53 protein-coding genes and 1 rRNA gene (1 of these 54 only partly in view) are annotated in these 57069 nt (G+C 59.7%); 28 read left to right on the forward strand and 26 right to left on the reverse strand.

From position 1 onward, the window contains the following. A 5S ribosomal RNA gene (gene rrf, locus AACY18_RS28115) occupies window positions 1–81 on the forward strand; the annotation flags it as partial. Window positions 82–256: 175 nt separating this feature from the next. Here rrf and AACY18_RS16330 read toward each other — a convergent pair. Further along, entirely contained in the window at window positions 257–973 is a 717-nt protein-coding gene (locus AACY18_RS16330) for a response regulator transcription factor (protein WP_339432316.1), read from the reverse strand. Between the two features lie 167 nt (window positions 974–1140). Here AACY18_RS16330 and AACY18_RS16335 point away from each other — a divergent pair, with 167 nt between their 5' ends. Next, a complete protein-coding gene (locus AACY18_RS16335) occupies window positions 1141–2673 on the forward strand; it encodes a sensor histidine kinase (protein WP_339465389.1) in 1533 nt (510 codons plus the stop codon). A gap of 167 nt (window positions 2674–2840) precedes the next feature. Here AACY18_RS16335 and AACY18_RS16340 read toward each other — a convergent pair whose 3' ends face one another. The 4 genes from AACY18_RS16340 to glyQ all read right to left on the reverse strand — a co-directional run bounded on the left by AACY18_RS16340 (window position 2841) and on the right by glyQ (window position 7251). Beyond that, the gene (locus tag AACY18_RS16340) at window positions 2841–3620 is read right to left on the reverse strand and encodes a lysophospholipid acyltransferase family protein (protein ID WP_339432318.1); all 780 of its coding nucleotides are present in this window, start codon (window positions 3618–3620) and stop codon (window positions 2841–2843) included. A gap of 82 nt (window positions 3621–3702) precedes the next feature. Next, window positions 3703–4242 carry a D-glycero-beta-D-manno-heptose 1,7-bisphosphate 7-phosphatase gene (gene gmhB, locus AACY18_RS16345; protein WP_339432319.1) on the reverse strand — a complete coding sequence of 180 codons (540 nt, stop codon included), beginning with the start codon at window positions 4240–4242 and terminating at the stop codon, window positions 3703–3705. A 4-nt stretch (window positions 4243–4246) separates the two neighbouring features. Next, the gene (gene glyS, locus AACY18_RS16350; RefSeq protein ID WP_339465390.1) at window positions 4247–6301 is read right to left on the reverse strand and encodes a glycine--tRNA ligase subunit beta; all 2055 of its coding nucleotides are present in this window, start codon (window positions 6299–6301) and stop codon (window positions 4247–4249) included. Beyond that, the gene (gene glyQ / locus AACY18_RS16355) at window positions 6298–7251 is read right to left on the reverse strand and encodes a glycine--tRNA ligase subunit alpha (protein WP_034152298.1); all 954 of its coding nucleotides are present in this window, start codon (window positions 7249–7251) and stop codon (window positions 6298–6300) included. Before glyQ ends, glyS begins: the two co-directional genes overlap by 4 nt. 81 nt (window positions 7252–7332) lie before the next feature. On the opposite strand from glyQ, the gene tag reads away from it, so the two are divergent. The 3 genes from tag (at window position 7333) to AACY18_RS16370 (ending at window position 9142) form a co-directional block, all read left to right on the forward strand. Continuing rightward, entirely contained in the window at window positions 7333–7890 is a 558-nt protein-coding gene (gene tag / locus AACY18_RS16360) for a DNA-3-methyladenine glycosylase I (protein ID WP_339432321.1), read from the forward strand. Between the two features lie 40 nt (window positions 7891–7930). Continuing rightward, a complete protein-coding gene (locus AACY18_RS16365) occupies window positions 7931–8818 on the forward strand; it encodes a lysophospholipid acyltransferase (RefSeq protein WP_339432322.1) in 888 nt (295 codons plus the stop codon). A gap of 84 nt (window positions 8819–8902) precedes the next feature. Then, window positions 8903–9142 carry a PilZ domain-containing protein gene (locus AACY18_RS16370; RefSeq protein WP_339432323.1) on the forward strand — a complete coding sequence of 80 codons (240 nt, stop codon included), beginning with the start codon at window positions 8903–8905 and terminating at the stop codon, window positions 9140–9142. A gap of 1 nt (window position 9143) precedes the next feature. Here the strand turns inward: AACY18_RS16370 and AACY18_RS16375 are convergent, their stop codons facing one another. The 5 genes from AACY18_RS16375 to def form a co-directional block, all read right to left on the reverse strand. Beyond that, window positions 9144–9458 (reverse strand): tetratricopeptide repeat protein, encoded by a 315-nt coding sequence (locus AACY18_RS16375; protein WP_339432325.1) that lies wholly within the window; start codon window positions 9456–9458, stop codon window positions 9144–9146. 140 nt (window positions 9459–9598) lie between these two features. Then, window positions 9599–10975 (reverse strand): Trk system potassium transporter TrkA, encoded by a 1377-nt coding sequence (gene trkA / locus AACY18_RS16380; RefSeq protein WP_221732233.1) that lies wholly within the window; start codon window positions 10973–10975, stop codon window positions 9599–9601. 22 nt (window positions 10976–10997) lie between these two features. Beyond that, window positions 10998–12308, reverse strand: coding sequence for a 16S rRNA (cytosine(967)-C(5))-methyltransferase RsmB (rsmB, locus tag AACY18_RS16385; RefSeq protein WP_339432326.1), 1311 nt, complete (start codon window positions 12306–12308; stop codon window positions 10998–11000). Continuing rightward, a complete protein-coding gene (gene fmt, locus AACY18_RS16390; protein WP_339432327.1) occupies window positions 12305–13264 on the reverse strand; it encodes a methionyl-tRNA formyltransferase in 960 nt (319 codons plus the stop codon). The genes rsmB and fmt overlap by 4 nt, the downstream gene beginning before the upstream one ends. A gap of 57 nt (window positions 13265–13321) precedes the next feature. Next, window positions 13322–13828, reverse strand: a complete 507-nt coding sequence (gene def, locus AACY18_RS16395) for a peptide deformylase (protein ID WP_339432328.1) — start codon at window positions 13826–13828, stop codon at window positions 13322–13324. Between the two features lie 159 nt (window positions 13829–13987). On the opposite strand from def, the gene AACY18_RS16400 reads away from it, so the two are divergent. The 8 genes from AACY18_RS16400 to AACY18_RS16435 all read left to right on the forward strand — a co-directional run bounded on the left by AACY18_RS16400 (window position 13988) and on the right by AACY18_RS16435 (window position 22141). After that, complete coding sequence (locus AACY18_RS16400; RefSeq protein WP_339465391.1) at window positions 13988–15013, forward strand: LysM peptidoglycan-binding domain-containing protein; 1026 nt, start codon at window positions 13988–13990, stop codon at window positions 15011–15013. An 80-nt stretch (window positions 15014–15093) separates the two neighbouring features. Beyond that, on the forward strand, window positions 15094–16194 hold the full coding sequence (dprA, locus tag AACY18_RS16405; RefSeq protein ID WP_339465392.1) for a DNA-processing protein DprA: 1101 nt from the start codon (window positions 15094–15096) through the stop codon (window positions 16192–16194). Window positions 16195–16248: 54 nt separating this feature from the next. After that, on the forward strand, window positions 16249–16806 hold the full coding sequence (locus AACY18_RS16410; protein ID WP_339432331.1) for an L-threonylcarbamoyladenylate synthase: 558 nt from the start codon (window positions 16249–16251) through the stop codon (window positions 16804–16806). A 273-nt stretch (window positions 16807–17079) separates the two neighbouring features. Beyond that, entirely contained in the window at window positions 17080–17748 is a 669-nt protein-coding gene (locus AACY18_RS16415; RefSeq protein WP_339465394.1) for a hypothetical protein, read from the forward strand. Then, window positions 17726–18460 (forward strand): iron-containing redox enzyme family protein, encoded by a 735-nt coding sequence (locus AACY18_RS16420; protein ID WP_339465396.1) that lies wholly within the window; start codon window positions 17726–17728, stop codon window positions 18458–18460. The genes AACY18_RS16415 and AACY18_RS16420 overlap by 23 nt, the downstream gene beginning before the upstream one ends. Window positions 18461–18502: 42 nt before the next feature. Continuing rightward, window positions 18503–19594: a DUF3419 family protein gene (locus AACY18_RS16425; protein WP_339432334.1), complete on the forward strand. Its 1092-nt coding sequence runs from the start codon at window positions 18503–18505 to the stop codon at window positions 19592–19594. Continuing rightward, window positions 19591–20859 carry an aminotransferase class I/II-fold pyridoxal phosphate-dependent enzyme gene (locus tag AACY18_RS16430; protein ID WP_339465397.1) on the forward strand — a complete coding sequence of 423 codons (1269 nt, stop codon included), beginning with the start codon at window positions 19591–19593 and terminating at the stop codon, window positions 20857–20859. Before AACY18_RS16425 ends, AACY18_RS16430 begins: the two co-directional genes overlap by 4 nt. Before the next feature lie 70 nt (window positions 20860–20929). Next, a complete protein-coding gene (locus AACY18_RS16435; protein WP_339465398.1) occupies window positions 20930–22141 on the forward strand; it encodes a phenylacetate--CoA ligase family protein in 1212 nt (403 codons plus the stop codon). Between the two features lie 23 nt (window positions 22142–22164). Here AACY18_RS16435 and AACY18_RS16440 read toward each other — a convergent pair whose 3' ends face one another. Further along, window positions 22165–23142 (reverse strand): NADPH:quinone reductase, encoded by a 978-nt coding sequence (locus AACY18_RS16440; protein ID WP_339465400.1) that lies wholly within the window; start codon window positions 23140–23142, stop codon window positions 22165–22167. A gap of 162 nt (window positions 23143–23304) precedes the next feature. On the opposite strand from AACY18_RS16440, the gene hemF reads away from it, so the two are divergent. Both hemF and aroE read left to right on the forward strand, forming a co-directional pair. Then, the gene (hemF, locus tag AACY18_RS16445) at window positions 23305–24219 is read left to right on the forward strand and encodes an oxygen-dependent coproporphyrinogen oxidase (RefSeq protein ID WP_339432338.1); all 915 of its coding nucleotides are present in this window, start codon (window positions 23305–23307) and stop codon (window positions 24217–24219) included. Window positions 24220–24228: 9 nt separating this feature from the next. Further along, complete coding sequence (gene aroE / locus AACY18_RS16450; RefSeq protein ID WP_339432339.1) at window positions 24229–25050, forward strand: shikimate dehydrogenase; 822 nt, start codon at window positions 24229–24231, stop codon at window positions 25048–25050. A 91-nt stretch (window positions 25051–25141) separates the two neighbouring features. Here the strand turns inward: aroE and AACY18_RS16455 are convergent, their stop codons facing one another. From AACY18_RS16455 to betC, 3 genes are all read right to left on the reverse strand, one after another. Next, window positions 25142–26710: a SulP family inorganic anion transporter gene (locus AACY18_RS16455; RefSeq protein WP_339465401.1), complete on the reverse strand. Its 1569-nt coding sequence runs from the start codon at window positions 26708–26710 to the stop codon at window positions 25142–25144. A 149-nt stretch (window positions 26711–26859) separates the two neighbouring features. Continuing rightward, complete coding sequence (gene choX, locus AACY18_RS16460; protein ID WP_339432341.1) at window positions 26860–27780, reverse strand: choline ABC transporter substrate-binding protein; 921 nt, start codon at window positions 27778–27780, stop codon at window positions 26860–26862. Window positions 27781–27796: 16 nt separating this feature from the next. Then, window positions 27797–29311: a choline-sulfatase gene (gene betC, locus AACY18_RS16465; RefSeq protein ID WP_339432342.1), complete on the reverse strand. Its 1515-nt coding sequence runs from the start codon at window positions 29309–29311 to the stop codon at window positions 27797–27799. Window positions 29312–29425: 114 nt separating this feature from the next. Here betC and AACY18_RS16470 point away from each other — a divergent pair, with 114 nt between their 5' ends. Beyond that, entirely contained in the window at window positions 29426–30376 is a 951-nt protein-coding gene (locus AACY18_RS16470; RefSeq protein WP_339432343.1) for a choline sulfate utilization transcriptional regulator, read from the forward strand. A gap of 3 nt (window positions 30377–30379) precedes the next feature. On the opposite strand, the gene AACY18_RS16475 is transcribed toward AACY18_RS16470, so the two are convergent. Then, a complete protein-coding gene (locus AACY18_RS16475) occupies window positions 30380–31042 on the reverse strand; it encodes an NAD(P)-dependent oxidoreductase (protein WP_339465402.1) in 663 nt (220 codons plus the stop codon). A gap of 83 nt (window positions 31043–31125) precedes the next feature. Here AACY18_RS16475 and AACY18_RS16480 point away from each other — a divergent pair, with 83 nt between their 5' ends. The 10 genes from AACY18_RS16480 to AACY18_RS16525 all read left to right on the forward strand — a co-directional run bounded on the left by AACY18_RS16480 (window position 31126) and on the right by AACY18_RS16525 (window position 42206). Further along, complete coding sequence (locus AACY18_RS16480; protein ID WP_339465403.1) at window positions 31126–31452, forward strand: DOPA 4,5-dioxygenase family protein; 327 nt, start codon at window positions 31126–31128, stop codon at window positions 31450–31452. 295 nt (window positions 31453–31747) lie between these two features. After that, on the forward strand, window positions 31748–33055 hold the full coding sequence (locus AACY18_RS16485) for a CitMHS family transporter (RefSeq protein WP_339465404.1): 1308 nt from the start codon (window positions 31748–31750) through the stop codon (window positions 33053–33055). 85 nt (window positions 33056–33140) lie between these two features. Continuing rightward, a complete protein-coding gene (locus tag AACY18_RS16490; protein ID WP_221732250.1) occupies window positions 33141–33905 on the forward strand; it encodes a TerC family protein in 765 nt (254 codons plus the stop codon). Between the two features lie 327 nt (window positions 33906–34232). Beyond that, the gene (locus AACY18_RS16495; RefSeq protein WP_339432348.1) at window positions 34233–35891 is read left to right on the forward strand and encodes a Na/Pi cotransporter family protein; all 1659 of its coding nucleotides are present in this window, start codon (window positions 34233–34235) and stop codon (window positions 35889–35891) included. Between the two features lie 124 nt (window positions 35892–36015). Beyond that, window positions 36016–37404: a M16 family metallopeptidase gene (locus tag AACY18_RS16500; protein ID WP_339432349.1), complete on the forward strand. Its 1389-nt coding sequence runs from the start codon at window positions 36016–36018 to the stop codon at window positions 37402–37404. 192 nt (window positions 37405–37596) lie between these two features. Beyond that, window positions 37597–38625 (forward strand): DUF5924 family protein, encoded by a 1029-nt coding sequence (locus AACY18_RS16505; RefSeq protein ID WP_339432350.1) that lies wholly within the window; start codon window positions 37597–37599, stop codon window positions 38623–38625. Between the two features lie 54 nt (window positions 38626–38679). Continuing rightward, window positions 38680–39828, forward strand: coding sequence for an ABC transporter permease (locus tag AACY18_RS16510; protein WP_339465405.1), 1149 nt, complete (start codon window positions 38680–38682; stop codon window positions 39826–39828). After that, window positions 39825–40628 carry an ABC transporter ATP-binding protein gene (locus AACY18_RS16515; RefSeq protein ID WP_339432352.1) on the forward strand — a complete coding sequence of 268 codons (804 nt, stop codon included), beginning with the start codon at window positions 39825–39827 and terminating at the stop codon, window positions 40626–40628. The genes AACY18_RS16510 and AACY18_RS16515 overlap by 4 nt, the downstream gene beginning before the upstream one ends. 1 nt (window position 40629) lies before the next feature. Beyond that, window positions 40630–41568 carry an MlaD family protein gene (locus AACY18_RS16520; protein ID WP_339465407.1) on the forward strand — a complete coding sequence of 313 codons (939 nt, stop codon included), beginning with the start codon at window positions 40630–40632 and terminating at the stop codon, window positions 41566–41568. After that, window positions 41565–42206, forward strand: a complete 642-nt coding sequence (locus tag AACY18_RS16525; protein ID WP_339465409.1) for an ABC-type transport auxiliary lipoprotein family protein — start codon at window positions 41565–41567, stop codon at window positions 42204–42206. The genes AACY18_RS16520 and AACY18_RS16525 overlap by 4 nt, the downstream gene beginning before the upstream one ends. 109 nt (window positions 42207–42315) lie before the next feature. On the opposite strand, the gene AACY18_RS16530 is transcribed toward AACY18_RS16525, so the two are convergent. The 5 genes from AACY18_RS16530 to AACY18_RS16550 all read right to left on the reverse strand — a co-directional run bounded on the left by AACY18_RS16530 (window position 42316) and on the right by AACY18_RS16550 (window position 46765). After that, window positions 42316–43545: a nucleoside recognition domain-containing protein gene (locus AACY18_RS16530; protein ID WP_221732258.1), complete on the reverse strand. Its 1230-nt coding sequence runs from the start codon at window positions 43543–43545 to the stop codon at window positions 42316–42318. 184 nt (window positions 43546–43729) lie between these two features. Next, window positions 43730–45061, reverse strand: coding sequence for a glutamate/aspartate:proton symporter GltP (gene gltP / locus AACY18_RS16535; RefSeq protein WP_339432356.1), 1332 nt, complete (start codon window positions 45059–45061; stop codon window positions 43730–43732). A gap of 708 nt (window positions 45062–45769) precedes the next feature. Then, complete coding sequence (locus tag AACY18_RS16540) at window positions 45770–46240, reverse strand: inhibitor of vertebrate lysozyme family protein (protein ID WP_339465411.1); 471 nt, start codon at window positions 46238–46240, stop codon at window positions 45770–45772. A 2-nt stretch (window positions 46241–46242) separates the two neighbouring features. Continuing rightward, a complete protein-coding gene (locus tag AACY18_RS16545) occupies window positions 46243–46407 on the reverse strand; it encodes a DUF1328 domain-containing protein (RefSeq protein ID WP_003177151.1) in 165 nt (54 codons plus the stop codon). A 73-nt stretch (window positions 46408–46480) separates the two neighbouring features. Then, entirely contained in the window at window positions 46481–46765 is a 285-nt protein-coding gene (locus tag AACY18_RS16550; RefSeq protein ID WP_339432358.1) for a hypothetical protein, read from the reverse strand. A gap of 427 nt (window positions 46766–47192) precedes the next feature. Here AACY18_RS16550 and algB point away from each other — a divergent pair, with 427 nt between their 5' ends. Together algB and AACY18_RS16560 are read left to right on the forward strand one after the other, a co-directional pair. Next, entirely contained in the window at window positions 47193–48539 is a 1347-nt protein-coding gene (gene algB, locus AACY18_RS16555) for a sigma-54-dependent response regulator transcription factor AlgB (protein ID WP_047597026.1), read from the forward strand. A 10-nt stretch (window positions 48540–48549) separates the two neighbouring features. Continuing rightward, window positions 48550–50340 (forward strand): KinB sensor domain-containing domain, encoded by a 1791-nt coding sequence (locus AACY18_RS16560; RefSeq protein WP_339432360.1) that lies wholly within the window; start codon window positions 48550–48552, stop codon window positions 50338–50340. On the opposite strand, the gene AACY18_RS16565 is transcribed toward AACY18_RS16560, so the two are convergent. The 6 genes from AACY18_RS16565 to AACY18_RS16590 form a co-directional block, all read right to left on the reverse strand. Continuing rightward, window positions 50337–51950 (reverse strand): EAL domain-containing protein, encoded by a 1614-nt coding sequence (locus tag AACY18_RS16565; protein WP_339432424.1) that lies wholly within the window; start codon window positions 51948–51950, stop codon window positions 50337–50339. The genes AACY18_RS16560 and AACY18_RS16565 overlap by 4 nt on opposite strands. A gap of 76 nt (window positions 51951–52026) precedes the next feature. After that, the gene (locus tag AACY18_RS16570) at window positions 52027–52809 is read right to left on the reverse strand and encodes an N-acetylmuramoyl-L-alanine amidase (protein ID WP_339432361.1); all 783 of its coding nucleotides are present in this window, start codon (window positions 52807–52809) and stop codon (window positions 52027–52029) included. 101 nt (window positions 52810–52910) lie between these two features. Then, a complete protein-coding gene (locus AACY18_RS16575) occupies window positions 52911–54980 on the reverse strand; it encodes a GGDEF domain-containing protein (protein WP_339432362.1) in 2070 nt (689 codons plus the stop codon). Then, a complete protein-coding gene (locus AACY18_RS16580) occupies window positions 54977–55855 on the reverse strand; it encodes an endonuclease/exonuclease/phosphatase family protein (protein WP_339432363.1) in 879 nt (292 codons plus the stop codon). The genes AACY18_RS16575 and AACY18_RS16580 overlap by 4 nt, the downstream gene beginning before the upstream one ends. A 14-nt stretch (window positions 55856–55869) precedes the next feature. Next, window positions 55870–56511 carry a thiol:disulfide interchange protein DsbA/DsbL gene (locus AACY18_RS16585; RefSeq protein WP_339432364.1) on the reverse strand — a complete coding sequence of 214 codons (642 nt, stop codon included), beginning with the start codon at window positions 56509–56511 and terminating at the stop codon, window positions 55870–55872. Window positions 56512–56711: 200 nt separating this feature from the next. Beyond that, window positions 56712–57069: the 3' portion of a c-type cytochrome gene (locus tag AACY18_RS16590; protein WP_339432365.1), read on the reverse strand. 248 nt of this gene lie beyond the right edge of the window; only the last 358 of its 606 coding nucleotides appear in the window; its start codon lies off the right edge, out of view; it ends in the stop codon at window positions 56712–56714.

The following is a 57069-nucleotide window of genomic DNA, read 5'->3' on the forward strand; positions in this document are numbered from 1 at the left end:
CATCCCGAACTCAGCAGTGAAACGATGCATCGCCGATGGTAGTGTGGGGTTTCCCCATGTGAGAGTAGGTCATCGTCAAGATTAAATTCCGAAACCCCAATTGCGAAAGCAGTTGGGGTTTTGTTTTTTGGCTCGAAAAAGCTTCCTAAGAGTAACTGTCCGGTCACCCACTCCTGATCGTTCTCCAAATTAGCCAGGATAGTAGACACCATTTTTTAGTGCGCACTATCTTGGAGGTAGGGTAGCGTTCGGACGCTTACTTCGCTATCGACACACTTTCTAACCGATATCCATAACCGTAAATTGTCAGCAGTTGCCAACCCCTATCCGCTGTGAGTCCTAGCTTGTTGCGCAGGCGATATATGTGGGTATCCAGAGGTCTCGAGGAAGCCACTTCTTCATGGGGCCAGAAGCGCTCGTAAAGATAGTCGCGTGATAACGGCCGACCGAGATTGCTGAACAGACAGCGCGCCAACCGATATTCGCGCTCCGTCATGACGATCGCCTTGCCTTCGCGGGTGACGCTCAGTTCGGCGTCATCGAAGGTCAAATCATTGAAGCAGCGGACTTCAGTAGCGGCTGTACGTTGCAGACTGTGTCGGCGCAGTACCGCAGCAACTCGAGCCTTCAGTTCGTTGGGGCGAAACGGTTTGCTGACATAGTCATCAGCTCCCGCATTCAACGCCTGGACGATATCGCTTTCTCCGTCGCGACTGGTAAGCATGATCGCGGCCGGTGGTGCTTCCATGTGTTCGCGGGTCCAGCGCAAAAGGGCCAGGCCGGAGAGGTCGGGGAGTTGCCAGTCGAGGATTAGCAGGTCGAAGGTTTCCCGGCGTAACTGTCGCAGCAGGTCTTCGCCACGTTCGAAGCTGTGCAGTGACCATGGCTGGTCTCCGACTTCAGCCATTTGTTGCAGGGTTTGCTCGACCCGGCGCAGTTCGGCGGGCTCGTCGTCCAGTATTGCAACGCGCATACGCGGTTCTTCCCTGTTGCTGGGGCGGTGGGGTGTCGACAATACCGGCTCGCCCATCGCTATGAAAGTATGCGGCCGCCATTGGTCGACGTCCGCTATGATTCTCCGTTCTACGTCTTCAGACCTGTGGCCTATGAAACCATTCACCTACCCCTGCCGTTTTTCCCATGAATGATCGGCGTCGGTACGAAAGTCGTGAACCCAGCCAAGTGCAGCGACTGTTTCGACAGTTGGTACGCGAGTGGTTGTGGATAAGTCTAGTGCTGTTGCCGCTGACTGCATTGCTGTCCTATCGCGCGCAGATCAACCTGCACGCTGCGGGCCCCGGGGGGGGAGCGATGCTATCGGTGGGCATGGTGGCGTTTGTGTTGGGTTTGCTGCTTTGGCGTCCGCGCTGGGCGCTCTGGATAACGCTGACAGGCATGGCGTGTGCGCTGACGGCCAGTGCCGGGCTCGCTGAAATGCGACGTTGGTGGTCGCCGACACCTGCGGTACTGGGCATGTTGTTCGGCTATTTGATCTGGAACTGGCGACGTCTGAGCGTGGTGTTGACCTACTTCGGTTGGGAGTTGGCGCGGTTGGACAGCGAGCCGAAAGTCTTTCCCGAACGACGCCGCACACAACTCACCGGCGCCGATCGATTGCAGGGCCAGATCATGGCGCTTGAGCAAGCCATGAGCCGCACCCGTGATACCCGGCGTTTCATCGCTGACGGCCTGGAATACCTGCCGGTCGCGACACTGATCAGCGATCCAAAGGGGCAAATCCTGCTGGGCAATCGAAAGGCTCGCCATCTCTTCGAAAATCAACTGGTGGGCGACGATATCCTCGTTCAACTGGCGCGCCTCGGTTATCCAGAGTTGTCTACCGAGCCATACCCACTGTTGTCCGCGCTGCCACTGTTGGAGTTCAGAGATCACAAGGAACGCAGTCTGCGCCTGGAACGTGCGGCACTGCTGCCGGTGGACGGTGACACGCCCATCGGCTGGCTGTTGAGCCTGACAGATCTGAGTGCTGAACGCGCGGCGGAAGAACAGCGCGGTGTGTTGCTGCGCTTTCTCTCCCATGATCTGCGTGCTCCGCACTCGGCGATTCTCGCGTTGCTCGACGTCCACGGTCATCAGGCTGGTGCTGACTCGCCGTTGTTTGAACAGATTGAGCGTCAGGTCCGTCGCGCTCTGGATCTGACCGATGGCTTCGTGCTGCTGGCGCGCGCCGAATCTGAGGCCTATCAGTTTCAGCCAACGTTGTTCGCGATGTTGGTGCTCGACGTGCTGGATCAGGTCTTACCCATTGCCCAGCAAAAACGCATCGATGTGTTTCACGACATGGATGAGCAATCTCAGGAGCGGCTGATACAGGCCGACCAGGGGTTGCTGACCCGTGCCTTGTTCAACTTGCTGGAAAACGCGATCAAATACAGCCCGGCGGATAGCCGGATCGCGCTGCGTGTCAGTTGTGGCGGCGAATGGCTGCAGTGTGAGTTGACCGATCAGGGCAAGGGCATTGCCGCGCAGGAACTGCCGGATTTGTTCAGTCAGTACCGGCGTTTTTCATCCGCCCAAGGCATTGATGGTGTAGGCCTGGGCCTGTCGATGGTCAAGGCTGTGGTCGATCACCATGGTGGCCGCATCGAGTGCCGCAGCGTGGTTGATCAGGGCACCACGTTTGTCCTTGAGTTGCCGCTGATCCCTGAGTAAACAGATACAAAAAACCGGCTATATCAGCCGGTTTTTTTACATCCGAAAAAAACTTATGCACCATTTACGGCGTTTTATGAGCTTGGGAAATATATAAGTAAATCAATCTCTTATATTGAATATTCAAGCTTTTTCAACAAAACCGTACACAGGTTATCCACAAAATCTCAGACAGCCATTTGATCGCTGGCGGCGGGGGCTTGTGGGGCCGGTGGCAGTGAACCCATGTCGCGCTGGGTCTTCTCGTTCCACGCTTGCACACGGTCATTGAGTTCGGCGATGGCGCGGGGGCCAGTACCTTCGGCATACATCGGCTCGCCGATGACCACCGTGATCACACCGGATTTTTTCCCCCAGCCGATTTTCGGCCAGAATTTGCCGGCATTGTGTGCAATCGGCAGCACCGGAAGTGCAGCATTTACCGCCAAAGCGCTGCCACTGCGGGAGAACTTGCCGACAGTGCCAAAAGGAACGCGTGTACCTTCAGGGAAGATCAGCACCCAAACGTTGTCCTTGAGCAGTTCATCACCTTTGGCCGCGACTTGTTTAAGCGCGGCTTTCGGGTTGTCGCGATCGATTGCGATCGGCCGCAGCATCGCCATGGCCCAGCCGAAGAACGGCACGTAAAGCAGTTCGCGCTTGAGCACCTGGCTCAGCGGCGAGAAATACGCGGAGAGAAAGAACGTCTCCCAAGTGCTCTGGTGGTTCGATTGAATCACGCAGGGCTGGTCAGGCACGTTTTGCGCGCCTTTGATTTCGTAACGGATACCCAGAAACACCTTGGTTAACCACAAGGCGCAACGGCACCAGTACACGTTGATAAAACGATAACGCGCCTTGAATGGCAGAAAGGGCGCGATGAAAAAGCTCAGGCTGCACCACAGCAAGGAGGTGGTGCCCAGCAGCAGGTAAAAGAGGAAGATTCTGATGGCCCGCAGTATCGACATGGCGACGTTTACCGTTACGGGCAATGCCCGACTGTTCAAGCGCACTCCCGATCAATCCCTGGTCAGGAATTTCAGAAGTACTCTAGTTGTGGATAAGTTCTGCGGCAATCGCCGCTAGATCGTCAAAAATCAGAGTGCCAACCGGCAGGGTTTTGCCCTGAGTCTTTTCGCCTTTCCCGGTCTTTACCAAAACGGGTTGTGAATCGACGGCTTTGGCGGCCTCCAGGTCACCAAGGCTGTCACCGACGAACCAGACATGGGTCAGTTCGATGTTGTAATGCGCCGCGATGGTTTTCAACATCCCCGGTTTAGGTTTGCGGCAATCGCACCCCTCGTCCGGCCCATGCGGGCAATACACGATCAAACCGACCTCGCCACCCTGCTCCGCCACCAGTTCGCGCAAGCGCGTGTGCATGGCGTCGAGGGTGGCGAGGTCGTAGTAGCCGCGAGCAATGCCTGACTGGTTGGTGGCGACCGCCACCGTCCAGCCGGCCTTGCTCAACTGCGCAATCGCCTCGATCGAGCCGGGCAAAGGAATCCACTCCTCCACCGACTTGATGTAAGCGTCGGAGTCGTAATTGATCACTCCGTCACGATCGAGAATCAGCAGTTTCAACAGCAATCCCTCAACCCAGCAGCGAAATGTCGGCCACGCCCAGGAACAGGCCACGCAGTCGCGCCAGCAGCGCGTAACGGTTGGCCCGCACATTGGCGTCTTCGGCATTGACCATCACGGCGTCAAAGAACGCATCCACCGGTTCACGCAATGCCGCCAGGCGTGCCAGCGATTCGTTGTACTGACGCGCGGCGGCCATTGGCTGTACAGCCTGATCCGCTTGCTGGATCGCCGAATACAGCGAGAACTCGTTGGCATTGTCGAAGTACTTGGCCTGTACCTCAGTCGGTACAGCGCCTTCAAGCTTGCTCAGCAAGTTGGAAACACGCTTGTTGACCGCCGCCAGCGCTGCCGCCTCCGGCAGTTTGCGGAAGGCCTGAACCGCTTGTACACGCTGGTCGAAGTCCAGCGCCGAACCTGGCTTCAGGGCACGTACCGACAGGTAGGTCGCCACGTCCACGCCTTCGTCTTCGTAACGCGCACGCAGACGGTCGAAGATGAATTCCAGCACGGAGTCGTTGAGGCCGGCAGCCTTGACCTTGGCACCGAACGCATTCACGGCGAAGGCCACGGCGTCGTTCAGGTCGAGGTCGAGTTTTTTCTCGATGAGGATACGCAGCACGCCGAGTGCCGCTCGGCGCAGGGCATACGGGTCTTTGCTGCCGGTTGGCAGCATGCCGATACCGAAGATCCCGACCAGGGTGTCGAGCTTGTCAGCGATCGCGACGGCCGCACCGGTCAGCGTGGCTGGCAGTTCTGCACCGGCACCGCGTGGCATGTACTGCTCGTTGAGCGCCAGCGCGACGTCTTCCGGCTCGCCGTCATTGAGGGCGTAGTAGTAACCGGCGACACCTTGCATCTCCGGGAATTCGCCGACCATTTCGGTGGCCAGGTCGCACTTCGACAGCAGGCCAGCGCGGGCAGCCCACGACGCGTTGCCGCCGATGCGTGCGGCGATATAAGCCGCCAGTTTCGAAACGCGCTCGGCCTTGTCGTAGACGCTGCCGAGTTTTTCCTGGAACACCACGTTCTTCAGGCGATCGTTGAAAACTTCGAGTTTCTGCTTCTTGTCTTGCTTGAAGAAGAACTCGGCGTCGGTCAGGCGTGGGCGAACCACTTTCTCGTTACCGGCGATGATCTGCTGCGGATCTTTGCTTTCAATGTTGGCGACGGTGATGAAGCGTGGCAGCAACTTGCCGTCGGCATCCAGCAGGCAGAAATACTTCTGGTTGTCCTGCATGGTGGTGATCAGTGCTTCCTGCGGCACGTCGAGGAAACGCTCCTCGAACGAGCACACCAGCGGCACCGGCCATTCAACCAGTGCGGTCACTTCGTCGAGCAGCGCCGGCGGAACGATTGCGGTGCCTTCCTGGCGGGTGGCCAGTTCTTCGGTGCGCTTGCTGATGATCTCGCGACGCTCGTTGGCATCGGCCAACACATAAGCGGCGCGCAGGTCGGCCAGGTAGCTCGACGGCGAGCCGATGCGAACGCTTTGCGGGTGGTGGAAGCGGTGACCACGAGAGTCACGGCCAGCCTTCTGCGCGAGGATGGTGCAGTCGATGACTTGGTCGCCGAGCAGCATCACCAGCCATTGGGTCGGACGCACGAACTCTTCCTTGCGCGCACCCCAACGCATGCGTTTCGGGATCGGCAGGTCGTTCAGCGAATCTTCGACGATGGTCGGCAGCAGGCTCGCGGTCGGCTTGCCGGCGATGTTCTGGCTGTAGCGCAGTTTTGGGCCGCTCTGGTCGATTTCGCTCAGATCGACGCCGCATTTCTTGGCAAAGCCCAAGGCTGCTTGCGTTGGATTGCCTTCAGCGTCGAACGCCGCCTGACGTGGCGGGCCGTCCAGGTTGATGCTGCGATCCGGCTGCTGGGTGGCCAGCGCGGTGATCAATACAGCCAGACGACGCGGCGCGGCGTAGACGGTTTTCGTCTCGTAGCTCAGGCCGGCGGCTTGCAGGCCCTTGTCGATACCGGCGAGGAACGCGTCGGCCAAAGTGTTCAGGGCTTTGGGTGGCAGTTCTTCGGTGCCCAGTTCAACCAGAAAATCTTGCGCACTCATTGTGCAGCCTCCAGCTTGGCCAGTACTTCGTCACGCAGGTCCGGGGTCGCCATCGGGAAGCCCAGCTTGGCGCGAGCCAGCAGGTAGGCTTGCGCAACGGAACGCGCCAGGGTGCGCACGCGCAGAATGTATTGCTGACGCGCGGTCACCGAGATGGCCCGGCGCGCGTCCAGCAGGTTGAAGGTGTGCGAGGCCTTCAACACCATTTCGTAGCTCGGCAACGGCAGCGGCTGGTCGAGTTCGATCAGGCGCTTGGCTTCGCCTTCATAGAAGTCGAACAATTCGAACAGTTTGTCGACGTTGGCGTGTTCGAAGTTGTAAGTGGATTGCTCCACTTCGTTCTGGTGGAACACGTCGCCATAGGTCACTTTGCCCATCGGGCCGTCAGCCCAGACCAGGTCGTAGACCGAGTCCACGCCTTGCAGGTACATGGCCAGACGTTCCAGACCGTAGGTGATCTCGCCGGTCACCGGGTAGCACTCGATGCCGCCCGCTTGCTGGAAGTAGGTGAACTGAGTGACTTCCATCCCGTTGAGCCAGACTTCCCAGCCCAGACCCCAGGCGCCGAGGGTCGGCGATTCCCAGTTGTCTTCGACGAAGCGAATGTCGTGGACCAGCGGGTCCAGGCCGACATGCTTGAGGGAGCCCAGGTACAGCTCCTGGAAGTTGTCCGGGTTCGGTTTCAGGACTACCTGAAACTGATAGTAGTGCTGCAGACGGTTCGGGTTTTCGCCGTAGCGGCCGTCAGTTGGACGGCGGCTTGGCTGCACGTAGGCGGCGTTCCAGGTTTCCGGGCCGATGGCGCGCAGGAAGGTCGCGGTGTGGAAAGTGCCGGCGCCTACTTCCATATCGTAGGGCTGAAGTACCACACAACCTTGCTCGGCCCAGTATTGCTGGAGCGCGAGGATCAAGTCTTGGAAGGTACGCACGGCTGGCGTAGGCTGGCTCACGAAATTCACCTGTTTCTTGGGCTGCGATTTAAAGAGCGGGAGTATACCCGATTCGTTGCTGCGCACGCCCCCTGGAGCCTTATGCCACGCTGCTTTTGGTGTACCGAAGATCCGCTGTACATGGCTTATCACGATCAGGAGTGGGGCACGCCGCTACGCGATGCGCAGGGTTTGTTCGAGTTGCTTTTGCTCGAAGGGTTCCAGGCCGGGCTTTCCTGGATCACCGTACTGCGCAAACGCGAGCGTTATCGCCAGGTGTTGTTCGGCTTCGACGTGCAGCGCGTCGCGCAGATGACTGACGCCGAAATCGACGAATTGATGCGCGATCCGGGGATCATCCGCAACCGCCTCAAACTCAATGCTGCCCGGCGCAATGCCCAGGCGTGGCTGGCGCTGGAGAACCCGGTGGAGTTTCTCTGGTCGTTCGTTGGCGACCAATCGATCGTCAATCACTTCAAGGATCGCAGCGAAGTCCCGGCCATCACCCCCGAAGCGCTGGAGATGAGCAAAGCCCTGAAAAAGGCCGGGTTCACGTTCGTCGGCCCGACCATTTGCTACGCGCTGATGCAGGCCTCGGGCATGGTCATGGATCACACGCAGGACTGCGACCGCTACGCGCAACTCGTCAACGGCGGTTAGAATGGCCGCCTCGCGCACAGCACAAGATCAGGAGTGACCTGTGGAAAAGTTTAAAGGCGCCTTGCTGGTAGGCGCTCTGCGGCTGTTTGCCCTGCTGCCATGGCGGGCGGTGCAGGCCGTGGGTTCGGCGATCGGCTGGATCATGTGGAAAACCCCCAACCGTTCACGCGACGTGGTGCGGATCAACCTCGCCAAGTGTTTTCCTCAGATGGACCCGGCTGAGCGTGAACGTCTGGTCGGCCAGAGCCTGAAAGACATTGGCAAGTCCCTGACCGAAAGCGCCTGCGCCTGGATCTGGCCAGCCCAGCGTTCCATTGATCTGGTGCGCGAAGTCGAAGGCCTCGACATCCTCAAGGATGCACTGGCCTCGGGTAAAGGCGTGGTCGGTATCACCAGCCACCTGGGAAACTGGGAAGTGCTCAACCACTTCTATTGCAGCCAGTGCAAACCGATCATTTTCTACCGTCCGCCCAAGCTCAAGGCTGTGGATCAATTGCTGCGCAAACAGCGCGTGCAGTTGGGCAACAAAGTCGCCGCTTCCACCAAAGAAGGCATCCTCAGCGTCATCAAGGAAGTGCGCAAAGGTGGTGCGGTGGGCATTCCGGCCGACCCGGAACCGGCCGAATCCGCCGGGATCTTCGTGCCGTTCTTCGCCACTCAGGCGCTGACCAGCAAATTCGTACCGAACATGCTCGCTGGCGGCAAAGCGGTTGGCGTGTTCCTGCATGCATTGCGTCTGCCCGATGGTTCCGGCTACAAAGTGATCCTCGAAGCCGCGCCCGACGCCATGTACAGCACCGATACCGAGACGTCCTGCGCGGCCATGAGCCAAGTGGTCGAGCGTTATGTGGCGGCGTATCCGAGCCAGTACATGTGGAGCATGAAGCGTTTCAAGAAACGTCCACCGGGCGAGGAGCGCTGGTACTGAGGCGTTGGAGATCATGATTGGCATGATCTGTGGATAACTTCACCTCCAGGGTTATCCACAACCGTTCATTCAAGGGCGCAGCAGATGTCCGAACACCGCAAATCATTGCGTATCAAGATCAGTCACGACAGCTTTGGCGAATGCCTTGGGCAAACGCGCAACCTGTCGCCTACCGGGGTGTATGTCCAGCATTCGCGTTTGGCGTCATTGCCCAAGGGCGCGGTGGTTTACGGGCAGGTGCAGGATTTACCCACAGGCGCGCCACGAGTGCGGATGGAAGTGGTGACGGTGGATGCCGACGGGATCGGCTTGCGCTATCTGTAGATCATTGCGCCTGACGATCGAGCTTCTTCAGAAACACCGTCATTTCCTTCTCGGCCTGCTTGTCGCCATGGGCGCGGGCCGCTTCCAGACCTTGCTCCCAGGCGTGGCGTGCGGCGGCGCTATCGCCGAGCGCCAGTTGCGCCTTGCCCAACAGTTTCCACGCCGCCGAATATTTCGGATCGAAACCGACACAGCGCTCAAAGTGCTCGGCAGCCTTGGCGTTCTCTCCCAGGTCCAAGTATCCCTTACCCAGGCCAAAGCGCAGCAGGGCGTTATCCACACCCTTGGCGAGCATTTTTTCCAGGGATTGGAGCATTTGTGGATTCCTTTCTGTGGAGTGTCAGGTGTTGCTGGGGGTTAGTGAGGCCGCCTTCGCCAGCAAGCCCCACCATTGGAATGCATTCCCCTGTGGGAGCGGGCTTGCCCGCGAAGAGGCCTGTGCTGTTACCGCCACACTCAGAAGAAGCTCAATCCGACGTGGAACAACTTCTCCACATCCCGGATATGCTTTTTATCCACAAGGAACAGAATTACATGGTCACCCGCTTCGATCACGGTGTCGTCGTGGGCGATGATCACTTGTTCATTGCGGATGACGGCGCCGATGGTGGTACCCGGTGGCAGGCCGATTTTATCGATGGGCTTGCCGATCACCTTGCTTGATTTGGCGTCACCGTGGGCAATCGCCTCGATGGCCTCCGCCGCACCGCGACGCAATGAGTGAACGCTGACGATATCGCCACGGCGCACGTGGGCCAGCAAGGTACCGATGGTCGCCAGTTGCGGGCTGATGGCGATGTCGATGTCGCCGCCCTGGATCAGGTCGACATAAGCCGGGTTGTTGATGATCGTCATCACTTTCTTAGCCCCCAGCCGTTTGGCCAGCAGCGACGACATGATGTTGGCTTCGTCATCGTTGGTCAGGGCGAGGAAGATATCGGCGTCGGCGATGTTCTCTTCCAGCAGCAAGTCGCGGTCCGACGCGCTGCCCTGCAGCACCACGGTGCTGTCGAGGGTGTCGGAGAGATAGCGGCAACGTGCCGGGCTCATCTCGATGATCTTCACCTGATAACGGCTTTCGATGGCCTCGGCCAAGCGTTCGCCGATCTGCCCGCCACCGGCGATGACGATGCGTTTGTAGGTTTCGTCGAGACGGCGCATTTCACTCATCACAGCGCGAATATCCTCACGCGCAGCGATGAAGAAGACTTCGTCATCGGCTTCGATCACCGTGTCGCCCTGAGGCAGGATCGGCCGGTCGCGGCGGAAAATCGCTGCCACACGGGTCTCGACATTCGGCATGTGTTCACGCAACTGGCGCAGTTGCTGACCCACCAGCGGCCCGCCGTAATACGCACGCACGGCCACCAGTTGCGCCTTGCCCTCGGCGAAGTCGATCACCTGCAAGGCGCCGGGATGCTGGATCAGGCGCTTGATGTAATTGGTGACCACTTGCTCGGGGCTGATCAGCACGTCGACCGGAATCGCTTCGTTCTGGAACAGTTGTTCCTCGCGGGCCAGGTAAGACGCTTCGCGCACCCGGGCGATTTTGGTCGGGGTGTGGAACAGCGTGTGGGCGACCTGGCAGGCAACCATGTTGGTTTCGTCGCTGTTGGTCACCGCAACCAGCATGTCGGCGTCGTCGGCGCCGGCCTGACGCAGCACCGACGGCAGCGAGCCACGGCCCTGAATGGTGCGGATGTCGAGGCGGTCGCCGAGGTCGCGCAGGCGCTCGCCGTCCGTGTCGACCACCGTGATGTCGTTGGCCTCGCTGGCCAAATGTTCAGCCAGCGAACCGCCGACCTGTCCTGCACCGAGGATGATGATTTTCATCCAGTCACTCCGTTGAATCCGTTTAGCCGCGAGAGGCAGCGATCTTGATCAGCTTGGCGTAGTAGAAACCGTCATGGCCACCCTGCTGGGCCAGCAATTGGCGACCATGGGGCTGCTTGATCCCGGCCGTCGTTGCCAGATCGAGTTCCCGTGCGCCCGCCGTGCGTTCGAGGAACGCGGCAATCACTTCGGTGTTCTCGGTCGGCAAAGTCGAGCAAGTGGCGTAGAGCACAATGCCGCCGACTTCGAGGGTTTTCCACATTGCGTCGAGCAACTCGCCTTGCAGTTGCGCCAGAGCCGCGATGTCGTCGGCCTGGCGGGTCAGTTTGATGTCCGGATGGCGGCGGATGACGCCAGTGGCCGAACACGGTGCGTCGAGCAGGATGCGCTGGAACGGTTTGCCGTCCCACCATACTGCCGTTTCGCGACCGTCGGCGGCGATCAGTTCGGCGCTCAGCCCCAACCGTTCAAGGTTCTCTCTGACTCGCACCAGACGCTTGGCTTCCAGATCCACCGCTACCACGCCAGCCAGCGCAGGTTCTGCCTCAAGGATGTGGCAGGTCTTGCCTCCCGGGGCGCAGCAGGCATCGAGCACCCGCTGGCCCGGAGCGAGGTCAAGCAAGTCGGCGGCCAGTTGCGCCGCTTCGTCCTGCACGCTGATCCAGCCATCGGCAAAACCCGGCAGGCTGCGCACGTCGGCGGCGGCTTCGAGGACGATGCCGTCGCGGCTGTAAATGCACGGTGTCGCCGCGATACCGGCGTCAGTCAGCAACCCCAGGTAGGCGTCGCGACTGTGATGACGGCGATTGACCCGCAGAATCATCGGCGGATGCGCGTTGTTGGCTTCGCAGATCGCTTCCCACTGCTCGGGCCAGAAAGCTTTCAGGGATTTTTGCAGCCAGCGGGGGTGGGCGGTACGCACCACCGGATCACGCTCCAGTTCGGCGAAAATCGTTTCGCTCTCGCGTTGCGCGTTACGCAGCACGGCGTTGAGCAAACCCTTGGCCCAAGGCTTTTTCAGCTTGTCGGCGCACCCTACCGTTTCACCGATGGCGGCGTGGGCCGGCACACGGGTGTAGAGCAGTTGGTAGAGCCCGACCAGCAGCAGTGCCTCGACATCGGCGTCGGCGGCCTTGAAGGGTTTCTGCAGCAGTTTTTCCGCCAGCGCCGACAAGCGTGGCTGCCAGCGCGCTGTGCCGAACGCCAGATCCTGAGTGAAGCCGCGATCGCGATCCTCGACCTTGTCTAGTTGTGTCGGCAGGGAACTGTTCAGCGAGGCTTTGCCACTCAGTACCGCGGCGAGTGCCTTGGCGGCGGCCAGACGCGGGTTCATTGCGCGGCCACCGCAGCGCCCAGCACGGTGCCGACGGCGAATTTCTCGCGACGGCTGTTGAACAGGTCGCTGAAGTTCAGCGCCTTGCCGCCGGGCAATTGCAGACGGGTCAGGCACAGTGCCTGTGCGCCGCACGCGACGATCAAGCCGTCCTTGCTGGCGCTGAGGATGGTGCCCGGTGCGCCGTTGCCTTCGGCGAGCGTCGCCGCCAGCACTTTCAACGCTTCACCGTTGAGGGTGCTGTGGGTGATCGGCCATGGATTGAAGGCGCGGACCAGACGCTCCAGCTCAACGGCCGGGCGGCTCCAGTCGATGCGCGCTTCGTCCTTGTTGAGTTTGTGCGCGTAGGTGGCGAGGTCATCGTTCTGCACTTCGCCTTCCAGCGTTCCGGCAGCGAGACCGGCAATCGCCTGCACCACGGCCGGTGGGCCCAGCTCGGCGAGACGGTCGTGGAGACTGCCGCCGGTGTCTTCGGCGCTGATCGGTGTGACGACCTTGAGCAGCATCGGCCCGGTGTCGAGGCCCGCCTCCATGCGCATCACGGTCACGCCACTTTCGGCATCGCCCGCTTCCACGGCTCGCTGAATTGGCGCTGCACCGCGCCAGCGTGGCAATAAGGAGGCGTGGCTGTTGATGCAGCCCAGGCGCGGAATATCCAGCACCACTTGCGGCAGGATCAGGCCGTAGGCGACCACCACCATCAAGTCCGGCTTCAGCGCGGCGAGTTCAGCCTGAGCGTCAGCGTTGCGCAAAGTCGGCGGTTGCAACACCTGGATATTATTTTCCAGCGCTAGCTGTTTAACCGGGCTCGGCATCAGTTTTTGCCCGCGACCGGCCGGACGATCCGGTTGGGTGTAGACCGCAACGATCTCGTAAGGGCTGCTCAGCAAGGCCTTGAGGTGTTCAGCGGCGAATTCAGGGGTACCGGCAAAAACGATGCGCAGTGGCTCAGTCATGGAAGGCGTCTCATAAAAAGAAAAAGGCTTGCCGCAGCAAGCCTTTGAAGAGGGGCATCAAGCGTTCTGGCGATGCAGCTTTTCCAGTTTCTTCTTGATCCGGTCGCGTTTGAGCGTGGACAGGTAATCGACGAACAATTTGCCGTTGAGGTGGTCGCATTCGTGCTGGATGCACACGGCGAGCAGGCCTTCGGCGATCAGCTCATAGGGCTTGCCGTCGCGGTCCAGCGCCTTGATCCTGACCTTCTGCGGGCGGTCGACGTTTTCGTAGAAACCCGGCACCGAGAGGCAGCCTTCCTGATACTGATCCATTTCTTCGGTCAGCGATTCGAACTCGGGGTTGATGAATACCCGTGGTTCGGTGCGGTCTTCGGAAAGGTCCATCACAACGATACGTTGGTGCACATTGACCTGGGTCGCGGCGAGGCCGATGCCCGGCGCTTCATACATTGTTTCAAACATGTCATCGACCAACTGACGCACTTCGTCGTCCACTACGGCCACAGGCTTGGCGATAGTACGCAGACGCGGGTCCGGAAATTCGAGGATGTTTAAAATGGCCATAGGCTGATTGCTGCACGTATTGAGTAAAGTCGGGTCGATGGCCTGGCAGGTCCGAAGATGCAGGCTACCGTTGTGAAGCGTAGCTAATGCAGTTTGCAGTAGCGAGCCACGGGGGCTCTGACGGTTCACGCGAACGCACATGATAAAGGGATTCGCTGCATGAGGAAAACACTACTCGCCCTGCTGCTTCTGGCTTCGGCCGGCGTGGCGCAAGGGCAAGTGCAACTCAGGGATGTTTTTCCACAGCAATACACGGTGGTTTCGGGGGATACCCTCTGGGATATCTCCGGCAAATACCTGCGTGAGCCCTGGCAATGGCCACTGTTGTGGCGGGCCAATCCGCAAATTGAAAACCCCAACCTGATCTACCCCGGCGACACGCTGACGCTCAATTACGTCAACGGCCAGCCGCAACTGACCCTCAACCGTGGCGAGTCACGGGGCACGATCAAGCTGTCGCCACGAATTCGCACCAGCCCGGTGGCCGAGGCGATTCCGAGCATCCCACTGAAATCGATCAACAGTTTTCTGCTGAGCAACCGCATCGTCGACAAGGTCGAGGACTTCGACAAGGCGCCGTACATCGTTGCCGGTGATGCCGAACGGGTGCTCAGCGGCACCGGAGACCGCATCTTCGCTCGCGGCCATTTCGACCCGAACCAGCCGGTTTACGGGATTTTCCGCCAGGGCAAGGTCTACACCGATCCGCAGACCAAGGAGTTTCTGGGGGTCAACGCCGACGACATCGGTGGTGGTGAAATCGTTGCCACCGAAGGCGACGTCGCCACCCTCGCCCTGCAACGCACCACTCAGGAAGTGCGCCTCGGCGACCGTTTGTTCAGCGGCGAAGAGCGTTCGATCAATTCGACCTTCATGCCCAGCGCCCCGGCCAGCAACATCAACGGGGTGATCATCGACGTGCCCCGCGGCGTCACCCAGATCGGTGTGATGGACGTGGTCACCCTGAACAAGGGCAAACGCGATGGTTTGGCCGAAGGCAATGTGCTGGTGGTGATGAAAACCGGGGAAACCGTGCGTGACCGCATCACCGGCCAACCCTTGAAAATTCCCGACGAACGCGCCGGATTGCTGATGGTGTTCCGCACCTACGAAAAGCTCAGCTACGGCCTCGTGCTCAACGCATCGCGCTCGCTGGCGGTGCTCGACAAGGTGCGCAATCCGTAAGCGTGCCCAACAAGTTACCAACAGAGTTATCCACAGCTTGTTCCGAATGGTTCGGGGCTTATAACGATCAAGGATGATCCATGATGATGTCTGTCTGTACGCCCGTTTCCCCGGCGGAACTGGAAGCGCGCCTGCGCCTGCACCGCTTGCCGGAAATCGGCCCGAAGCGGTTTGCCAAATTGCTCGAAGCCTTCGGCTCGGCTTCCAAAGCCATCAGCGCCCCGGCAAGCGCCTGGCGCTCGCTGGGTTTGCCAGCGGCATGCGCTGAAGCGCGGCGCTGTCTTGAAGTGCGCGAGGGCGCCAGTCATGCAATGCGCTGGCTAGAGCGCCCAGGTCAGCATTTGCTGATGTGGGATCAACCGGATTACCCGGCCTTGTTGGCACAGATTCCCGATCCGCCACCGCTGCTGTTCGTGGCTGGCGATCCGCTTATTCTGGAGAAACCGCAACTGGCGATGGTGGGCAGTCGACGCGCTTCGCGTCCGGGAATGGACACAGCGGCGGCGTTTTCCCGCAGCCTCGCCGGGGCTGGTTTTGTCATCAACAGTGGCTTGGCGTTGGGTATTGATGCCGCCGCGCATCAAGCGGCACTGGACGTGGGAGGGCAGATGGTCGGCGTGCTTGGCACGGGTCTGGAAAATTTTTATCCACAGCGCAATCGGCGACTGGCTGACACAATGATTGCCTCGGGCAGCGCGGTGCTTTCGGAGTTCCCGCTGGACGCCGGACCGAGCGCGAGCAACTTCCCGCGACGTAACCGGATCATAAGTGGCTTGTCCCTTGGTGTATTGGTGGTGGAGGCAAGTGTCGCCAGTGGTTCGTTGATCACCGCGCGGCTGGCGGCGGAGCAGGGGCGCGAGGTTTACGCCATTCCTGGCTCCATTCATCACCCCGGTGCGCGGGGTTGTCACCAGTTGATCCGCGATGGCGCGGTGCTGGTGGAAACCATCGAACATATTCTTGAAGCGCTGCGTGGCTGGCAGCGTCTACCGATATCCACCGACACCCCGAAAACCGATCACCCACTGCTGCGCCTGCTCCACGCGGCGCCACACACCAGTGAAGCCTTGGTCGCCAGCAGCGGCTGGGCTTTGCCCAAAGTGCTGGCGGCACTGACCGAACTGGAAATGGACGGCCGTGCAGTGTGTGAAAACGGTCGCTGGTTGGCGAGGACACGCTAGGTTTTACAGGGAAGATCGGTAAACTGCGCGAAACCTGTTTGCGGAGAGTTTTTCATGGTCAACAGTTGGCGTGTGCAACAAGCCGCACGAGAGATTCGTGCCGGGGCGGTGATTGCCTATCCAACCGAAGCCGTCTGGGGACTGGGTTGCGACCCGTGGAACGAAGAGGCGGTGGATCGGTTGCTGGCGATCAAGAATCGTTCGGTCGACAAGGGCCTGATTCTGGTCGCCGACAACATCCGCCAGTTCGACTTTCTGTTCGAAGACTTCCCGCAGGAGTGGATCGACCGCATGGCCAGCACCTGGCCAGGGCCGAACACCTGGCTGGTGCCGCACCAGAACCTGCTGCCTGAGTGGGTTACGGGTGTACACGACACCGTGGCGTTGCGGGTCAGCGATCATCCGCAGGTGCGCGACTTGTGCTCGATGGTCGGGCCGCTGATTTCGACCTCGGCCAACCCACAAGGGCGTCCGGCGGCGCGCACGAGGTTGCGGGTCGAACAGTATTTCCGTGGGCAGATCGATCTGGTGCTGGGCGGGGAACTGGGTGGACGCAAGAACCCCAGCGTCATCCGTGATCTGGCCACCGGCAACGTCATTCGTCCCGACTGACGCCCCCTCTCAATCGATAGTATGAGTCCTCCTCGCCTTTATAGGGCGAGGAGGGCTGCATATGCCTACGACTTATCTTTCGAGTCACTAACAAATTTCAACAGTTTGTTGTTTATATTTTTCCCGCTTACGTCAGACTTGTCGCCAAGTATTAAAAACAGGTAACTTTTCCCACGTCATTATCAGAAATCGCGCGGTGGCGATATTTCCAAAAGCATCCATTATTTCAATGCGCTCAGAAAACTTCGATAAGTTAACGTCTGCGGAGAAGGAATGGATACTACGGATTTACAATTAACGGATTATCTTCAGTCACTTCAGGCGGAATTGAATGATCGCCATGAAAATTGTCGTGTCGTTATTCTTGAAGCGGGATCAGACACGCGAGAGTTCGAACGATTTATTGGTCGTCAATTTCGGCTTCGATTACAGCATTACATGCTGACATCAAGGGCTGTTTTGCTTGAAAAGAAGCTGGCGATAGTGTCGCGCAGTACTCATTTTTTACTGTATCAACATGAGCAACTGGTGGCGGTATTAAGAGTGACTCCATCGCCGTTCGAATGGGCGTCACTGACGCAGCAACATGTTGCTCCCACCATGGTGCTATCGCGCTATGTCGAGTTCAGCCGGTTGATCACTCTCTCGCAAAACCATCTGCCGGTTCCGATCAACTGTCTGCTGGCGGCCGCCACAGAGTGGGCCATCACGCGCGGTCATGAGGGTGTCGTCGCACTTTGCCGATCGCCACAACGGCGATTGTTCCAACGGTTCGGTCTGACACCGATTACCTCTGAGGCCCTTCATATCGAACAACGCGCCCGCGGCGATTACTGGCTGCTGTCAGCGCAATGGAAGCAAGTTTTCGCCGCCGTGCAACAACCTGCCCATACAACCACCCTGCACCTGGAGAGCCACGATGATCACGCCCGTCAATTTTGAACAACAGTTGAGCCTGCTTGATGAACGAATCGAAAGTTCGTGGGCGGCAATCCTGAATAATTCACGGCTGGTAAAAGCTATACGCGAGGGCAGTGTTTCCAAAGCGTTATATGCAATCTACATGATCGAAACTTTTCACTACACCGCACATAACGCACGAAACCAAGGTCTGGTGGGGGTGCGACATGCCGATAATCCGGTTTATGCAAAGTTCTGTTTTGAACATGCGGCGCAAGAAGTCGGCCATGAAAAAATGGCGTTGCATGATGTCATGAGTCTTGGTCTAAAGAGTGAAGATTTTAAGATTCCGCCGGCAGCTCCGGAAACTGAAGTGCTGATTGCTTATTTATACTGGATTTCCTTTACCGGCAATTCGCTACAACGGCTGGGATACAGTTATTGGGCAGAAAATGCCTATCATTTCATAAATCCGCTGATTAATAGCCTGCGCGAGACACTCTCGCTAAAGCCGGCTCAGTTGACGTTCTTCATGGCGCACTCCGATATTGATGTCGAACACTTCCATGAAATAAAACTCATCCTGCAGCGCACGTGTAAATCTCAGTCCGACTGGGATGCCATTGCGACTGTCATGGAGACCAGTTTGCGCTTGACCGGCAACATGCTTGAAGCCGTCTATGACCAGTATGAAGCCTGGCAAAACGGCCGCGCGCCGCGTTATGACTTCCTTCACGCGTTGGATAAATCATGAAGTCCGCACTTCGATTTTCAGGGCTGGCGGAGGGAAACCCGCATGGCTGACTATTTCGATCGTCTGAACTATGCACTGGGGGATGAAGACACCGCGCTTGAATACGCGATCCTGCCCCAACGTGCCAGGCATGTGGTGGGTGTCGCCGGGAGTGGCGGACGTCTTCTACCGCTGCTGGCCCGCAGGCCGGTGCGGATGACCTGTACCGATATCAGTGCGCCCCAACTGGCGTTCACGCGGTTGCGGTTTGCCCTGCTGCAACAGACCGATCATGAGTCGTTCATGGCATTCATGGGTTACCGGACAGACGTTTTGGCCAAACAACGCCAGTCCCTGTTTCAGCATCTGGATTTGCCCCGGACCGATCGCCGCTGGCTGTCAGAGTTGTTCCAGTCCCGTCAATGGCAAGCGCCGATCTACATGGGCGCCTTCGAGCAGGCCCTGCAGCGGTTGGCGATGGTCAATCGACTTTTTACCGGCAAAGCGGGTCGAGGCATCTTTGAACACAACGATCTTGGCGAGCAAACGCAATATTACCTAACCCGCTTTCCACTCAAGCGCTGGAAGGCTGTGATCGCCCTGCTGGGCAATGCAGCCGTGCTCAATTCCCTTCTCTACAAAGGCTCGTTTCCACCCAACAACCTGGGCATCAGTTCCCGTGCGGCGTATCTGAAGATTTTCCACGCGATGTTCACCACTCAGGTCGTGCGCGAGAGCTTTTTCCTGCAAATGCTGTTTTTCGGTGAACTGCGCTATCGGCAAGGTTTTCCGCTTGAGTGCGATCCGAAGATTTTCAAGCGTGCCCGTGAGGCACTTCAGCAGTGCGAGTTGCACGTAGTACAGGCCGACATGCTCGACTGTGTTGCCATGCACGCGGATGTTGATTTCGTCTCGCTCTCCGACGTGCCCTCGTTCTTGCCCGAAGCCGCTGGCACCCGTGTTTTGCAGCGATTGCGCCCGTCTCTGGCCGATGAGGCTTTGACGGTCATGCGTGGCCATTTGCATGTGGTTCAACCCGATTGTTCAGGTTTCAGCGATGTCACTGCCGAGTTCCAGAAAGCGATCGCACAAGAAAAAACCCAGCTCTGGCGTGTACAGGTCTATCGCCGGACCCTTTCGCAGGTATCCCGATGAATACTCAACAACCGACCGTCAATTGGGTCAAAAACCGTGTCCGCCAGGCGCGTGACGACCAGCAGCAGTTGTTCCAGGCAGGGCTCAACGGCCTGAAACTGATGAGGCGCGAGGGCAAGGACATCGAATTGAGCAGCGGCGAACGACTCACCGAGTTCCTTTCATGCTCCTACCTGGGGCTTGAGTGCGACCCCCGCCTTATTCAAGGCGCGGTGGACGCCGTCGAATCTTTCGGTGTGCAGTTTGCGGCCGCAAGAACCCGGGCGCTGCTGCCGCCGATGCGTCAATTGGATAAGCAGTTGGACCAGATATTTCAGGGCCATACGGTCACCTTCAACTCGGTGGGCAGCGCGCATTTGGGCTGCCTGCCATTGCTCGGTTCCGGCGAGTTGCCGTCTTATCCGTTGCGTCGTGGTCCCTGCTGGATAGTCGACCGGGCGGCCCATGCCTCGATGCAAGTGCTACAAGGGATTCTGTGGCAGTTCGGCCCTGTACGGCGTTGTGATTGCAGCGATGTGGAGCAGGTCGAGCAGGCATGTTCAACGGCGGTGGCGGCTGGCAATACACCGATCATCCTGACCGACAGTATTGGCTCGATGCGCGGCCTTTATCCGATCAAACGACTGTTGCAGTTGGCCGAGCGTTTTGAAGGCTACCTTTATGCCGATGATGCCCATGGCACCTCGATCCATGGGGTGGCAGGTGGTGGTTATGCATTGGTCGCTGCCGATAAGCGACTGCGCGATCGTTTGATCCTTCTGTCATCGCTGTCCAAGGCATTTGGTGCGACCGGCGGGGCGATTACCCTGCTCACGGCCGGCGATGCCGAGATGATTCGGCGCCATGCGTCGACCTATACCTTCGGTGGGCCACTGTCGATGGGCGGTGTCGGCGCGGCGGTTGCCTCCGGGAAAATTCACCTTTCGCCGGAACTCGGTCAGTTACAGGCTGCCCTGTGGAGAAATGTTGCCCGGATCGACACTCTGCTCGGTTCGGTGCTGGGCAACCATGAAATCGCATCACCCATTCGTTTCGTCCGTGTGGGGGCCGAGCGCGATGCAATCAGTCTGGCATTGCACCTGCGTCGGCAGGGCATCGCTGTCACAACCGCGTTATTTCCGGTGGTGGCCAAGGGCGAGGCGATTTTACGTCTGGCCATCAGCGCGAATCACAGTGAGGGGCAGTTGGAATGTCTGGCCGATGCGGTCAGGAGCGGGTTCGATGAGTTAGGCATTCGTCAGGGAGGGCGTGACGATGAGCGATGATCGGATAGTTACTGACCAAGCCTTTGCACGCAAACTGGCTTACGCGCGCTCTCTGCCGTGGTTCTGTGCGTTGTGTCCGCAGATCCTGCAAGTACAGACCCTGGAGGACCTGCATCTTCTGCCGATTCAAGCGGTGGAGGATGAATCTGGCGGTGTGCTGTTCTCCGTACTTGGCGAGGCTTCTCACCGTACGCCGGGCGGCGGGCTGACCCTGACGTCAGGAGGCAGCACCGGCAACCGTAAACACATCACGCATTCCTGGGCGTTCAACGCCGGTATCGTGCCGCTTGGAGCGCGGATGTTTGGGGGGGAAGATGAACGTCCAGGCGTGGTCATCAACGGTCTGACCGCCGGCGAAATGCAGGGTGCCTTTCAATATGCGGCGGCCCTTGTCCAGCATATCGGTGCGCGCCTGTTGCCAGCCGGATCACTGATGGGCGTCCAGCGGATTGCCGAGCTGATCGAGTCACAAGCGGCCGACGCGCTGATTTGTACCCCTTCCCTGGCAGCGGCGCTGTTCAACCACAACGATATTGATGCGGCACAGTTGGCCAGTCTGAGATGGCTCTACTATATCGGGGAACCCTGCAGTCAACCGCTGCGCGAGCAACTGGCCCGGGACTGGCCGGCGCTGAAGATCCGGTCGCTGGGCTACAGCTCGACGGAAACCGGCCCCATCGGCTTTCAGTGCGCTCATCTTGAGCACGGCTTTTATCATTTGCACGCCGACGCGATGCTGATCGAAGTGGTTGATCCCCTGACTTTACAAGCGGTGGCTGATGGTAACAGCGGTGAGTTTCTGCTGACGCCGCTGCTGCCCGATCATGTGCCGCTGTTGCGTTATCGAATGGGTGATCGCGGGCGAATCCTGCGCAACGTATCGAGTTGCGCCTGCGGCAGCAGCTTTCCCGTGCTGGAACTCCAGGGACGGGTTGAGACAACGATCAAGCTAGGCGGCGCGATCATCACTCAACGACAGGTATTGGACCTACTTGGGCAAGCGCTGGCCAAACTGGGCCCCACCGATGTCCAGGTACAGATCCATCGGCGAGCTAGCGGTGCGAGCCTGTGCGTGGTCATCGCTGAGGACAAACTATACGACGGCGCACAAGCGGCTATCGAACAGGCGCTGCACAATGAAGTGCAGGTGAGTGCATTGCTCAGGCTGCCCGGCGTACAGGGCTTGCAGGTGCTGGCTCTTGCCCGCAGCGGCTTCCAAACAAACGCCGCCGGCAAGACGCCATTTTTTGTTGAGTTGGACGACGCCACGAGGAAGCGATGACGATTCATCGGGAGCGCGTGCTGTCAGGGCAGCAGGATCGTGGAGCCGGTGGTGCGCCGTGCCGACAACTCGGTCTGCGCCTTCGCTGCATCAGCCAGTGGATAGCGTTGACTGATAGCCACGTTGAGCTTGCCGCTGATGATCATCTCGAACAGCTCATCGGCCATGCGTTGCAGGTTCTCGGCATTGTTGGCGTAGGTCGCCAGGGTCGGCCGGGTCACGTACAACGAACCTTTCGCTGCAAGAATCCCCAGATTGACACCGTCGACAGCACCGGACGCGTTGCCGAAGCTGACCACCAGCCCTCGCGGCGACACGCTGTCGAGCGAGGTCAGCCAGGTGTCCTTGCCTACGCCGTCATACACCACCGGGACTTTCTTGCCGTCGGTCAGCTCCAGCACGCGCTGCGCGACGTTTTCGTGGCTGTAGTCGATGGTCGCCCAAGCGCCGTTGGCTTTGGCCAGCTCAGCTTTTTCTTTGGAGCTGACGGTGCCGATCAGCTTGACGTCCAACGCCTTCGCCCATTGGCATGCCAGCGAACCGACACCGCCAGCAGCGGCGTGGAACAGAATGGTTTCTCCACCCTTGAGCTCACAAGTCTGGCGCAGGAGGTACTGCACGGTCAGGCCCTTGAGCATGACCCCGGCAGCGGTTTCGAAACTGATGGCGTCTGGCAGGTGCACCAGATTGGCTTCGGGCAGAACGTGCAGTTCGCTGTAGGCACCCAACGGGCCGCTGCCATACGCCACGCGGTCACCGACCTTGAACCGGGTGACCTCGCTGCCCACCGCATCGACGATGCCCGCACCTTCGGCACCCAGACCGGACGGCAAGGCCGGCGGTGCGTAAAGACCGCTGCGGAAGTAGGTGTCGATGAAGTTCAGGCCGATGGCCTTGTTGCTTACGCGAACCTGCTGCGGGCCAGGCTCCGCAGGCTGGTAGTCAATATAGTCGAGGACTTCGGGACCGCCGTGGGCGCGGAACTGGATACGCTTTGCCATCTGCCTGCTCTCCTTGGGGCTTTTGTGAGGTCCCTATCCAACTCCCATGCTTGATCTTCGTCAACTGCGGTGCGCCGGTTTGCGGTGGTATGCTACGCGCCCATTTGCGTCGCCCCCCGCCTGCGGGGCGCCGCGTAGTGATGCCCGATTCAAGGTGAAGCCATGACGACCCGCACCGACGCCGTAAAGGCCTATCTGCTCGACCTGCAAGACCGTATCTGCGCCGCGCTGGAAATCGAGGACGGCGGCACGCGCTTCGTCGAAGACGCCTGGGCCCGACCTGCTGGCGGTGGCGGTCGCACCCGCGTGATCGAAAACGGCACGCTGATCGAAAAGGGCGGCGTCAACTTTTCCCATGTCTTTGGCAGCGGTCTGCCGCCGTCGGCCAGCGCCCATCGGCCGGAACTGGCGGGACGCGGCTTTGAAGCCCTCGGCGTATCGCTGGTGATTCATCCGCACAACCCGCATGTGCCGACGTCGCACGCCAACGTGCGCTTTTTCATCGCCGAGAAGGAAGGCGAGGAACCGGTCTGGTGGTTCGGCGGCGGCTTTGACCTGACCCCGTATTACGGCAACGAAGAAGACTGCATCCATTGGCACCGCGTCGCCGAGCAGGCCTGCGCGCCGTTCGGGGCGGACGTCTATCCGCGTTACAAGGCTTGGTGCGACACCTACTTTCACATCAAGCATCGCCACGAACCGCGCGGCATCGGCGGCCTGTTCTTCGATGACCTGAACGAGTGGGACTTCGACACCAGTTTCGCCTTCATGCGCGCTATCGGTGATGCCTACATCGATGCGTACCTGCCCATCGTGCAGCGACGCAAGAACGATGCGTTCACTGCAAAACAGCGTGAGTTCCAGGAATTCCGCCGTGGCCGCTACGTTGAATTCAACCTGGTTTACGACCGTGGCACGCTGTTCGGCCTGCAATCGGGCGGGCGTACCGAGTCGATCCTCATGTCGCTGCCGCCACAAGTGCGCTGGGGCTACGATTGGAAAGCCGAGCCCGGCAGCGAAGAAGCGCGCCTGACCGAGTACTTCCTGCAAGATCGCGACTGGCTGGCTCAAGCCTGAGGACATCTGATGGATCGTTACGTCGTTTTCGGTAACCCGATCGGCCACAGCAAATCGCCGATGATTCACAAGCTGTTCGCCGAGCAGACCGGGCAAAGCCTCGATTACAGCACCCTGCTGGCGCCACTCGACGACTTTTCAGGCTGTGCCACGGCGTTCTTCCAGGAAGGTCGTGGCGCCAACGTCACCGTGCCGTTCAAGGAAGACGCCTATCGCCTGGCCAACAGCCTGACCGCTCGTGCACAGCGTGCTGGCGCGGTGAACACCTTGAGCAAACTGGCTGACGGCTCGCTGTTGGGCGACAACACCGACGGTGCCGGGCTGGTGCGGGATCTGACGGTGAACGCCGGATTCAGCCTGACCGGTAAACGCATCCTGCTGCTAGGCGCCGGTGGCGCTGTGCGTGGGGCGCTGGAGCCGTTGCTGGCGGAAAAACCGGCGTCGGTGATCATCGCCAACCGCACGGTGGAGAAGGCCGAATGGCTGGCCGAATTGTTCTGTGATCTGGGGCCGGTATCGGCCAGCGGTTTCGACTGGTTGCAGGAGCCGGTGGACGTGATCATCAACGCCACCTCCGCCAGCCTCACCGGTGACGTGCCGCCTATTGCGCCGAGCCTGATCGAGTCGGGCAAGACCCTGTGCTACGACATGATGTACGGCAAGGAGCCGACCGCGTTCTGCCGCTGGGCCAGTGAACACGGCGCGGCGGTGTCGATGGATGGTTTGGGCATGCTGGCCGAGCAAGCTGGCGAGGCGTTCTTTTTGTGGCGCGCAGTGCGGCCCGACACGGCGCCAGTACTCCAAGAGTTGCGTCGTCAACTCGGCCTTTAAAAGCTTCGCGAGCAAGCCCGCTCCCACGTTGGAGTGCATTTCAAATGTGAGAGCGGGCTTGCTCGCGAATGGCCGCACCGCCGATCCTGGATCAATCCTCAAACCGGATCGGACACTGCTGCGGCCCTTCGAGCTTGCGCAACTCCTCCACCACCTGCGGCCGCGCACCGCGCAACGTCAGGCTGCGATTGTGCCGCAATAAACGCCGCGCCTCCTGATGCAGCATCTCCACCCCTGAATAATCGATGAAGTTGATCTGCTGCGCCTCAATCACCACCCGCGTGCCGTGCATGCGTTGCAATCGCACTTGCAGGTAATGGCTGGCGCCGAAAAAAATGGAGCCGCCAACCCGCAGCACATCGTCCTCACCATCGCGAAAATGCTGCACCCGTGGTTGTGAAGTGCGCTTGAGATAGAAGAACAGCGACGCCAGCACCCCGGCGTAAATCGCCGTCTGCAATTCCAGCAACAACGTGGCGAGACAGGTCAGGGCCATGACCACGAACTCGGCGCGGCTGACCCGCAGCAATGACCGAATGCCGCGATGATCCACCAGTCCCCAGGCGATCAACAAAATGCTGCCGGCCATGGCTGGAATGGGAATCTGCGCGATCAGCCCTGCCCCGAAAATCGCAAACAGCGCCACCCAGATCGCCGAAAACACTCCGGCCAGCGGCGAGCAGGCGCCCGCCTCGTAACTGAGGCCCGAGCGGGTAAACGACCCGGCCGACAGCGAGCCGGAAAAGAACGCCCCGACGATATTGGATAAACCCTGCGCCCGAACCTCTTGATTGGCGTCGAGCAGTTGTTGCGAGCGCGCGGCAATCGAGCGGGCAATCGACAGGCTGGTGACCAGCCCGAGCATGCCCACCGCGACAGCGCTCGGCAGCAGGCGCAGGATCAGGTCCAGATCCAGCGGCAAGCCACTGAACGGCGGCAGACGCCCGATAAAAGCGCTGACCCGGTGCACATGCCCGAACATTGCCGGCCACAGCCAAACCAGCAAGCTGGCCAGTACCAGCGTGATCAACAGCGTCGGCCAGCGTGGCAGCAATTGTTTCAACACCACGCCGACCGCGACCGTGGCCACGCCAAGCACCAGCGAAGGATTATCCACAGCCCTGAGGTGTTGCAGCAGATCCATCAAACTGGCCAGCGCCGTGGCTTTGGCCGGCAGATCCAGCCCCAACAGATTGGGCAACTGGCCGATGGCAATCACCACCGCCGCCCCCAGGGTGAAACCGAGTACTACCGAATGCGAGACGAAGTTCACCAGTGCGCCAAAGCGCAGCAAACCGATCAGCCATTGGAAAACCCCGGCCAGAAAGGTCAGCAGCAGAATCAGGGTGATGTAGTCCTGTGACGCTGGCACGGCCAATGGACTGACGCTGGCAAACAGCACAATCGAAATCGCCGCCGTTGGCCCGCAGATCAGATGCCACGACGAACCCCACATGCAGGCGATCAACACCGGGATGATCGCCGCGTAGAGACCGTATTCGGGTGGGAGTCCGGCGATCAGCGCGTAGGCAATCGACTGGGGTAAAGCGAGAATTGCACCGCTGAGGCCGACGATCAGGTCCCGTCCGACGCTGGCGCGGGTTTGCCGGGGCAGCCAGGTGAGGAAGGGCAAAAGTGAGCGGCGAGTGGGGAAGGCCATGGGTCCTCGCGGTTTGGGGTTTGCGCAAGAGTAACAGGGTAAAACGTGCGGGAGCGTGCCCTCTGGTGAATGCGGTGGGTCATTCGACAAAGACACCGCAATCGCGAGCAAGCCCGCTCCCACGGGGTGAGACGACTGCCTCTAGTGAATCAGAGCCTGGCTTTTACCGCCGGCAAGGCAGCCTTCCCATCCAGCGTCTTCACGCCGTCCAGCCACTTGTCCAGCACCGCCGGATTCGCCTTGATCCAGGCCTTCACCGCCTCAGCATTGCTGACCTTCTTGTTGGTCACCTCAGCCATGATGCTGTTCTCCATCTCCTGAGTGAACGAAAGATTGGTCAGCAATTTACCCACATTCGGACACGCCTCGGCGTAGCCCTTGCGCGTCAACGTAAACACGCTGCCGGTGTCGCCAAAGTACTTTTCGCCACCCTTGAGGTAATGCATTTTCAACTGCACGTTCATCGGGTGCGGGGTCCAGCCGAGGAAGGTGACGAACTTCTGTTTCTTCACCGCCCGCGACACTTCGGCGAGCATTGCCTGTTCGCTGGACTCGATGAGCTTCCACTGGCCCAGGTCGAAGTCATTTTTCTTGATGATTTCCTGCAGCGAGATGTTCGCGGGTGCGCCCGAACCGATGCCGTAGATTTTCTTGCCGAACTTGTCGGCGAATGTATTCAGATCCGCGAAGTTATGCACACCCGCGTCCCAGACGTAATCCGGCACGGCGAGGGTGAATTCGGTGCCGTCGAGGTTCTTCGCCAGTTGTGTCACGTCACCGGTGGCGATGAACTTGTCGTAGAAGCCCTGCTGCGCCGGCATCCAGTTGCCCATGAACACATCCACCTGGCCATCCTTCAGGCCGCCGAAAGTAATCGGTACCGCGAGGGTGTCGACCTTGGCCTTGTAGCCCATGCCGTCCAGCAGAAAACCGGTGATGGCGTTGGTCGCGGCGATGTCGCTCCAGCCAGGATCGGCCATTTTCACCGTCTCGCAATTTTGCTCGGCAAATGCCGAGGCGCTGCCCAGAGCCAGCAGGCTGACCGTCAGTACTGTGGATAACTTGCGCATGGACTTCCCCTTAACGTTATTGGTTTTGGCAGGGTTGTGGATAACGTGCTTTGCGTTCCAGATCATCGAGGTCGATATGGTTGCGCATGTACTGCTGACTGGCATCCACCAGCGGCTGGTGATCCCAGCTCTTCAGTTTGCCGACGGTCAATGCATCGGCGACAAAACGGCGGCGACGCTGGCTCGCGAGGACAGCCCGGTGAATGGCGGGGATGTCCCACTTGGCCCGTGCCTCGGCGAGAAAATCGTCGAATAGCTGACGATGCTGTGGCGATTGGCTGAGTTCTTCCAACTCGCGCGGATCGTTGCCTACGTCGAAGAGTAGGCAAGGGTCGCTTTCACTGTAGATAAATTTCCAGGCGCCACGGCGGATCATCATCAGCGGACTGATGGTGCCTTCGGCCATGTATTCGCCAAATACCTCGTCATGGCCGCCCTGCCCTTGCAGGTGTGGCACCAGCGAGCGGCCATCCAGCGGCAGGCCCGGCTCCAGGGTGCCGCCGGCCAGTTCGACGAAGGTTGGCAACAGGTCTGCGGTCGATACGGCAGCGCTGATGCGCCCGGCCTCGAACTGGCCAGGCGCACTGATCAACAGGGGCACGCGGGCGGCCATTTCGTACCAGTGCATTTTGTACCAGAGGCCTTTCTCGCCCAGCATGTCGCCGTGGTCGCCGGAGAAGACGATGATCGTTTCGTCCATCAGCCCTGTGTCTTCAAGGGTTTGCAGGAGTTTGCCGACGTTGGCGTCGATATAACTGCAAGCGCCGAAGTAGGCACGCCGAGCATCGCGAATCTTATCCACAGGCAGCGGCTTGTCCCACAGGTCGTAAACCTTGAGCAGGCGCTGCGAGTGCGGGTCGAGTGAATGTTGATCCGGCGTTGTCGGAAGCGGGATATCGCCATCGTCGTACAAATCCCAGAAGGCCTTGGGAATCGTGTACGGATCGTGTGGGTGAGTCATCGACACCGTCAGGCAAAACGGCTGATCGCCGTCCTCGCGAATGTGATCGAAAAGATATTGCTGGGCCTTGAACACCACTTCTTCGTCAAAATCGAGTTGGTTGGTGCGCACGCAGGGCCCGGCTTGCAGCACCGAAGACATGTTGTGATACCAGGTCGGCCGCACGTCAGGCTCATCCCAGTTCACCGACCAACCGTAATCGGCCGGATAAATATCACTGGTCAGGCGTTCTTCGTAGCCGTGCAACTGATCGGGGCCACAGAAATGCATCTTGCCCGACAGCGCGGTGCGGTAGCCGAGACGGCGAAGGTAGTGGGCGTAGGTCGGAATGTCGGCGGGGAAATCGGCGGCGTTATCGTAAGCACCGATTTTGCTCGGCAATTGACCGCTGACCAGAGTGAAACGCGACGGCGCGCACAATGGGCTGTTGCAGTAAGCGGCGTCGAACACCACGCCTTGGGCGGCGAGGCGCGAAAGATTCGGCAGTTTGATTGGCGAAGGGCCGTAGAACGGCAACATTGGCGCGGCCATCTGATCGGCCATGATGAAAAGAATATTCTTGCGCTTCATGTGATCGCGGCATTCCATAGTGAATATTTATGCGACATTGCTGCGATCAAGCTTGGAGTCCATGCTCTATCGGGTAAAGCCCATGCCGGGCAATGACTGGGATAAGCTCTGCTTATGTATGAAGCGTTAGGCGATCTGTCTCTCGACCTGTTGCGTGCCTTCGATGCCGCCGCGCGCCATCGCAGCTTTACTGCGGCAGCGGTTGAGTTGGGCACCACGCAACCGGCCATCAGCCAACAGATCAAACGACTGGAGGAGCAGCTCGGTACGCGCCTGTTTGATCGCATCTACCGGGGCATCGAACTGACTGAGGTCGGCATGATCCTGTTCGAGCAAGTTAGCCTTGGTTTGCAGAATATCGACGCAGGATTGAGCGCGATCAGCACACAGCAGCAACACGAGGTGCTGCAGGTCGCCACCGATTTCGCCTTCGCCGCCTATTGGCTGATGCCGCGTCTGCACCGCTTCCACGAAGCCAATCCCCACGTCGATGTCAGCCTGGTCACCAGCGAACGTAACCACAACATGCTGCGCACCGACATCGACGTGGCGATCCTGTTTGGCGACGGCCGCTTTAAACAGGGCGAGAGCCATTGGCTGTTCAGCGAAGAAGTGTTCCCGGTGTGCAGTCCACTATTGCTCAAGGATCGCCCGGCGCCCTTGCCTGCTCAGGCGTTGCTGGAATTGCCCCTGCTGCACTTGCGCGGTGAAAACAGCAGCAACTGGTTTGACTGGAGTGGTTTGTTTCGCCAATTGGGCATCACCACGCCGCCGGCACCGGGGCAGCTGCGTTTCGACAATTACACGCTGTTGATTCAAGCGGCGATTGGCGGGCAAGGCGTGGCGATTGGCTGGCGGCATCTTGTGGATAACTTGCTGACTCAGGGTTTGCTCTGTCGCCCGATTGCCGAAACGACGCTGTCACGGCTGGGCTATTACGTCGTTCTGCCGCAACGCAAACGGCGGGGGGCGCTGATTCAACTGTTTGTTGACTGGTTGATGGAGGAACAGGCCAGCAGTGCAGAATCGCTCAATGGACTCGCACTGCCGTCCATTGCCATCTAGAACCTATTGGCTGGTCGCCACAAAATTCACATGCTGCCCGACATGCAGATTCAAGCGCAGCTCATCGGCAATCCCCACCGCGACCCGGTTCAAACGCTCCAGCGGTTCGGTTAGCCCCGGCTCCAGATGGCCGCCAACCTGGCTGAAATGCTCAACGGTCAGCCCCGCGACGCCATGGGGCGCATTGACCAATGTCCATTGCAACGGACTGCTTTGCAGGGCCTCACGGATTTCTTCGGCGGCGTGGCGTTGCAGGCGATCGTCGAGGTCCGGTTCGTCGAGCACGGCGAAATCGCCCACCAGAAACAGCCGCGAAACATTGGCCAATTGCAGGCCATCGACCAGCGCGTCGACCGCGAGCACCTGTTCCACCGGCCCAAGCACGATGGACCTTTCGACGTGATCGCTGCTCAACGGCAGGCCCGGCGCATCCAGCAGGCAAATCACCGCCGAGCTTCCCGCAACGCTTTGATTGACCCGCTCGGCATCGAACAGATCGCCACTTTTTGTACGCAACCCCGGACGCGGCGCGAGCGCCGTCAAATCGTCGAGAATGGCGATGACTTCATGCTGACGACGCAGCAACTCAGCCATCAACGCACCGCCCAGGCTGGCCATGGCACCATAGAGCACCACTTTAACCGCTGGGGTTTCGGCATTTTTCATGGCTGATCCCTTTTCTTGTCCCTTCTATGGCGTGTGACATACGGGCAACGCCGAGGGTTCGAACCGATTTGCGAGGGCTTCAGATGCAACCGATCAAGGGCTACCACGCCCACGTCTATTTCGACGCCGCCTCCATCGACCAGGCACGCGCGTTATGCGAGCAAGTCGCTACGTTGTTTCCATTGAAAATGGGCCGCGTCCACGAACGCCCGGTCGGCCCGCACCCCGACTGGAGTTGCCAGTTGGCCTTCGGCCCGGAGCTGATCGGTGAAGTACTGCCCTGGCTGGCGCTCAATCGCAAAGGCTTGGTGGTGTTTTTGCACCCGGACACGGGCGATGATTTGCTTGATCACACCGAGCATGCGATCTGGATGGGCGCCATGAGGCCGCTGAATCTGGCTGTTTTTTGATGACGCCCGCCGCATTCGGCGGGCCGGTTGACCGTTCACTCAAAGCTTTCACCCACGAAAGCTGGCTGAAAGCTTCCCCCATTAGGATCGCCCCCACTGCCGGCAACAGACCGGTTGGCCAATCCGTGTGATACCCGCACGAACGGCCCAATTAACAACAACAATGGTGATTCTGATGTCCTCTGTAGCCCGCCTCCGCGCTGTCACTCCGTCCGTACGTCTCGTGCTGCCCGCTCTGCGCTGATCCCGCCCGATCCGCTCATTCCATTAGCCGCGCTACGCCCGGAGTATTCCCATGCTGACTTTCCTTGGCTTTGCCATGGTCATCACGTTCATGTTCCTGATCATGACCAAGCGCCTGTCCGCGCTGATTGCGCTGATCATCATCCCGATCCTGTTTGCCCTGTTCGGTGGTTTTGCGCCGAAGATCGGTCCGATGATGCTCGAAGGCATCACCAAGCTTGCGCCGACCGGCGTGATGCTGATGTTCGCCATTCTCTATTTCGCCCTGATGATCGACTCCGGTCTGTTCGACCCGGCCGTGCGCAAGATCCTCAAACTGGTCAAGGGTGACCCGCTGAAAGTTTCGGTCGGCACCGCCGTACTGGCGCTCGTCGTTTCCCTCGACGGTGACGGCGCGACCACTTACATGATCTGCGTGGCCGCCATGCTGCCGCTGTACAGCCGCATCGGCATGAGCCCGCGAATCATGGCCGGCCTGATCATCCTGGCCGGTGGCGTGATGAACATGACGCCATGGGGCGGCCCGACCGCCCGTGCTGCCAGTGCGTTGCACGTCGACCCTTCGGACATCTTCGTGCCGATGATTCCGGCCATGGCGGCCGGTGTGGTGGCGATTCTGCTCATTGCCTATTTCTACGGCAAACGTGAGCGAGCGCGTCTGGGTGAGTTGCACCTGATCGACGATGAGATCGATCACAGCGAAATCAGCGTTTCGCAGTTCCCGGACGCCCGTCGTCCGAAGCTGATCTGGTTCAACGGCGCCCTGACCTTCGGCCTGATGTGCACCCTGATCGCTGGCCTGTTGCCGCTGCCGGTGTTGTTCATGGTGGCGTTCAGTATTGCCATGATCGTCAACTATCCTTGCCTGCAAATGCAGAAGGACCGCGTCGCGGCTCACGCCGGCAGTGTGCTGGCAGTGGTCGGGCTGATCTTTGCGGCGGGTATCTTCACCGGTATCCTGTCGGGCACCGGCATGGTCGATGCGATGTCCAAGAGCCTGCTGGCGGTGATCCCGGATTTCCTCGGTCCTTACCTGGCCGTGATCACGGCACTGGTGAGCATGCCGTTCACGTTCTTCATGTCCAACGACGCGTTCTACTATGGCGTGTTGCCGGTGATGGCCGAAGCCGCCAGTCACTACGGCATCACCGCCGTGGAAATGGCCCGGGCCTCGATCGTCGGTCAGCCCGTTCACTTGCTCAGCCCGCTGGTGCCATCGACCTATCTGTTGGTGGCCCTGGCCGGGATTGATTTTGGCGACCACCAGCGGTTCACCCTCAAATGGGCGATCCTGGTTTGTATCTGCATTCTGATTGCTGCACTGCTGCTCGGGACTTTCCCGGTGTTCAGCACTCTATAAGCCCAAGACTCACCGTTTGCGGTCCTGGCTTCGTGGTTTGAAGCCAGGACCTTTTTCGGTTTAACACACGCTCAAAGGAATACACATGGATTGGCTGACCAACCCCGAAATCTGGGTTGCCTTCTTTACCCTGACCGCCCTGGAAATTGTCCTGGGTATCGATAACATCATCATGATTTCGATCCTGGTCAGCCGCATGCCCAAACACATGCAGCCGCGCACCCGGATCTTCGGTCTTGGCCTGGCCATGATCACGCGAATCCTGTTGCTGCTGTCGATCACTTGGGTCATGCGCCTCACCGCCGACCTGTTCGAAGTGTTCGGCCAGGGCATCTCCGGGCGTGACCTGATCCTGTTCTTCGGCGGGCTGTTCCTGCTGTGGAAAAGCTCGCAGGAGATGTACCACGCGCTGGAAGGTGAAGACGAAAGCGGCGACGAGCCTTCGGGCAAGGGCGGTAACTTTCTCTACACCATTATTCAGATCGCGATCATCGACATCGTCTTCTCGCTGGACTCGGTGATCACCGCGGTCGGCATGGTGTCCCATGTGCCAGTGATGGTGGCGGCGATCATCGTCGCGGTGCTGGTGATGATGGCGGCGTCGGGCAAGATCAGCGAATTCATCGACAAACATCCGTCGCTGAAGATGCTCGCGCTGTCGTTCCTGTTGGTGGTCGGTACGGTACTGATCGCTGAATCGTTCGACGTGCACGTACCCAAAGGTTACGTCTACTTCGCCATGGCGTTCTCGCTGGCGGTGGAAGCGATCAACATCAAACTGCGCGGCGCGATGGCCAAAAAGAAGCAGCAAGATCCGGTGAAACTGCGCAAGGACATTCCGGGGCAGTAACCCGCTAGTCCAGCAACACGCAACACCCCTTGTGGGAGCGGGCTTGCTCGCGAATGCAGTCGATCAGCCAACATTATTGTCGACTGATACGCCGCCTTCGCGAGCAAACCCGCTCCCACAGTTGTTTTGTACGTTGGCTAACACTCACTCCAGCAGGGAGGTGCCGGTGAAGTGCTGTTCATGACACTTGTGTTTCAATCATGGTTTTAGCTGTGCAATGCTGGCGCCCAGACCGTTAGCCAACTACAGCTTAAGTATCAAAAACGTAGAAACCGCGCGGTACCGTCAATTTGCCTCTCTGGGGCGCTGCCATTACAGGGGGTCTGCATGCTCACCCTGCTCAATCTGCTTTCCGCCGTCGCCCTGCTGATCTGGGGCACGCACATCGTCCGAACCGGCATCCTGCGGGTGTATGGCACCCAACTGCGCCATGTCATCGGCCAGAACATGGCCAAGCGCTGGCTGGCCTTTGTTGCGGGCATCGTCGTCACGGCGATGGTGCAAAGCAGCAACGCCACGGCGATGCTCGTCACCTCTTTCGTCGGCCAAGGGCTGATGGCGCTGACGCCGGCGCTGGCGACCATGCTCGGCGCCGATGTCGGTACCGCGCTGATGGCGCGGGTGCTGACGTTCGACTTGTCTTGGCTGTCGCCATTGCTGATTTTTCTTGGGGTGATTTTCTTTCTGTCGCGCAAACAGACGCGGCTCGGGCAAATGGGCCGGGTCAGCATCGGTTTGGGGCTGATCATTCTCGCGCTGCAACTGATCGTCGAGGCTGCTGCACCGATCACCCACGCCCAAGGGGTGAAGGTGATTTTCGCTTCGCTGACCGGCGACATCCTCCTCGACGCCCTGGTCGGCGCGCTGTTTGCGATGATTTCCTACTCCAGCCTCGCCGCTGTGCTTCTGACCGCTACCTTGGCCGGCGCCGCCGTGATCAGTCTGCCGGTGGCGATTGGCCTGGTGATCGGTGCCAACATCGGCAGCGGCGTGCTGGCGTTCATGAGCACCAGCATGCAGAACGCCGCTGGCCGGCAAGTGGCGCTGGGCAGCCTGTTGTACAAACTGATCGGCCTGCTGCTGATCATCCCGGTGCTCGACCCGCTTGTGCATTGGATCGACAGTCTGGATTTCAGCCCGCAGGAAATGGTCATCGGCTTCCACCTGCTCTACAACACCGCACGCTGTCTGATCCTGCTGCCGAGTGTCGGGCCGATGGCGCGTTTGTGCGCCTGGCTGCTGCCGGAACGGCCTGAGGTCAACGGCACCGCCAAACCACGTCACCTTGACCCGACCGCGCTGGTCACGCCAAGCCTGGCCTTGGCCAACGCCGTGCGCGAAACCCTGCGCATGGGCGATCTGCTCGACAACATGCTCGACGCGACCCTCGATGTGTTGCGCGGCAAGCAAACGGCGATCACCCAGGACATGCGTCGGATGACCGATGACGTAGAGTCGCTGTACAGCGCGATCAAGCTGTACCTGGCGCAAATGCCCCGCGAGGATCTTGGCGAGCAGGACAGTCGGCGCTGGGCGGAGATCATTGAACTGGCGATCAACCTCAAACTGGCCTGTGACTTGATCGAGCGCATGCTGCGCAAGGTCCAGCAGCAGAAGACCTCGCAACGCCGTTCGTTTTCCGAGGAAGGGCTGGAGGACCTGGCCGGGCTTCAACAGCAACTGATCGCCAACTTGCGGTTGGGGTTGTCGGTGTTTCTCAGCGGCGACAAGGAAAGCGCTCGCCAGTTGCTGCGCGAGAAACGGCGCTTCCGCGCACAGGAACGCCGTTTGGCCCATGCCCACGTCAGTCGTTTGCAACGCAAGATCGTGCAGAGTATTGAAACCAGTTCGTTGCACCTGGAGCTGATTGCCGACATGAAACGGCTCAATTCGCTGTTTTGCAGCAGCGCTTATGTAGTGCTGGAAACGGCGGACATCGGGGCGCTGGCGGCGGATGAAATGGCCGACATTACGCATTCGCCTTGAACGTCTGCGGCTAAGGTCAGTCAGTAACTCAGCGTTCAGCCTCAGGGACGCCTTCGCGAGCTTGCTCGCAAAGGCCATCTGCCTGACGACACGGATCTCCAAATCAGCCGTACGGAAGCCTGTTATGCGTTGCCTGTTGTTCGCCTGTCTGTTGCTCGGTTCACTCCCTTCCTTGGCCCTGGATCGTTTTCAGGTCGAAGGTTATGCGCTGCCCAACGGTTTGCAGTTGTTGCTCAAACCCGGCACCGAGCGCGGGCATGTCGCGATCCGGCTGGTGGTCGGCGTCGGTCTTGATGATTTTGACTGCGATGAAAAAGAGCTGCCGCACCTGCTTGAACACTTGCTGTTTAGTGGCATTGACGCCACCGGCGAAGGTGGCCTCGAAGAGCGCATGCAGGCCCTGGGCGGTGACTGGAACGCCTTCACCAGCAATGCCGATACCACCTTCGTCATCGAAGCTCCGGCGAAAAACCAGCGCAAGGTACTCGACCTGCTGCTGGCGCTGCTGACACAGACCCGCATCGACGACAACGCGATCAACGCCGCCAAACGTGTGGTCGAGCGTGAGGACGGCGGCCACTACACGCGCCTGCGCCGCTTTCTCGACCGCCAGGATCTGGGGCACAGCGCGAGCAATCAATTGGCGGTGGAGCTGGGCCTTAAATGCCCGCAGCGCGCCGAAGTCGCACATCTGACCCAGGCGCAACTGGAGAAGGTGCGCAAAGCCTGGTACGCGCCGAACAACATGACCCTGATTGTCGTCGGCGAGCTCGACAAACTGCTGCCGGCCTATCTGGAGCGGACGTGGGGCGCGCTTGATGCGGTCGAGCCCAGTGAGCACCGGCCGTTGCCGGATATCCGCACCAGCGCCGCCCATGAGCGCACCCTCACGCGCGGTTTTATCGGCGACAGCGCCAAGTTGCACTGGTTGGTGCCGGAGCCGGTGCTGGACGGTCAGTACGACGAGACGTTCAACATCCTCAAGGACTACCTCGACTGGGCGCTGTACCGACAGATTCGTCTCAACCATGGTTTGTCTTATGGGCCGTGGGCCGAGCGCGAAGTGTTTGGGGGCGTCGGGTTCATGAGCCTCAATGCTGACCTTGATCGCGATAACGTCGATGAAGCCATTGAGGTGCTGGAAGACATCAAGGCCGACCTGCTGAAAAACGGTCTCGATCCGGCCACCTTCGCCCGCATCAAACAGGCGGCCATCGCCCATCAGGCCTGGGCGGTGCAAGGCAACAGCGCGATGGCCGATTACTACTGGAGTGCGCTGGGCGACTACGAGGACGGCCGCTTCGCCAATCCCGCCCGCGAACTGCAAGGCGTGACGCTGGAAACGGCGAACAAGGCCATGCGCGAGTTGTTGCTGCAACCGGGGTATCTGCGTATCGAGAAGCCTTTGATCAGTGATGATCAGGTGTTGTGGCTGGCGGCGGGTGGACTGGGTGTGTTGCTGCTGATCCTGATCGTATGGCGCTTGCACCGCCGCAAATCCGCCGAACACTGAACCGGTGGGAGCGGGCTTGCTCGCGAACGCGGTGGGTCATGCAACAAATGCAGTGACGGATACGACGCCTTCGCGAGCAATCCCGCTCCCACAGGGGACTGTGGTGATTTTGCTGACCGGCAGCCTCGCCACACCGCTGTGCGAGCGGTACTCTGTCGAGGTTTTTTCCCACGACTGTTGCGAACCGCCCTCATGCCAAAACTGACCCTTCTGATCCAGCGCATTCTCGAACTGATGAAGCGCTATCCCGGGGTCATTGCGTTGGGTGGTTTCATCTCCGGGGTCGGCAGTTTCATTCTGGTCGACCGCCAGCAAGGGCTGGCGAGCTGGATCACCATCATCATGCTGCTGAGCTGGATCTGGCTGATGCTGGAAAACACCCTCACTGGCCTTTTTACGCGGATTTTCAAACGGGAAATCCCCCAGCCGCTGCTGCGTTACGCCACGCAGATGATTCACCAGGAAAGCCTGTTTTTCGTTCTGCCATTCTTCTTCATCACCACGACGTGGAACAGCAGCCAATTGATCTTCACCGGGCTGCTGAGCATCGCCGCGCTGATCTCCGTCATCGATCCGCTCTACTACAAATGGCTGGCGCCCCGGCGCTGGGCGTTTCTGGCGCTACACACCCTGACCCTGTTCGCGGCCCTCCTGACCGCACTGCCGGTGATCATGCACCTGACCACCTCGCAGAGCTTCAAATGGGCGCTGGGCATTGCCGTGCTGCTGTCGTTCCCGAGCCTGGCGTCGATCTTCCCGATCCGCACCGTGCGCAATGCGCTGGCGATCCTGTGCATCACCGTGGGTATCGGCGGTGTGGGTTGGGCGCTGCGCTCGTGGGTGCCGCCGGCAACGCTGTGGATGACTGACGTGGCGATCAGCACGCAGTTGCAGGATCGCACCCCCGGCGCGAGCCTCAAGCAAGTCAGCGCCGAGCAGATCCGTGGCGGTGGCCTCTACGCCTATACCGCGATCAACGCGCCACGCGGGCTCGATGAGCGGATTTATCACGTCTGGCAGTTCAACGGCAAAGAGGTCGACCGCATTGCTCTCGACATCCATGGCGGGCGTAAAGAAGGCTACCGGGCGTGGACGCACAAGCAGAACTTCCCCGGCAACCCGGCGGGCAAGTGGCAGGTACGGGTGCTGACCGAGGACGGCCAGGTGATCGGCGTGCTGCGCTTTGAAGTCACCGACAGCACAGCGATCAAAGAAAAGTAGTCGGGTTCGTGCTATTACGTATGCCAGCCTCATCAGCCGAAAAGCACGGAGTTTATGACCAGCAGCTCGACGACGGGCAGTGCCCAACTCGACACATCGACCACCCCTGCTCGCCTGCGAGTCAGCGGGGACTGGACGCTTGCCCATTACGCTGACCTCAAGCAACTGAGCGAAAAGCTCCACGGCCAATACGACGCCCATACGTCCATCGACCTGAATGACCTGGGCGCCCTCGATACCGCTGGCGCATCCTTGCTGGTCGAACTGCTCGGTTCCGAGCGCCTGGGCAAATCCGCTGAACATCCCGACTGTACGATTTCCCCGGCTGACCGCGCGTTGCTGCAGACGGTGTATCGCTCGCTGACCGATTTCTGCGTGCCGATCAAGGAGCCGGAAGTCAGCGTCAGCGTGCAACTGCTGACGCGCATCGGTCGCGCCGTGGAAACGGTCTGGCAGGACACCCTGCAAGTGCTGGGCTTCATCGGTCTGATTCTGGAAACCATCGCTCGCAGCGTGTTCCGCCCCAAGCGTTGGCGCATTACGCCAATCGTCGCGCACATCGAACAGACCGGCCTCGACGCTGCGCCGATCGTGGCGTTGCTGACCTTTCTGGTGGGCGCCGTGGTGGCTTTTCTTGGCGCGACGGTGCTGGCCAGTTTTGGGGCCAGTGTGTTCACCGTCGATCTGGTGGCGTTTTCATTTCTGCGTGAATTCGGCGTCTTGCTCACCGCGATTCTGATGGCCGGGCGCACCGCCAGCGCCTTCACCGCGCAAATCGGTTCGATGAAGGCCAACGAAGAGATCGATGCAATCCGCACACTTGGCCTTGACCCGATGGAACTGCTGGTGGTCCCACGGGTACTGGCGCTGCTGATCGCGCTGCCGATGCTGACGTTTCTGGCGATGCTCTGTGGGATCGTCGGCGGTGGCGTGGTCTGCGCGTTGTCGCTGGGAATTTCACCGGCGATGTTCCTCTCGCTGCTGCAATCGGACATCGGTGTTCAGCACTTTCTGGTGGGGTTGGTGAAAGCACCGGTCTTCGCCTTCCTGATCGCCGCGATTGGCTGTCTCGAAGGCTTCAAGGTCAGCGGCAGCGCCGAATCGGTCGGCGCCCACACCACGTCCGCCGTGGTGCAATCGATTTTCGTGGTGATCGTCCTCGATGCGGTGGCCGCGCTGTTCTTCATGGAGATGGGCTGGTGAGTCGTCCACCCTGCGCGCCCTCGGAGGCGGTGATCGAAGTCCGTGGCCTGTGCAACCGCTTTGGCAAGCAGAGCGTGCACGAAGGCCTCGACATGGATTTGTACAAAGGCGAAATCCTCGCCATGGTCGGCGGCTCTGGCAGCGGCAAATCGGTACTGCTGCGCAGTATCATCGGCCTGCGCCGGCCCAGCGAAGGCCGGGTGAACGTATTCGGCCAGAACCTGCCGAGCCTGTCCGGACATGAGCGCTCGCTGATCGAACGACGCTTCGGCGTGCTGTTTCAAAAAGGCGCACTGTTCTCCTCGTTGACGGTGACCGAGAACGTCGCTTTGCCCCTGATCGAGCATGCAGGGTTAAGCCGCAACGACGCCGAGCATCTGGCGGCGGTGAAACTGGCGCTGGCCGGGCTGCCGTTGTCGGCGGCGGACAAATACCCCGCGTCGCTGTCCGGCGGCATGATCAAGCGCGCGGCATTGGCCCGTGCATTGGCGCTGGATCCGGACATCCTGTTTCTCGACGAGCCCACCGCCGGTCTCGATCCGATCGGTGCGGCGGCGTTCGATCAACTGATCCTGACCCTGCGCGATGCGTTGGGCCTGAGTGTGTTTCTGGTCACCCACGACCTCGACACGCTCTACACCATCACCGACCGCGTGGCAGTGCTGGCGCAGAAAAAGGTGCTGGTCGCCGGTCCGATTGACGTCGTATCGGAAACCGATGACGCGTGGATTCACGAATATTTCCACGGCCCGCGCGGCCGCTCGGCGCTGGACGCCGCCAAACTGCTCAACGAGGTCTGATATGGAAACCCGAGCCCATCATGTGTTGATCGGCCTGTTCGCAGTGATTGTCGTGGCGGGCGCCCTGCTGTTCGGCCTGTGGCTGGCCAAGTCCAGTATCGATAGCGAGTTCAAGGATTACGAAGTCGTGTTCAACGAGGCGGTCAGCGGCCTGTCCAAGGGCAGCGCGGTGCAATACAGCGGGATCAAGGTCGGTGACGTGGTCAGCCTGCGTCTTGACCCCAAGGATCCCCGCCGGGTGTTGGCGCGGATTCGTCTGGGCGGTGACACTCCGATCAAGGAAGACACCCTGGCCAAACTGGCCCTGACCGGGATTACCGGCACCTCGATCATCCAGCTCAGCGGCGGCACGCCAAACAGTCCGAGCCTACGGGGCCATGACGGCAAATTACCGATCATTGTCGCGTCGCCCTCGCCCATCTCGCGGTTGCTCAATGACAGCAACGACTTGATGAGCGGCGTCACCGCACTGCTGCAAAACGCCAACCAGATGTTCTCCGCCGAAAACGTCGAGCGCGTGAGCAAAACCCTCGCCCACCTGGAACAGACCACCGGCTCGATCAACGATCAGCGTGGCGACCTGCGCCAAGCCATGCAGCAACTGGCGACGGTCGGCAAACAGGCCGGCAGCATGCTCGAACAGACTTCGCTGCTGATGCGCAACGCCAACGGTTTGCTCAACGACCAGGGCAAGCAGGCGCTGGGCAGTGCCCAGCAGGCGATGAAGTCGCTGGAGCAAAGCAGCGCCACGATCAACGGCCTGCTGAGCAAGAACCAGAATGCCCTCGACAACGGCCTGCAGGGTCTCAATGGTCTGGCGCCGGCCATCCGTGAATTGCGAGAGACGCTGACCTCGCTGCGCGCCATCTCGCAACGTCTTGAGGCCAACCCCAGCGGTTACCTGCTGGGCAGTGACAAGAACAAGGAGTTCACGCCATGAAGCTGACTCGACTCGCCCTCTTCGCCGCTGGTTTTGCCTTGATCGGCACGCTGATCGCGTCGTGCTCGATCCTGCCCCAGTCGCAGCCATCGGACGTTTATCGTCTGCCAGCCGCGCAGGTGCCTGCGCCGGCCGGTTCAGCGGCCACTCAGCACTGGTCGCTGCGGCTCAACAAATGGCAGGCCAGCGAAGCGCTGAACCGGCCGAACATCGCCGTGATTCCACAGGGCAACATGATCAGCAGCTACAAGGCGTCACGCTGGAGCGACCCCGCACCGGTGCTGTTGCGCAATCGGCTGCTCGAAGGCTTTACGCGTGATGGCCGGGTGACGTTGCTGAGCACCGATGACAGCTACTTCCAGGCGGATCTGGAACTGGGGGGGAATTTGCAGGCGTTTCAGACTGAATATCAGGGCGATAAGGCCAGCGTTGTCGTGCGGGTCGATGCGTTGCTGGTGCGTGGCTATGACCAGCGCATTCTGGCCAGCCGCCGGTTTGAAGAGCGCCAGCCCCTGAGTGATGTGCAGGTGCCGGCGGTGGTCGCCGGGTTTGGTCTGGCCAGTGATCGCCTGACCGCGAAGGTTGTGGCGTGGGCGGTCGAGCAAGGCCAGCAGTTCGCGCCCTCACCCAGACTTTAACCTTATCCATAATCCCTGTAGGCGCGGGCTCGCTCGCGAAGGCGGTGTGTCAGGCAATGCATACGTCGCCTGACACGCCCTCTTCGCGCACCCACAGGGGGATTTGTGGCTAACCGAAGAACCAGTAGCAGACGCCAATGGCGCCGAGTACCCCGGCCAGTTCGGCCAACAGCGCGCAACCTACCGCATGCCGCGCCCGCTGAATCCCCACCGCGCCGAAATACACCGCCAGCACATAGAACGTCGTCTCGGTACTGCCCTGAAGCGTCGCCGCCACCAGCGCCGGGAAGCTGTCGACACCGGAAGTCTGCATGGTTTCGATCAGCATCGCCCGCGCCGCGCTGCCGGAGAATGGCTTGACCATCGCCGTGGGCAGCGCATCGACAAAGCGTGTGTCCCCTCCGGCCCATTCGACCAGATGACGGATCCCGTCGAGGCCAAAATCCAGCGCTCCGGACGCACGGAGCACGCCGACGGCGCAGAGCATGGCCACCAGATACGGCAGCAGGTTCTTCGCTACATCGAAGCCTTCCTTCGCGCCTTCAACGAATGCTTCGTAGACCTTCACCTTACGTAGAGCACCCATCACCAGAAACAGCATGATCAGACCAAACAGCGTGAGATTGCCGAGGATCGACGACAATCCCGCCAAAGCGGTGGCCGACATTGTCCCCAGCAATGCCATGAAGGCGCCGAGCATCAACGCGCCGGGAATCAGATAGGCCAGCACCACCGGATCCCAGATCCGCAAACGCTGCATGAACGCCACCGACAGAAAGCCGACAATCGTCGAGCAACTGGTCGCCAGCAAAATCGGCAGGAACACCAGCGTCGGGTCAGGCGCGCCTTGCTGGGCGCGGTACATGAAGATCGTCACCGGCAGCAGGGTCAGGGAGGAGGCGTTGAGCACCAGGAACAGGATCTGCGCGTTGCTGGCGACGGTGGCGCTGGGGTTGAGTTCCTGCAGTGCCTTCATGGCTTTCAGGCCGATGGGCGTGGCGGCGTTGTCCAGGCCCAAGCCATTGGCGGCGAAGTTCAGGGTGATCAGGCCAAGGGCGGGGTGACCGGGCGGGACTTCCGGCATCAGTCGCAGGAACAGCGGGCCCAATACCTTGGCCAGCCATTCAACAATGCCGGCCTTCTCGGCGATGCGCAGAAAACCCAGCCACAGGGTGAGGGTGCCGAACAGCAGCACCATGACTTCGACCGACAGCTTGGCCATGGCAAAAATGCTTTCCACCATCGCCGCGAAAATCCCGGCATTACCGCCAATCAGCCACTGCGCCAGCGCCGACACGGCTGCCACGACGAAGAAGCCAAGCCACAGGCCATTAAGCATCAGTCAAATCCCTCGGAAGATGCGGCGAATAATAGCGGGGTGGCCAGAAACGACAAACCCCGGATTTTGTCCGGGGTTTGTCTGTGCATCACTGGCGGGGGCAATGAATGCTTGGCTCTGACTCAAATCCCCTGTGTGAGCAAGCCCACTGGCACAAGCAGCCAATCCCCACAGGGTTCAGCAATCAGTTCTTGGAGATCTCGCCCGCGGGCAGTTTTTCCTTGCTGCGCCAGTGCGGCAGGGAGTTCCAGTAGCGCTCGCCCTTGGCATCGTCGTACATGCCTTCCCAGCGCGAGATGACCAACACCGCCAGGGCGTTGCCGATCACGTTCAGTGCGGTACGGGCCATGTCCATGATGCGGTCGACACCGGCGATAAACGCCAAGCCTTCCAGCGGAATACCCACGCTGCCCAGCGTCGCCAGCAGCACCACGAAGGACACGCCCGGTACGCCGGCGATGCCTTTGGAGGTGACCATCAGGGTCAGGACCAGCAGCAGTTGCTGGCTGATCGACAGATCGATGCCGTACAACTGGGCAATGAAGATCGCCGCGATGGACTGGTACAGGGTCGAACCGTCGAGGTTGAACGAGTAACCGGTCGGCACCACGAAGCTGCAGATGGCTTTCGGCGCGCCGTAGGCTTCCATTTTCTCGATCACGCGTGGCAGCACGGTTTCCGAGGAGGCGGTGGAGTAGGCCAGCACCAGCTCATCCTTGAAGATGCGCATCAGCTTGAGCACCGAGAAGCCGAACAGCCTGGCGATCAGGCCCAGTACCACGAAGGCAAAGAAGGCGATGGCGACGTAAACCAGGATCACCAGTTTGGCCAGCGGCAGCAGGGAGGCGAAACCGAAGTTGGCGACGGTCACCGCGATCAGTGCGAATACGCCGATCGGCGCGTAGTTCATGATCATGTGGGTGACTTTGAACATGCTTTCCGACACGCCCTGGAACATCTTCACCAGCGGTTCACGCAGGTCCGACTGCAGGCTCGACAGACCGAGACCGAACAACACGGAGAAGAAGATGATCGGCAGCATTTCGCCGCGGGCCATGGCCGCGAAGATATTCGACGGGATCAGGTTGAGGATGGTCTCGATGAACGCATGTTCATGTTGTACTTCGGCGGCGGTCGCCTGGTACTTCGAGATGTCGACCGTGCCCAGGGTACTCATGTCGATGCCGGTGCCCGGATGGAACACGTTGGCCAGCAGCAGGCCGACGACGATGGCGATGGTGGTGACGATTTCGAAGTAGACGATTGTCTTCAGGCCGATACGCCCAAGCTTCTTGGCGTCGCCCACGCCGGCGATGCCGACGATCAGGGAGGAGATGACGATCGGGATCACGATCATCTTGATCAGACGGATAAAGATATCGCCTGCCGGTTGCAGGACGTTACTGATCCACCAGGCCTTTTCGGCACTGAAGTGGTTGAGCAACGCACCAATTGCAATACCCAGAACCAGACCGATGAGGATCTGCCAGGCGAGGCTGATTTTTGCCTTCTTCATTATCTTTACCCTTACTTGCGTTTGACTCAGGCACATGCAGGAACTGGAACGCTCTTTAGCGGAAAAGTCTATGCATCTGCCTCCGTATAAGGTGCCCCGAAGCGCGTATTTACGGCTCTTCGGCAGGCGAAAAAAGGCGCAACTATTCCGATGCAAGGTTGCGCCGTCTAATGCCGTAAACGCCTACCCTATGCTGAATCGGCATGAGATTTTTTAATTGAAACTCGCGTCCCAATCGGTTCGATTACGCCATTTAAGCCAGCAAAAGTGCCGTGAACCGGCCATTTCGGCGTAAGGTGGGTTGTTTTTTGAACGAGGAATTTCGACGTAAAATTTCGGAAAAGGCCTACGTTACAAGACCAATAGTCCTACTGTTTAAACGGTATCTTTCTCGATATACGGTCGCCCGGAAACACCGCGTAATGTTTTCGCGCGCAGTGTGAGCGATGGACAAGATGAGCTGGGCGCTCTGGATCAATGTTTTGATGGTTTGAAAGCTCAGCGCAAGTCCGTCAAGCCACAGAGGGCTGGCGAACTTGCGGCGCAGCTTTTTTCCCCTGACCCGGCCCTCTCGCAGGCACTCCTTGTACCCGTAGGTCACTGCGACCCTGTAACAGTCAGAGCGTCCCGGCCCCTTGGTCATGCGCCGGCCCTCCTCGGGCAGGTGCAATAAAGAGCAGCGGGGGGTGCTGCCCTTATGTTCGAAACCTAATACCAGTTCGGATCTTTCTTCAGGGTTTCCATCAGCAGATCCTGCATGCCCTCGTCGGGATTGCCGAGGAAGCGGTAGGTGGCATGTCGCGTTGGCGACTTGTCGGCCGGCAGTCCTTCGGGCACATCGACGAGCATGGCGTAAGCGTCTTTCTTGTCGAAACTGAACGCGACGATCAAGCGGTGGTTCAGGCATTTGTCTGCGGATTCGCAGAGAGGCCCGACCAGATACTTGTCGCCATCTTCCGTCACGGCAGTCATCTGTTGGTCAGGCGTGCCAGAGAGGTTCATCACCCACTCCGGCAGGCGCTCTTCCTTCTTCACCACGCCTTCCCAGGTTTCCCTGTATTGCGCATCGGAGCTCAACAACTCGTTGGCCCTTGTCTGGCCATCATTGGCCGCCATCGCCATGGCACTACCGCCCAGAAGCAGGGCGGCTGCCAGTGTCTTAAACGCAAGCGCACTCATCGTTAACCTCGGCCGCGACGGCCAAAGAAGAAGGAAGCGATGAACATCACCAGGAACACGACAAAGAGGATCTTGGCGATACCCGTGGCGGTGCCCGCGATACCACCGAAGCCCAATACGGCGGCGATGATGGCAATGATCAAGAACGTAATTGCCCAACTCAACATGGTGATTCTCCTTACTTCTCTATTTAGGGATGTTGCGTGTTCCGGCGCGTTGCGCCCGAATCTGTTTAATCCGTCAGAAAACCCAACGTTCTTCGCGTGGCAACTCATTGAGTGGCTGCGCTTGATCGACGTCCATCATGCGCATCGAGGCGCTCTCGGCCTGGCTGCTGCTGACGGCGCTGAAGTGTTTCTGCGTGCTGTGCTGGATCGAGATCAGCGGCTCAGGCTTCTGGCTGTTTTCCCAGCGCAGGTATTGCTGGCACACGATCAACGTGATCAACAGCGCAAGTACGCCAAACAGGCCTTGCTGGAGATGCAGTGGCGAGATACGCACTTGGGCGGCACGTTGGCGAGTCATCCTGGGTTCCTCACGCTTGTTCGTTTGGGGCAGTTCTGATCTGCCCGGGATGAGTGAGGTATTGCAGCCTGCATGCCAGTTTTTTGAATGAAAAAAATACAATAAAATCAATAACTTAAATGTAGTCTGAAAATAATTGGAGACGCATCCTGCACGATGGGTCATCTGTGGTCGTGCGGATTGCACGATTATTTCGTAGGAGTTTTCATTCTTATTGAATTGAGAGCAGGTCGTGGATGTCAGAAAAGGACGCAGGGAACGCCCTGCAAATCGGTGATTGTTTAAAAATTCAACAAAATCAGTGGATTAGCCGTAAAGGCATGAGAGAGCTACCCTCCTATGGCTGGCATCGTTCAGAATCAACCATGCAACTTGCCCGATTTTTTCGGGACTAACTCAAGACCAATCACTATGGAGCGTAGGAAAAATGGAATCTGCCACTGAGCATCAAGGCCGCATTCTGCTGGTGGACGATGAGTCCGCCATCCTGCGCACCTTCCGTTATTGCCTCGAAGACGAAGGCTATACAGTGGCCACCGCCAACAGCGCCGCTCAGGCCGATGCATTGCTGCAGCGCCAGGTGTTCGACCTGTGTTTCCTTGATTTGCGTCTGGGCGAGGACAATGGCCTCGACGTGCTGGCGCAAATGCGCGTTCAGGCACCTTGGATGCGTGTGGTCATCGTTACCGCGCATTCCGCTGTCGATACCGCCGTTGATGCGATTCAGGCCGGTGCCGCCGATTATCTGGTGAAACCATGCAGCCCTGACCAGTTGCGTCTGGCCACTGCCAAGCAACTGGAAGTGCGCCAACTCTCGGCACGTCTGGAAGCGCTCGAGGGCGAGATTCGCAAACCCAAGGATGGTCTCGACTCCCACAGCCCGGCGATGAAAGTCGTACTGGAGACCGCCCGTCAGGTGGCGGGCACCGACGCCAACATTCTTATTCTGGGTGAGTCCGGCACCGGTAAGGGTGAACTGGCCCGGGCGATCCATGGCTGGAGCAAGCGCGAGAAGAAATCCTGCGTGACCATCAACTGCCCGTCGCTGACGGCGGAATTGATGGAAAGCGAGCTGTTCGGTCACAGCCGTGGAGCCTTTACCGGGGCCAGCGAAAGTACCTTGGGTCGCGTGAACCAAGCCGACGGCGGCACGTTGTTTCTCGACGAGATCGGCGATTTTCCCCTGACATTGCAACCCAAGTTGCTGCGTTTCATTCAGGACAAAGAATACGAACGGGTAGGGGATCCGGTGACCCGACGCGCCGATGTGCGGATTTTGGCGGCGACCAACCTCAATCTTGAAGACATGGTGCGCGATGGCCGCTTCCGTGAAGACCTGTTGTATCGCCTCAACGTCATTACTCTGCATCTGCCGCCACTGCGCGAGCGTGCCGAAGACATCCTGACCCTGGCCGACCGTTTCCTTGCACGCTTCGTCAAAGAGTATGCACGCCCCGCACGGGGGTTCAGCGATGAGGCCCGTGAGGCGCTGCTGGGCTATCGCTGGCCGGGCAACATTCGTGAACTGCGCAACGTGGTCGAGCGGGCGAGCATCATCTGCCCGCAGGAGCGTGTTGAAATCACTCACTTGGGTATGGCCGAACAACCCGCGAACAATGCGCCAAGGGTCGGCGCGGCGCTGAGCCTGGACGAGTTGGAAAAAGCCCACATTGGCGCGGTGCTGGCCACTGCCGGCACGCTGGATCAAGCGGCGAAAACCCTGGGCATCGACGCCTCTACCCTGTATCGCAAGCGCAAGCAGTACAACCTGTGAGTGCGCGACGATGAAACCGGCGGTGAAGTTGCGCACGCGTCTGTTCCTCAGTATTTCCGCGTTGATTACTGTGGCCTTGCTCGGGCTGCTGCTCGGGCTGGTCAGCGTGATGCAAATGGCCAGGACTCAGGAAGCGACGATTAGCAGCAACTTCTTGACCCTGGATCTGGGACTCAAACTGCGCCAGACCCTCGGCGACCAGTTGGTGCTTATGCTTGCGGAGAAGCCCGACCCTGCGGCGTTCGAGGCGTCCAGGCAGCGTTACCTGCAATTACTGGATGAAGGTATTGCGCAAGAAGTAGGAGGGGAGGCCAGAGAGTACGGCTTCAAACAGGCCAAGTCGGACTATCTGAGTTTTCTCAAGGCATTCGATCTGTCCCGCGACCCGACCAACGTGCTCAGTAACAATCGTGATCTTAGAGAGCGCTTCAACACGTTGCGCAACGGATTGATCACCGAGCACAAGCACGCGCTGGATAACGTCAACGCGGTGCAGCACGAGGCCCGTGACCGGGCACTTTTGATCGCTGGCCTGCTCGGGCTGGTGGGGCTGGCGGTGTTGATCATCGGTTTCGTGACTGCGCACGCAATTGCCCGGCGCATTGGTGCGCCCATCGAGGCATTGGCCAAAGCGGCTGACAATATAGGTCAGGGCAATTTTGAAGTGACCCTGCCGACATCGACAGCGATGGAAGTGAATCTGCTGTCCCGTCGTTTTGGCCTGATGGCGCAAGCGCTGCGCGAGCATCAGGCCACCAACGTCGACGAACTGTTGGCCGGCCAGCAACGGTTGCAGGCCGTACTCGACTGCATCGATGACGGATTGCTGATGATTGATCGTGACGGGCATCTAGAGCACCTCAATCCGGTCGCCCAGCGTCAATTGGGCTGGGACGATGACCGTCTGGGCCAAGGCTTGGCCAGCGCTCTTGAGCGGCCGGAACTGGATGCACAACTGCAACTGGTGTTGCGTGGTGGCACCCTGGAGCGAGCGCCGGAGGATTTGAGCATCGAGGTCGACGGCGAATCCCGCTTGCTGACGTATAGCCTGACGCCGGTCAGCCACACCCAGGGCCATATCCTCGGCGCAGTGATGGTGTTGCACGACGTCACCGAGCAACGGGCCTTCGAACGGGTGCGCAGCGAGTTTGTGCTGCGTGCCTCCCATGAGTTGCGCACCCCGGTCACCGGTATGCACATGGCGTTTGGTCTGTTCCGTGAGCGGGCGAAGTTTCCAGCAGAGTCTCGCGAAGCCGACCTGCTCGACACCGTCAACGAAGAAATGCAGCGCCTGATGCAGTTGATCAATGACTTGCTGAACTTCTCGCGTTACCAGAACGGTTTGCAGAAGCTGACGCTGGCGCCCTGTTCCATTGAGGATTTGCTGAGGCAGGCGCAGTTGCGGTTTGCCGAAACGGCAGCGGAAAAAGGCGTCTCATTGGAGGTGGAGGTGCAAGGGGTATTGCCGCATCTGCAGGCCGATCAGGCGCAACTGGATCGGGTGCTCGACAATCTGATCGACAATGCCCTGCGTCACACTGCTCGCGATGGCCAGATTCGCTTGCAGGCGCGCCGTCATGGCGAGCGTGTGATTATCAGCGTTGAAGACAATGGCGAAGGCATTGCCTACGGTCAACAGGGGCGGATCTTCGAACCGTTCGTGCAGGTCGGGCGCAAGAAGGGCGGCGCCGGGCTCGGATTGGCGCTGTGCAAGGAAATCGTTCAGTTGCATGGCGGGCGGATGGGGGTTTATTCGCGGCCGGGGCAGGGCACGCAGTTCTATATGGCGCTGGCGGTTTAGGCCTCGTCATCCATTCGGCGTCCTGCAAGGCGTCGCCCACGGGTGATCAGTTCAATGAACTGCACCGCGCTCAGCGCATGGGCGAACAGCCAGCCCTGACCGAACTTCACACCTTCGCTGCTGAGCAGTTCGGCTTGTGACTCAAGCTCGATCCCTTCGGCAATTACCTTCAAATCCAGTGCCTGGGCCATGTGAATGATGTGCGGCGCAACACCACTGCTGGCAGCGTCATGGCCGAGTGCATCGATGAAGGCCTTGTCGATCTTCAGGCAGTCCACCGGCAGGGTTTGCAGGTACGCGAGGCTGCAATAGCCGGTGCCGAAATCATCGATCAACACTTGATGGCCAACATTGCGCAACGCTTGCAGGTTTTCCCGCGCCACCACCACATCGATCAAACCGCGTTCGGTGACTTCGAAGGCAATCTGCCGCGCAGCGACCCGGTGCAGCGTCAACAGCCGCGCCATGACCTGACCGATGCGCGGCACCATCACGTCGCAGGCCGCGAGATTCACTGAGATGTACAACTGCGGGTTGGCGCGCAACACCGGCCCCAGTTGTTCGAGCAAGCGCTGGAGGACGAAGTCGGTCATCTGGCGGATCTGCCCGGTATTTTCCGCCATGGGGATAAACAGATCAGGGCTGGTTAACGTGCCGTCAGGGCGCCGCCAGCGCAGCAGGGCTTCGGCGCCAACGCAGTTGCGGCTGTCAAGGTCGAAGATCGGTTGATAGAGCACCTGCAACTCGCCCCGGCGGATGGCCCCGTGCAGTTCGGCGTCCAGCGACTGGCGCTGGCGCACCAGTAAAAACACAAAAAAACCCAAGAACGCACCCAGTAGCGCACAGGCTGGAATCATCCACCACCAGATGGCAGGGATGTGCAAGGCGCTCCTCGGCGTGATCAGCACCAGTTGGTATTGCGGATTGTCAGTGGGCATCCGGTAGATCAACCGGTTCTGGGTGATTTGCAAAACATCGCGGCTTTTTTTCGGCCAGGTTTCTGCGGGGGGCCAGGCCTGAGCCGTCCCCAGAACCGGGATCGCTCGGGTGCCATGATCCAGCACCACGAGCAAGCTGCTGCCGGGCGACAGGTCAACCATGTCCGTCAAGTGTCCGCGCGAGGTCGCCACACGAAAATTGCCACGCCCGAGCATCAGCGCGGCACGGTTTTCATCGGGTTCGGTGGTGGTGTTCAGCCAATAGCTGTAGGTCGGGCCTTTGATGTCGGGAGGGCGCGCGACCGACAGGCCTTCCTGCCGTGGACGGTTGGAGCAGGTGCGCGTGGCGTCTTTGTAAGCGGCCTCGTAGACGAAGCGGTAGTTGAAGGTGACTTGCTGCAGCGTGGCGATCATTTCGTCATCGCAACGGCGCAACGGCTGGGCTTCCAGATCGTCGAGACTTTCGCGCAACTGGCCGAACAGTTGCTCGAGGCGTGCGAGAAAACGTTCGCCCTGAGCGTTCATTTCCTGGCTTTCACTTTGCTCGACATAGCGCGTGGCGATGAACATTGTGCCAGCGATCAACAGGCAGGTGCTGAGGACAGCCGCGATCATCGCCAAAAACCAAGGGCGATAAAACCAGCTACGCAGTGTCTCTCGGGTAGCAACCATCATGGAATATCCGAAGAGTTACCAATGAGTTATAGCTGCTGATTGCGCATTTGCCCTGACCGTCGGGCGGGCGTCATTATTTTGTCTGGTTGAGTACCAGCAACAGTGCTGCCGTTTGCGCGTCCGGTGTGCCGTCGAAACGCGCGGGGCGGAAATGCATCTGGAACGCAGCGATTACATGACGCGTCGCAACGTCCAGTTCGCCGGTCTGCGGAGTGTCGTAACCCAAATGGGCCAGTTGCTCCTGGAACCAGCTGATGCTCGGCAGTTCGCGGCTGTTGAACAGTGCCTGCTGACGGGCCACGGCTTGTTCATTGGGCCACACGCCAAGGCCTTGTTCGGCGAGTCGCTTCCAGGGGAACAACGGCCCCGGATCGAGCTTGCGCAAGGGCGCAATGTCGCTGTGACCGATGATGTGGCGTGGGCTGATGCCATTACGCTTGCTGATGTCCTTGAGCAGAACGATCAAGGCTTGAATCTGCGCTTCGCTGTAGGGATACCACAGGCGTCCGGTCGGGGTGTCCTTGAAACCCGGATTGACGATTTCGATACCGATGGAGCTTGAGTTGAGCCAGGTGCGGCCCTGCCATTGGCTTTCGCCGGCGTGCCAGGCGCGCTGACGTTCATCCATCAATTTGTAGACCGTCGCGTTTTTATCATCACCAATCAGGTAATGGCTGCTGACTTCGCCGTGGGTCAGCAATTGCAGCGAGCGCTCAAGCGAAGCGGAGGTGTAATGCACGACTACGAACTGGATGCGGCTGTCGTGATTGGCTGAAGGATGGCTGGTGTCGTAACGCGGGCCGCTGGCACAACCGGCAAGAACGAGCAGTGACGCGAGGAGGGCAAAGAATTTCATGGCAGAGGGCAATACACGCAAGTCAGTAATGCAACAGTGTAACGTACTGACTTGCGTCTAGATGATCAGCGGGTGGATTTAAACAAAATGGAACAATTTGCTCAGCCCAGTTCGATCCGGTTGCGCCCGGCATCTTTCGCGCGATAAAGCGCCTGATCGGCTCTTTTGATGACGAGATCGCTGTGTTCTCCCGCTCTGAACGAGGCGAGTCCCATCGAAAGGGTGATCGTGACCCGTTCGCCCTTGAAGTGGAACGGACACGCCTCGACGGCTGCCCGCAGGGTTTCCAGCAATTTTGCGCCGACCGCTGGCGGGGTGGCCGGTAGCAGCAGAACGAACTCTTCGCCGCCGAAACGAGCGATGAAGTCAGAGCCGCGCAGACGCTTGCGCAGCACGGTGGCGATGATCTTCAGCACCTTGTCGCCGGCCAGGTGGCCATAGTTGTCGTTGATCCGTTTGAAGTGATCAAGGTCGAGCATCGCCAGGCTCAAGGTGTTGCCGTGTTGCTGCCATTGCTTGATTTCATGTTCGAGGCGTTCGCTCCACGCGGCGCGGTTGGGCAGGCCGGTGAGCGGGTCGATCAAGGCCTTTTGGCGTTGTTCTTCAAGGTGCTCGCGAAAGCCCTGAGCCTCTTGCTCCATATGGGCCACACGTTCGGACAGACCTTTGAGTCGCGCCGCCACTTCCTGCTCGCGGGCATCGCGCTGCTTCTGGTGCTGATCCATGGTGCCGAGCAAACCTTCTAGATGGTTTTCCAGCACTTGCTTGAGGTCATCCAGATCTGCCGCTTCCTGCACGCTGGTCTGCAAGCCGTCGACTTGCTCACGGATCTGCGTGTCCATGGCCCGCGCCGCCGAGCTGTTGTCGGCATGGCCATCGCTGGCGGCTTGCAGGTTGCTCTGGAATGCTTCGAGGCGTTCGTTGAGTTGCTGCAGATACACTTCAAATTCGTGCTGGCCACTGTCGGTGATGGCCAGCATCAACGTCGCGAGATCGTCGAGGATCGGGATCAATTCGTACCAGTTCAGGCCGTGCTTGAGCCGGTCGCGCATGGCTTCGGCTTGCGGACGGTGACGTTCGGGCAGGGTCAGGTCGTCGAGCAGGCCGATCAGCGTGTCTTCGATGTGCTTGGCCACCGAGCTGTAGGACGGCTCTGGGGAGTCAGGCAGAGCGAACAGGATATCGTCCTCGGATTGCTCCGGGTCGATGGCTGCCAAGGCCTGAGCGATTGGCTCGGGCAAGGGCAGGCTGTCGAGGATCATCGGCGTTGGATCACCGGGGTGGATCAACTCGTCGGGGTTCAGGTTTGCGGGGATGACCGGGGGCGGAGCTGGCGCGGCAATGACTTCAGGCTCAGGCTCGATTATTTCTGCTTCGGTCGGGGCGCTGACCACTTCAACGGCGACCTTGGGCGGCACAAAGGCGAGTACTTGCGGTTCGGCCTGAATCGGGGTCGTTGGCGCGGGTGTTTCGATCGCTACGGCTGGCGCTGCTTGCTCAAGCACAGGAGCCGCAGGGAGTGGTTCGCTGATGTCGGTGGGAGCGACCGCTATGGGCTCGGACTCGGGCGCCGCGGCGGCGAGCGACGGCTCTTTGGGTGTTTCCTGCGCAGGCGCTTCTGGGGCTGACGCTGGCGTCTCCTCAGTGTCACGACTGCCAAACAAGCGTTGGAACAATCCCGGGCGCCCCGGTTCTGCCTGCGTCTCCAACTGGCTCAAGGCTTTGCCTTGCAAACCGCTCAGCTCACTCAGCAGCAGCGGCATTTCGCGGGCCTGACCCACCCGGCCGTCCAATTGTTTGGCGAATTTTTTCAGCGGTTGAGCGACGTCCCTTGGCAACGGCAAGGATTGCAACTGAGCGACCAGCGCGGTCAGCGCGGTGCTGACCTGTTCAATCCGGGTTTCGCGACGCTGCTCGGAATCGAGCACGGCTTTTTCCAGGCGTGGCAACAGGGCGGCGAGGCCGGCATCCATGTCGTCGGTGCGCACCACGTCGCGCATCTCTTTCATGCATTGATCAACGACGCGGTCGGTGCCTTCGGCCGCCAGCGTGCTGCGCACCAGCCCACGACGCAGCAAGTCGAGCCGGGCGGCCCAGCGGCGCTCAAGTTTGTCCTGTTGTTCGATGCTTTTGAGGTACTTCTCTTTCCAGCGCTGGGCGTCGTCGCTCATTCAGGGGTTCCGCGAGGGGCAGGACTCAACGCGGGGAATGCATCGGCCGTGAGCGAACCCGGCAAACGAATCTCCACCGCGACCGGCAGGTGATCGGAAATCGGTTGGGCCAGCACTTCGACCTTTTCCAGGGTCAGGGTCGGGCTGAGCAAAATATGATCAAGGCAGCGCTGAGGTCGCCAGCTGGGGAATGTCGCTTCCACCTGCGGGGCCAGCAAGCCGAGATCGCGTAACGGCGAGTGTTGCAGCAAATCGCTGGCATGGGTGTTCATGTCGCCCATCAACACCTGGTGCTTGTAACCACCGATCAGCTCGCGAATGTAGGCCAGTTGCAGGCTGCGCACGCGCGCGCCGAGGGCCAGGTGCATCATCACCACCACCAGCGCTTCCGGCCCTTCGCCGAAGCGCAGCAGGATCGCGCCGCGACCTTTCGGGCCGGGCAGCGGGTGATCTTCAATCGCCCATGGGCGCAGACGACTGAGCACGCCATTGCTGTGCTGAGCCAGTCGGCCGAGGTTGCGATTGAGTTGTTGATACCAGTAAGGGAAGGCGCCGAGGTGGGCCAGATGTTCGACCTGATTGACGTAGCCTGAGCGCAGGCTGCCGCCATCGGCTTCCTGCAGGGCGACCAGATCGAAATCGCCGAGCAGGTCGCCGATCTTTTGCAGATTGCCTGAGCGCCCGGTGTGCGGCAGAAAATGCTGCCAGCTTCGGGTCAGGTAATGGCGATAACGCTCGGTGCTGATGCCAACCTGAATGTTGAAACTGAGCAAGCGCAGACGCTGGTCTGCTGGCAGACCCGTAGACGCCAGGTGATGCTCGTTGACCTGCGGATCATGCAGGCCAACGATGCGTTCGGTTTTCCAGCGGCGCATGACGGTTGCCGCGCTTAGTTGGCAGCAGCCTTGTTAGCCGCTCGCTCTTTGGCGACCAGTTGATCAGCCAGTTGCAGAGCCTGCTCGGCACCACCGGCGGAGCCGATGTCGAAGCGGTACTTACCGTTGACGATCATGGTTGGAACACCGGAGATTTCATACTTCTTGGCCAGTTCTTTGGCTTTGCGGATCTGACCTTTGATGGCGAACGAGTCGAAGGTTGCCAGGAACTTGTCTTTGTCCACGCCCTGGGTGGCGAGGAAGTCAGCCATGTCGTTCTTGTCGGTCAGCTTCTTGTGTTCTTTCTGGATGGCGTTGAATACCGCGGCGTGAACCTTGTGTTCGACGCCCATGGCTTCCAGGGTCAGGAACATCTGACCGTGAGCGTCCCATGGGCCGCCGAACATGGCAGGAATGCGCACGAAATTCACATCTTTAGGCAGCTTTTCAACCCATGGGTTGATCACGGGCTCAAAGGCATAGCAATGCGGGCAGCCATACCAGAACAGCTCGACCACTTCGATCTTGCCAGGCTCTGCCACTGGCACCGGATTAGCCAGTTCAACATAAGGTGCGGCAGGGGCTTCAGCGGCCTGGGCGGTCACGCCGAACAGGCTGGCAGCGACGAGGGCGGCGCTGATGATCAGATTACGCATGCTTTACTCCTGGACAATTTGGGTCGCCTCGCGCGACCTGTTTTCTGACAGGTCCTGGCGGGCATGAGTTCTGTAGTGTAACGGCAGCGGCCACAAAAAAGGGCGGCCAAAGCCACCCTTTTTATACTTGCTGGGAAGGATTAATCGAGCGTTAACGTTGCAGGCGATGTGCATCACCCGCAACGCTCGAATCAAGGCGATCAGTGCAGGCCTTGAATGTAGCTGGAGACTGCCTCGATGTCCTTGTTGCTGAGCTTGGCAGCGATGCTGCGCATGATCATGGTGTCGCCATCGTTGGTGCGATCACCCTCACGGAAATCGGTCAACTGCTTGGCGATGTACTGAGCGTGTTGGCCACCCAGATGCGGGAAGCCGGCAGCTGCGTTGCCAGCGCCATTGGGCGAGTGGCAGCCGATGCACGATGGCATGCCTTGATCGAGCTTGCCGCCACGGAACAGCGCTTCACCGCGCGCGACGAGCTTGGGATCCGCTGCACCGACGCTGCCTTTCTGGCTGGCGAAGTAGGCGGCGAGGTCGGCCAGATCCTGATCGCTCAGG

It is taken from the genome of Pseudomonas sp. EA_65y_Pfl2_P74, from assembly GCF_963970575.1.
GTDB lineage: Bacteria > Pseudomonadota > Gammaproteobacteria > Pseudomonadales > Pseudomonadaceae > Aquipseudomonas > Aquipseudomonas baetica_A.

Coding starts and splice junctions, on each gene's coding strand:
- AACY18_RS16455 (WP_339465401.1), bottom strand. CDS start 26,710: ATGGCCTTCCCCACTCGCCGCTCACTTTTGCCCTTCCTCACCTGGCTG.
- betC (WP_339432342.1), bottom strand. CDS start 29,311: ATGAAGCGCAAGAATATTCTTTTCATCATGGCCGATCAGATGGCCGCG.
- aroE (WP_339432339.1), top strand. CDS start 24,229: ATGGATCGTTACGTCGTTTTCGGTAACCCGATCGGCCACAGCAAATCG.
- AACY18_RS16375 (WP_339432325.1), bottom strand. CDS start 9,458: ATGCTCCAATCCCTGGAAAAAATGCTCGCCAAGGGTGTGGATAACGCC.
- trkA (WP_221732233.1), bottom strand. CDS start 10,975: ATGAAAATCATCATCCTCGGTGCAGGACAGGTCGGCGGTTCGCTGGCT.
- AACY18_RS16440 (WP_339465400.1), bottom strand. CDS start 23,142: ATGGCAAAGCGTATCCAGTTCCGCGCCCACGGCGGTCCCGAAGTCCTC.
- AACY18_RS16520 (WP_339465407.1), top strand. CDS start 40,630: ATGGAAACCCGAGCCCATCATGTGTTGATCGGCCTGTTCGCAGTGATT.
- AACY18_RS16430 (WP_339465397.1), top strand. CDS start 19,591: ATGAATACTCAACAACCGACCGTCAATTGGGTCAAAAACCGTGTCCGC.
- AACY18_RS16495 (WP_339432348.1), top strand. CDS start 34,233: ATGCTCACCCTGCTCAATCTGCTTTCCGCCGTCGCCCTGCTGATCTGG.
- def (WP_339432328.1), bottom strand. CDS start 13,828: ATGGCCATTTTAAACATCCTCGAATTTCCGGACCCGCGTCTGCGTACT.
- AACY18_RS16400 (WP_339465391.1), top strand. CDS start 13,988: ATGAGGAAAACACTACTCGCCCTGCTGCTTCTGGCTTCGGCCGGCGTG.
- algB (WP_047597026.1), top strand. CDS start 47,193: ATGGAATCTGCCACTGAGCATCAAGGCCGCATTCTGCTGGTGGACGAT.
- AACY18_RS16475 (WP_339465402.1), bottom strand. CDS start 31,042: ATGAAAAATGCCGAAACCCCAGCGGTTAAAGTGGTGCTCTATGGTGCC.
- AACY18_RS16510 (WP_339465405.1), top strand. CDS start 38,680: ATGACCAGCAGCTCGACGACGGGCAGTGCCCAACTCGACACATCGACC.
- AACY18_RS16340 (WP_339432318.1), bottom strand. CDS start 3,620: ATGTCGATACTGCGGGCCATCAGAATCTTCCTCTTTTACCTGCTGCTG.
- AACY18_RS16410 (WP_339432331.1), top strand. CDS start 16,249: ATGGTCAACAGTTGGCGTGTGCAACAAGCCGCACGAGAGATTCGTGCC.
- AACY18_RS16540 (WP_339465411.1), bottom strand. CDS start 46,240: ATGAGTGCGCTTGCGTTTAAGACACTGGCAGCCGCCCTGCTTCTGGGC.
- gltP (WP_339432356.1), bottom strand. CDS start 45,061: ATGAAGAAGGCAAAAATCAGCCTCGCCTGGCAGATCCTCATCGGTCTG.
- rsmB (WP_339432326.1), bottom strand. CDS start 12,308: ATGAACCCGCGTCTGGCCGCCGCCAAGGCACTCGCCGCGGTACTGAGT.
- AACY18_RS16570 (WP_339432361.1), bottom strand. CDS start 52,809: ATGAAATTCTTTGCCCTCCTCGCGTCACTGCTCGTTCTTGCCGGTTGT.
- AACY18_RS16505 (WP_339432350.1), top strand. CDS start 37,597: ATGCCAAAACTGACCCTTCTGATCCAGCGCATTCTCGAACTGATGAAG.
- AACY18_RS16370 (WP_339432323.1), top strand. CDS start 8,903: ATGTCCGAACACCGCAAATCATTGCGTATCAAGATCAGTCACGACAGC.
- AACY18_RS16330 (WP_339432316.1), bottom strand. CDS start 973: ATGCGCGTTGCAATACTGGACGACGAGCCCGCCGAACTGCGCCGGGTC.
- dprA (WP_339465392.1), top strand. CDS start 15,094: ATGATGATGTCTGTCTGTACGCCCGTTTCCCCGGCGGAACTGGAAGCG.
- AACY18_RS16565 (WP_339432424.1), bottom strand. CDS start 51,950: ATGGTTGCTACCCGAGAGACACTGCGTAGCTGGTTTTATCGCCCTTGG.
- choX (WP_339432341.1), bottom strand. CDS start 27,780: ATGCGCAAGTTATCCACAGTACTGACGGTCAGCCTGCTGGCTCTGGGC.
- AACY18_RS16530 (WP_221732258.1), bottom strand. CDS start 43,545: ATGCTTAATGGCCTGTGGCTTGGCTTCTTCGTCGTGGCAGCCGTGTCG.
- AACY18_RS16525 (WP_339465409.1), top strand. CDS start 41,565: ATGAAGCTGACTCGACTCGCCCTCTTCGCCGCTGGTTTTGCCTTGATC.
- AACY18_RS16335 (WP_339465389.1), top strand. CDS start 1,141: ATGAATGATCGGCGTCGGTACGAAAGTCGTGAACCCAGCCAAGTGCAG.
- AACY18_RS16415 (WP_339465394.1), top strand. CDS start 17,080: ATGGATACTACGGATTTACAATTAACGGATTATCTTCAGTCACTTCAG.
- AACY18_RS16485 (WP_339465404.1), top strand. CDS start 31,748: ATGCTGACTTTCCTTGGCTTTGCCATGGTCATCACGTTCATGTTCCTG.
- AACY18_RS16580 (WP_339432363.1), bottom strand. CDS start 55,855: ATGCGCCGCTGGAAAACCGAACGCATCGTTGGCCTGCATGATCCGCAG.
- AACY18_RS16550 (WP_339432358.1), bottom strand. CDS start 46,765: ATGACTCGCCAACGTGCCGCCCAAGTGCGTATCTCGCCACTGCATCTC.
- AACY18_RS16545 (WP_003177151.1), bottom strand. CDS start 46,407: ATGTTGAGTTGGGCAATTACGTTCTTGATCATTGCCATCATCGCCGCC.
- hemF (WP_339432338.1), top strand. CDS start 23,305: ATGACGACCCGCACCGACGCCGTAAAGGCCTATCTGCTCGACCTGCAA.
- AACY18_RS16470 (WP_339432343.1), top strand. CDS start 29,426: ATGTATGAAGCGTTAGGCGATCTGTCTCTCGACCTGTTGCGTGCCTTC.
- AACY18_RS16500 (WP_339432349.1), top strand. CDS start 36,016: ATGCGTTGCCTGTTGTTCGCCTGTCTGTTGCTCGGTTCACTCCCTTCC.
- AACY18_RS16490 (WP_221732250.1), top strand. CDS start 33,141: ATGGATTGGCTGACCAACCCCGAAATCTGGGTTGCCTTCTTTACCCTG.
- tag (WP_339432321.1), top strand. CDS start 7,333: ATGCCACGCTGCTTTTGGTGTACCGAAGATCCGCTGTACATGGCTTAT.
- fmt (WP_339432327.1), bottom strand. CDS start 13,264: ATGACTGAGCCACTGCGCATCGTTTTTGCCGGTACCCCTGAATTCGCC.
- AACY18_RS16560 (WP_339432360.1), top strand. CDS start 48,550: ATGAAACCGGCGGTGAAGTTGCGCACGCGTCTGTTCCTCAGTATTTCC.
- AACY18_RS16575 (WP_339432362.1), bottom strand. CDS start 54,980: ATGAGCGACGACGCCCAGCGCTGGAAAGAGAAGTACCTCAAAAGCATC.
- glyS (WP_339465390.1), bottom strand. CDS start 6,301: ATGAGTGCGCAAGATTTTCTGGTTGAACTGGGCACCGAAGAACTGCCA.
- AACY18_RS16425 (WP_339432334.1), top strand. CDS start 18,503: ATGGCTGACTATTTCGATCGTCTGAACTATGCACTGGGGGATGAAGAC.
- AACY18_RS16585 (WP_339432364.1), bottom strand. CDS start 56,511: ATGCGTAATCTGATCATCAGCGCCGCCCTCGTCGCTGCCAGCCTGTTC.
- AACY18_RS16480 (WP_339465403.1), top strand. CDS start 31,126: ATGCAACCGATCAAGGGCTACCACGCCCACGTCTATTTCGACGCCGCC.
- AACY18_RS16420 (WP_339465396.1), top strand. CDS start 17,726: ATGATCACGCCCGTCAATTTTGAACAACAGTTGAGCCTGCTTGATGAA.